General features: G+C 71.8%; 57 protein-coding genes (1 of these 57 running past the window's edge). 29 read left to right on the top strand and 28 right to left on the bottom strand.

What is annotated here, in order from left to right; genetic code table 11:
- Positions 1-277 precede the first annotated feature (277 nt).
- Both tuf and AB0G84_RS11460 read right to left on the bottom strand, forming a co-directional pair.
- Positions 278-1,450, bottom strand: a complete 1,173-nt coding sequence (gene tuf / locus AB0G84_RS11455) for an elongation factor Tu (RefSeq protein ID WP_361318604.1) — start codon at positions 1,448-1,450, stop codon at positions 278-280.
- Positions 1,451-1,559: 109 nt separating this feature from the next.
- Positions 1,560-1,697 (bottom strand): hypothetical protein, encoded by a 138-nt coding sequence (locus AB0G84_RS11460; protein WP_361318606.1) that lies wholly within the window; start codon positions 1,695-1,697, stop codon positions 1,560-1,562.
- A gap of 293 nt (positions 1,698-1,990) precedes the next feature.
- Between AB0G84_RS11460 and AB0G84_RS11465 the strand changes: the two genes are divergently transcribed.
- Positions 1,991-2,692, top strand: coding sequence for a VTT domain-containing protein (locus AB0G84_RS11465; RefSeq protein ID WP_361318608.1), 702 nt, complete (start codon positions 1,991-1,993; stop codon positions 2,690-2,692).
- A gap of 281 nt (positions 2,693-2,973) precedes the next feature.
- A complete protein-coding gene (locus AB0G84_RS11470; protein ID WP_361318610.1) occupies positions 2,974-3,846 on the top strand; it encodes an undecaprenyl-diphosphate phosphatase in 873 nt (290 codons plus the stop codon).
- Positions 3,847-3,957: 111 nt separating this feature from the next.
- Here the strand turns inward: AB0G84_RS11470 and AB0G84_RS11475 are convergent, their stop codons facing one another.
- From AB0G84_RS11475 to AB0G84_RS11500, 6 genes are all read right to left on the bottom strand, one after another.
- Positions 3,958-4,362: a hypothetical protein gene (locus AB0G84_RS11475; protein WP_361318612.1), complete on the bottom strand. Its 405-nt coding sequence runs from the start codon at positions 4,360-4,362 to the stop codon at positions 3,958-3,960.
- A 526-nt stretch (positions 4,363-4,888) separates the two neighbouring features.
- Positions 4,889-5,353, bottom strand: a complete 465-nt coding sequence (locus tag AB0G84_RS11480) for a GNAT family N-acetyltransferase (RefSeq protein WP_361318614.1) — start codon at positions 5,351-5,353, stop codon at positions 4,889-4,891.
- 176 nt (positions 5,354-5,529) lie between these two features.
- The gene (locus tag AB0G84_RS11485; protein WP_361318616.1) at positions 5,530-5,721 is read right to left on the bottom strand and encodes a hypothetical protein; all 192 of its coding nucleotides are present in this window, start codon (positions 5,719-5,721) and stop codon (positions 5,530-5,532) included.
- On the bottom strand, positions 5,721-6,011 hold the full coding sequence (locus tag AB0G84_RS11490; RefSeq protein WP_361318618.1) for a hypothetical protein: 291 nt from the start codon (positions 6,009-6,011) through the stop codon (positions 5,721-5,723). Before AB0G84_RS11490 ends, AB0G84_RS11485 begins: the two co-directional genes overlap by 1 nt.
- Positions 6,012-6,154: 143 nt before the next feature.
- Positions 6,155-6,598 carry a transposase family protein gene (locus AB0G84_RS11495; RefSeq protein ID WP_361318620.1) on the bottom strand — a complete coding sequence of 148 codons (444 nt, stop codon included), beginning with the start codon at positions 6,596-6,598 and terminating at the stop codon, positions 6,155-6,157.
- A gap of 174 nt (positions 6,599-6,772) precedes the next feature.
- Positions 6,773-7,372, bottom strand: a complete 600-nt coding sequence (locus AB0G84_RS11500) for a GNAT family N-acetyltransferase (RefSeq protein WP_361318622.1) — start codon at positions 7,370-7,372, stop codon at positions 6,773-6,775.
- Between the two features lie 425 nt (positions 7,373-7,797).
- Between AB0G84_RS11500 and AB0G84_RS11505 the strand changes: the two genes are divergently transcribed.
- Positions 7,798-8,715 carry a helix-turn-helix transcriptional regulator gene (locus tag AB0G84_RS11505; RefSeq protein ID WP_361318624.1) on the top strand — a complete coding sequence of 306 codons (918 nt, stop codon included), beginning with the start codon at positions 7,798-7,800 and terminating at the stop codon, positions 8,713-8,715.
- 468 nt (positions 8,716-9,183) lie between these two features.
- Here AB0G84_RS11505 and AB0G84_RS11510 read toward each other — a convergent pair whose 3' ends face one another.
- The 8 genes from AB0G84_RS11510 to AB0G84_RS11545 form a co-directional block, all read right to left on the bottom strand.
- Complete coding sequence (locus tag AB0G84_RS11510) at positions 9,184-10,173, bottom strand: hypothetical protein (RefSeq protein ID WP_361318626.1); 990 nt, start codon at positions 10,171-10,173, stop codon at positions 9,184-9,186.
- Positions 10,170-10,415, bottom strand: a complete 246-nt coding sequence (locus AB0G84_RS11515) for a hypothetical protein (RefSeq protein ID WP_361318628.1) — start codon at positions 10,413-10,415, stop codon at positions 10,170-10,172. Before AB0G84_RS11515 ends, AB0G84_RS11510 begins: the two co-directional genes overlap by 4 nt.
- Before the next feature lie 628 nt (positions 10,416-11,043).
- Positions 11,044-11,730 (bottom strand): hypothetical protein, encoded by a 687-nt coding sequence (locus AB0G84_RS11520; protein WP_361318630.1) that lies wholly within the window; start codon positions 11,728-11,730, stop codon positions 11,044-11,046.
- 691 nt (positions 11,731-12,421) lie between these two features.
- On the bottom strand, positions 12,422-13,318 hold the full coding sequence (locus tag AB0G84_RS11525; RefSeq protein ID WP_361318632.1) for a hypothetical protein: 897 nt from the start codon (positions 13,316-13,318) through the stop codon (positions 12,422-12,424).
- Between the two features lie 309 nt (positions 13,319-13,627).
- A complete protein-coding gene (locus tag AB0G84_RS11530) occupies positions 13,628-13,858 on the bottom strand; it encodes a hypothetical protein (protein ID WP_361319241.1) in 231 nt (76 codons plus the stop codon).
- Positions 13,859-13,860: 2 nt separating this feature from the next.
- Positions 13,861-14,097 carry a DUF6400 family protein gene (locus tag AB0G84_RS11535; RefSeq protein ID WP_361318634.1) on the bottom strand — a complete coding sequence of 79 codons (237 nt, stop codon included), beginning with the start codon at positions 14,095-14,097 and terminating at the stop codon, positions 13,861-13,863.
- A 231-nt stretch (positions 14,098-14,328) separates the two neighbouring features.
- Positions 14,329-15,726 carry a SpoIIE family protein phosphatase gene (locus AB0G84_RS11540; RefSeq protein ID WP_361318636.1) on the bottom strand — a complete coding sequence of 466 codons (1,398 nt, stop codon included), beginning with the start codon at positions 15,724-15,726 and terminating at the stop codon, positions 14,329-14,331.
- A gap of 382 nt (positions 15,727-16,108) precedes the next feature.
- Positions 16,109-16,816, bottom strand: coding sequence for a helix-turn-helix domain-containing protein (locus AB0G84_RS11545; RefSeq protein WP_361318638.1), 708 nt, complete (start codon positions 16,814-16,816; stop codon positions 16,109-16,111).
- A 390-nt stretch (positions 16,817-17,206) separates the two neighbouring features.
- Here AB0G84_RS11545 and AB0G84_RS11550 point away from each other — a divergent pair, with 390 nt between their 5' ends.
- The 4 genes from AB0G84_RS11550 (at position 17,207) to AB0G84_RS11565 (ending at position 21,764) form a co-directional block, all read left to right on the top strand.
- Entirely contained in the window at positions 17,207-18,739 is a 1,533-nt protein-coding gene (locus AB0G84_RS11550) for an APC family permease (RefSeq protein ID WP_361318640.1), read from the top strand.
- A gap of 155 nt (positions 18,740-18,894) precedes the next feature.
- The gene (locus tag AB0G84_RS11555) at positions 18,895-20,616 is read left to right on the top strand and encodes an amidohydrolase (protein ID WP_361318642.1); all 1,722 of its coding nucleotides are present in this window, start codon (positions 18,895-18,897) and stop codon (positions 20,614-20,616) included.
- Between the two features lie 153 nt (positions 20,617-20,769).
- A complete protein-coding gene (locus AB0G84_RS11560) occupies positions 20,770-21,546 on the top strand; it encodes a hypothetical protein (RefSeq protein ID WP_361318644.1) in 777 nt (258 codons plus the stop codon).
- Positions 21,547-21,548: 2 nt separating this feature from the next.
- Positions 21,549-21,764 (top strand): hypothetical protein, encoded by a 216-nt coding sequence (locus AB0G84_RS11565; RefSeq protein WP_361318646.1) that lies wholly within the window; start codon positions 21,549-21,551, stop codon positions 21,762-21,764.
- 128 nt (positions 21,765-21,892) lie between these two features.
- Here the strand turns inward: AB0G84_RS11565 and AB0G84_RS11570 are convergent, their stop codons facing one another.
- Positions 21,893-22,303: an organic hydroperoxide resistance protein gene (locus AB0G84_RS11570; protein ID WP_361318648.1), complete on the bottom strand. Its 411-nt coding sequence runs from the start codon at positions 22,301-22,303 to the stop codon at positions 21,893-21,895.
- A gap of 130 nt (positions 22,304-22,433) precedes the next feature.
- On the opposite strand from AB0G84_RS11570, the gene AB0G84_RS11575 reads away from it, so the two are divergent.
- The 7 genes from AB0G84_RS11575 (at position 22,434) to AB0G84_RS11605 (ending at position 28,161) form a co-directional block, all read left to right on the top strand.
- Entirely contained in the window at positions 22,434-22,895 is a 462-nt protein-coding gene (locus AB0G84_RS11575; RefSeq protein WP_361318650.1) for a MarR family transcriptional regulator, read from the top strand.
- Positions 22,896-23,189: 294 nt separating this feature from the next.
- Positions 23,190-23,423, top strand: a complete 234-nt coding sequence (locus AB0G84_RS11580) for an acyl carrier protein (RefSeq protein ID WP_361318652.1) — start codon at positions 23,190-23,192, stop codon at positions 23,421-23,423.
- Positions 23,420-24,655 carry a beta-ketoacyl-[acyl-carrier-protein] synthase family protein gene (locus AB0G84_RS11585; RefSeq protein WP_361318654.1) on the top strand — a complete coding sequence of 412 codons (1,236 nt, stop codon included), beginning with the start codon at positions 23,420-23,422 and terminating at the stop codon, positions 24,653-24,655. The genes AB0G84_RS11580 and AB0G84_RS11585 overlap by 4 nt, the downstream gene beginning before the upstream one ends.
- 54 nt (positions 24,656-24,709) lie before the next feature.
- Positions 24,710-25,651 (top strand): alpha/beta fold hydrolase, encoded by a 942-nt coding sequence (locus tag AB0G84_RS11590; protein ID WP_361318656.1) that lies wholly within the window; start codon positions 24,710-24,712, stop codon positions 25,649-25,651.
- A 95-nt stretch (positions 25,652-25,746) separates the two neighbouring features.
- A complete protein-coding gene (locus AB0G84_RS11595) occupies positions 25,747-26,079 on the top strand; it encodes a metalloregulator ArsR/SmtB family transcription factor (RefSeq protein WP_361318657.1) in 333 nt (110 codons plus the stop codon).
- A complete protein-coding gene (locus tag AB0G84_RS11600) occupies positions 26,079-26,933 on the top strand; it encodes an SRPBCC family protein (protein ID WP_361318659.1) in 855 nt (284 codons plus the stop codon). Before AB0G84_RS11595 ends, AB0G84_RS11600 begins: the two co-directional genes overlap by 1 nt.
- A 514-nt stretch (positions 26,934-27,447) precedes the next feature.
- Positions 27,448-28,161 carry a transglycosylase SLT domain-containing protein gene (locus tag AB0G84_RS11605; RefSeq protein ID WP_361318661.1) on the top strand — a complete coding sequence of 238 codons (714 nt, stop codon included), beginning with the start codon at positions 27,448-27,450 and terminating at the stop codon, positions 28,159-28,161.
- 136 nt (positions 28,162-28,297) lie between these two features.
- On the opposite strand, the gene AB0G84_RS11610 is transcribed toward AB0G84_RS11605, so the two are convergent.
- Complete coding sequence (locus tag AB0G84_RS11610; RefSeq protein WP_361318663.1) at positions 28,298-28,492, bottom strand: hypothetical protein; 195 nt, start codon at positions 28,490-28,492, stop codon at positions 28,298-28,300.
- A gap of 720 nt (positions 28,493-29,212) precedes the next feature.
- Between AB0G84_RS11610 and AB0G84_RS11615 the strand changes: the two genes are divergently transcribed.
- From AB0G84_RS11615 to AB0G84_RS11625, 3 genes are all read left to right on the top strand, one after another.
- On the top strand, positions 29,213-29,866 hold the full coding sequence (locus tag AB0G84_RS11615) for a transglycosylase SLT domain-containing protein (RefSeq protein WP_361318665.1): 654 nt from the start codon (positions 29,213-29,215) through the stop codon (positions 29,864-29,866).
- 387 nt (positions 29,867-30,253) lie between these two features.
- Positions 30,254-31,117, top strand: coding sequence for a lysozyme (locus AB0G84_RS11620; RefSeq protein WP_361318667.1), 864 nt, complete (start codon positions 30,254-30,256; stop codon positions 31,115-31,117).
- 275 nt (positions 31,118-31,392) lie between these two features.
- Positions 31,393-31,863: a spore-associated protein A gene (locus tag AB0G84_RS11625; protein WP_361318669.1), complete on the top strand. Its 471-nt coding sequence runs from the start codon at positions 31,393-31,395 to the stop codon at positions 31,861-31,863.
- Positions 31,864-31,981: 118 nt separating this feature from the next.
- Here AB0G84_RS11625 and AB0G84_RS11630 read toward each other — a convergent pair whose 3' ends face one another.
- A complete protein-coding gene (locus AB0G84_RS11630; protein ID WP_361318671.1) occupies positions 31,982-33,424 on the bottom strand; it encodes an NAD(P)/FAD-dependent oxidoreductase in 1,443 nt (480 codons plus the stop codon).
- Positions 33,425-33,576: 152 nt separating this feature from the next.
- Between AB0G84_RS11630 and AB0G84_RS11635 the strand changes: the two genes are divergently transcribed.
- On the top strand, positions 33,577-35,580 hold the full coding sequence (locus tag AB0G84_RS11635; protein WP_361318673.1) for a PE-PGRS family protein: 2,004 nt from the start codon (positions 33,577-33,579) through the stop codon (positions 35,578-35,580).
- A gap of 151 nt (positions 35,581-35,731) precedes the next feature.
- Complete coding sequence (locus tag AB0G84_RS11640; RefSeq protein WP_361318675.1) at positions 35,732-36,046, top strand: DUF1330 domain-containing protein; 315 nt, start codon at positions 35,732-35,734, stop codon at positions 36,044-36,046.
- Positions 36,047-36,138: 92 nt separating this feature from the next.
- Here AB0G84_RS11640 and AB0G84_RS11645 read toward each other — a convergent pair whose 3' ends face one another.
- Both AB0G84_RS11645 and AB0G84_RS11650 read right to left on the bottom strand, forming a co-directional pair.
- Positions 36,139-37,653 (bottom strand): SDR family oxidoreductase, encoded by a 1,515-nt coding sequence (locus AB0G84_RS11645; RefSeq protein WP_361318677.1) that lies wholly within the window; start codon positions 37,651-37,653, stop codon positions 36,139-36,141.
- Positions 37,654-37,982: 329 nt separating this feature from the next.
- Positions 37,983-38,300, bottom strand: a complete 318-nt coding sequence (locus tag AB0G84_RS11650; protein ID WP_361318679.1) for a hypothetical protein — start codon at positions 38,298-38,300, stop codon at positions 37,983-37,985.
- Positions 38,301-38,529: 229 nt separating this feature from the next.
- On the opposite strand from AB0G84_RS11650, the gene AB0G84_RS11655 reads away from it, so the two are divergent.
- Complete coding sequence (locus AB0G84_RS11655; protein ID WP_361318681.1) at positions 38,530-39,555, top strand: alpha/beta fold hydrolase; 1,026 nt, start codon at positions 38,530-38,532, stop codon at positions 39,553-39,555.
- A 113-nt stretch (positions 39,556-39,668) separates the two neighbouring features.
- Complete coding sequence (locus AB0G84_RS11660) at positions 39,669-39,863, top strand: antitoxin (protein ID WP_361318683.1); 195 nt, start codon at positions 39,669-39,671, stop codon at positions 39,861-39,863.
- Between the two features lie 384 nt (positions 39,864-40,247).
- Here the strand turns inward: AB0G84_RS11660 and AB0G84_RS11665 are convergent, their stop codons facing one another.
- The 3 genes from AB0G84_RS11665 to AB0G84_RS11675 form a co-directional block, all read right to left on the bottom strand.
- Positions 40,248-40,451, bottom strand: coding sequence for a cold-shock protein (locus AB0G84_RS11665; RefSeq protein WP_033269047.1), 204 nt, complete (start codon positions 40,449-40,451; stop codon positions 40,248-40,250).
- Between the two features lie 295 nt (positions 40,452-40,746).
- Positions 40,747-41,988, bottom strand: coding sequence for a D-alanyl-D-alanine carboxypeptidase (locus AB0G84_RS11670; protein ID WP_361318685.1), 1,242 nt, complete (start codon positions 41,986-41,988; stop codon positions 40,747-40,749).
- 102 nt (positions 41,989-42,090) lie between these two features.
- Positions 42,091-42,888 carry an endonuclease gene (locus AB0G84_RS11675; RefSeq protein WP_361319243.1) on the bottom strand — a complete coding sequence of 266 codons (798 nt, stop codon included), beginning with the start codon at positions 42,886-42,888 and terminating at the stop codon, positions 42,091-42,093.
- A gap of 466 nt (positions 42,889-43,354) precedes the next feature.
- Between AB0G84_RS11675 and AB0G84_RS11680 the strand changes: the two genes are divergently transcribed.
- Entirely contained in the window at positions 43,355-43,750 is a 396-nt protein-coding gene (locus AB0G84_RS11680) for a hypothetical protein (protein ID WP_361318687.1), read from the top strand.
- Positions 43,751-43,768: 18 nt separating this feature from the next.
- On the opposite strand, the gene murJ is transcribed toward AB0G84_RS11680, so the two are convergent.
- A complete protein-coding gene (murJ, locus tag AB0G84_RS11685; RefSeq protein ID WP_361318689.1) occupies positions 43,769-45,457 on the bottom strand; it encodes a murein biosynthesis integral membrane protein MurJ in 1,689 nt (562 codons plus the stop codon).
- Positions 45,458-45,467: 10 nt separating this feature from the next.
- Positions 45,468-46,361, bottom strand: a complete 894-nt coding sequence (gene ligD, locus AB0G84_RS11690; protein ID WP_361318691.1) for a non-homologous end-joining DNA ligase — start codon at positions 46,359-46,361, stop codon at positions 45,468-45,470.
- A 30-nt stretch (positions 46,362-46,391) separates the two neighbouring features.
- Between ligD and AB0G84_RS11695 the strand changes: the two genes are divergently transcribed.
- Complete coding sequence (locus AB0G84_RS11695; RefSeq protein WP_361318693.1) at positions 46,392-47,501, top strand: Ku protein; 1,110 nt, start codon at positions 46,392-46,394, stop codon at positions 47,499-47,501.
- Positions 47,502-47,613: 112 nt separating this feature from the next.
- Entirely contained in the window at positions 47,614-47,988 is a 375-nt protein-coding gene (locus AB0G84_RS11700; RefSeq protein ID WP_361318695.1) for an RNA-binding S4 domain-containing protein, read from the top strand.
- Between the two features lie 90 nt (positions 47,989-48,078).
- On the opposite strand, the gene AB0G84_RS11705 is transcribed toward AB0G84_RS11700, so the two are convergent.
- Positions 48,079-48,507 (bottom strand): YchJ family metal-binding protein, encoded by a 429-nt coding sequence (locus AB0G84_RS11705; protein WP_361319245.1) that lies wholly within the window; start codon positions 48,505-48,507, stop codon positions 48,079-48,081.
- Between the two features lie 219 nt (positions 48,508-48,726).
- On the opposite strand from AB0G84_RS11705, the gene AB0G84_RS11710 reads away from it, so the two are divergent.
- Together AB0G84_RS11710 and AB0G84_RS11715 are read left to right on the top strand one after the other, a co-directional pair.
- The gene (locus AB0G84_RS11710; RefSeq protein ID WP_033269053.1) at positions 48,727-48,921 is read left to right on the top strand and encodes a hypothetical protein; all 195 of its coding nucleotides are present in this window, start codon (positions 48,727-48,729) and stop codon (positions 48,919-48,921) included.
- Between the two features lie 216 nt (positions 48,922-49,137).
- Positions 49,138-50,874, top strand: coding sequence for a hypothetical protein (locus AB0G84_RS11715; RefSeq protein WP_361319247.1), 1,737 nt, complete (start codon positions 49,138-49,140; stop codon positions 50,872-50,874).
- Between the two features lie 29 nt (positions 50,875-50,903).
- Here the strand turns inward: AB0G84_RS11715 and AB0G84_RS11720 are convergent, their stop codons facing one another.
- Positions 50,904-52,409 carry a PLP-dependent aminotransferase family protein gene (locus AB0G84_RS11720; protein ID WP_361318697.1) on the bottom strand — a complete coding sequence of 502 codons (1,506 nt, stop codon included), beginning with the start codon at positions 52,407-52,409 and terminating at the stop codon, positions 50,904-50,906.
- Positions 52,410-52,510: 101 nt separating this feature from the next.
- Here AB0G84_RS11720 and AB0G84_RS11725 point away from each other — a divergent pair, with 101 nt between their 5' ends.
- The 3 genes from AB0G84_RS11725 to AB0G84_RS11735 form a co-directional block, all read left to right on the top strand.
- Positions 52,511-53,194, top strand: coding sequence for a hypothetical protein (locus AB0G84_RS11725; protein ID WP_361318699.1), 684 nt, complete (start codon positions 52,511-52,513; stop codon positions 53,192-53,194).
- The gene (locus AB0G84_RS11730) at positions 53,191-53,997 is read left to right on the top strand and encodes a glycerophosphodiester phosphodiesterase (RefSeq protein ID WP_361318701.1); all 807 of its coding nucleotides are present in this window, start codon (positions 53,191-53,193) and stop codon (positions 53,995-53,997) included. The genes AB0G84_RS11725 and AB0G84_RS11730 overlap by 4 nt, the downstream gene beginning before the upstream one ends.
- A 61-nt stretch (positions 53,998-54,058) precedes the next feature.
- On the top strand, positions 54,059-54,590 hold the 5' portion of the coding sequence (locus AB0G84_RS11735) for an MFS transporter (protein WP_361318703.1). It continues 839 nt past the right edge of the window; 532 of the gene's 1,371 nt are visible here — the first part of the coding sequence; its start codon is at positions 54,059-54,061; the stop codon falls past the right edge of the window.

Genomic DNA, 54,590 nt, shown 5'->3' on the forward strand with positions numbered 1-54,590 from the left:
GCTCTCCCGCGCGGGGGGGGGGCGTGGGGGGGCCCCCCCGGGCCCCCGGGGGGCCCCACCCCCCCCGGCCCGCCCCCCGCCCGGGCACGCCCCCCCCCACGGCCGGGGGTCATGCGCCGATCACTGTGGACGGCTCACCGATCCGGCGCTCACCGATCCGGCGCCCAGCAGTCCGCCGCCCACCCATGCGGGCTCACCAACGTGGGCCCGCTCTCGCCGGCCCGCCCTTGTGGGCCCGCCGTTCCGGCGCTGCCCCGTGGGTGCCCATCGCCCCCACTCAGTCCTCGACGGTGCGTACCGTGCCGGCTCCGATGGTGCGGCCGCCTTCGCGGATCGCGAAGCCGAGGCCCGGCTCCAGCGGGACGTCGCGGCCGAGCGCAACGGTCGCCGTCACGGTCTCACCGGGGCGGGCGACGCCTCGGTCACCGAGGTCGAGGTCGCCGACCACGTCCGCGGTGCGGAGGTAGAACTGCGGACGGTAGCCGGTGGAGACCGGCGTGCGGCGACCGCCCTCCTCGGTGGACAGTACGTACACCTCGGCGGTGAAGCGGCGCCGTGGGGTGACGCTGCCCGGTGCGGCGACGACATGCCCGCGGCGTACCTGGTCGCGGTGGAGGCCGCGGAGCAGCAGCGCGACGTTGTCGCCGGCCTCGGCGGAGTCCATGGGCTTGCCGAAGGTCTCCAGGCCGGTGACCGTCGTCTCCGCCTCGGCACCGAGCACCGCGACGCGGTCACCGACGCGCACGGTGCCGCGCTCAACGGCTCCGGTGACGACCGTGCCGCGTCCGGTGATGGTGAGGACGTTCTCCACCGGGAGCAGGAACGGTGCGTCCACGTAGCGCTCGGGCATGGGCACATAAGTGTCCACGGCGTCGAGGAGAGCGTCGATGGCCTCGGTCCAGCGTGGGTCGCCCTCCAAGGCGCGCAGCCCCGAGACCCGTATGACGGGTAGGTGTTCCCCGTCGTAGCCGTGGACGGTCAGCAGCTCGCGTGCCTCCAGTTCCACCAGGTCGGTGAGCTCGGGGTCGCCGGCGTCGGCCTTGTTGAGGGCGACGACGATGTGCTGTACGCCGACCTGCTTGGCCAGCAGCACATGCTCCGCGGTCTGAGGCATGATCCCGTCGAGTGCGGAGACGACGAGGATCGCGCCGTCGAGCTGGGCCGCACCGGTGACCATGTTCTTCACGAAGTCGGCGTGGCCGGGCATGTCGACGTGGGCGTAGTGGCGGGTGCCGGTCTCGTACTCGACGTGCGAGATGTTGATGGTGATGCCGCGGGCGGCTTCCTCCGGGGCCCGGTCGATGCGGTCGAACGGCACGAAGGTGCCGCTTCCGCGGTCGCTGAGGACCTTGGTGATCGCGGCGGTGAGGGTGGTCTTGCCGTGGTCGACATGGCCCATGGTGCCGATGTTCAGGTGCGGCTTGGTGCGCACGTATGCCGTCTTGGGCATGGTGTTCGTCCTCGCAACGATGCGGTGAGAACGGCGACTTGGCGCCGTGGGGACCCCTGGGCCCAGCCGACCCTCCCCCTGCGGGGTCCGCCGGACGATCCGGAGAGGGTCAGCTTCGTGCGCCGTCGGTGGCTGCGGCGAGGGCCGCGAGGAAGTCGGCGGCAGCCTTCGGGCCGTCCGCAGCTGCGGCAGCCTTCAGCGCGTCCGCGGCTGCGGACGGGAGCGCGAGGAAGGCCTGCCGGATCATGCGGCTTATGGTGCCGGGTGGTGGGCGCGGCGTCGAACGATTTATTCGGTGGTGCGCTCGGGCGGCTTCTCCGGGCCGTACCCCCTCGGGCCATCGGCCGTCTCTCCCCCCGCGCCATCGGCCGTCTCGTCCTCGCGCCATCGGACATCTCGACTTCGACCGCAGCAGCTGGACGGGACAGGAGCTCCTGCGGGCCAAGAGCGAAGGTCTCCCGGGAGGGCCGGTGGCGTCCCCTTTCCCGGTTTCCCGGCCGGATGCCGTGTCCTGGGCAGGAGGTCGGTTACGCTCCCGGGATGCTCGACCCCGCCGCCGTGTCCGACGGTTTCGCCGTGCGCTGCCTGCGTGTGCTGTTCTCGCCGTGGGCCCGGCTGGGCCTGTTGCTGTCCCTGCTGGTGCTGGCGGGGGTAGCGGTGCTGTTGTGGCATCCGCAGCGCCTGTTGGCGGGCGGCTGGCTGGCAGGGTTGTCGGGGCCGGTGGCGCTGGTCGTGTTTGCGCTGGTGTACGGGGTGTGCGCCACGGCGTTCGTTCCGCGTCCGGTGCTCAATCTCGGTGCGGGGGCGCTCTTCGGGAGCGTGGCGGGGCTGGGCGTAGCGCTGGCGGGGACGGTGTTGGGCGCCGCGTTTGCGTTCGGCCTGGGTCGGCTGCTGGGGCAGGAGGCGTTGCGGCCTTACGTGCGGGCACGTTGGCTGGTGGCTGCCGATCGGCAGTTGAGCGAGCACGGGTTCCGTTCGATGCTGGCGCTCCGGCTGTTTCCGGGGTTGCCGTTCTGGGCGACGAATTACTGCGCCGCGGTGTCCCGTATGACCTGGCGCTCTTTCGTCGTGGCGACGGCGCTGGGGAGCATTCCGAACACGGCGGCGTATGCCGTGGCGGGTGCCCGGGCGTCTGCGCCGGATTCACCGGCGTTCGTAGTGGCGATGGCGTTCATCGCGCTGAGCGGGCTGGGGGCGCTGATCGTGGTGTGGCGTAAGCGCAGGGCGCTGCGCGGGAGCTGACCGCTCAATCCCCCTCGGCCACGAGCGATGCCCGACCTCACCCACACCTCAGCGTTCCCGCGAGCGAACGCAGGGGGCGGGTGACGCCCCGTGGCGCGGGTGCAGTGGCGCGGCCTCGGTCATGGAGTGGGGAACGGTTGAGGATCGGGCCCCCTTGATCGGCCGGTCATCTTGGGAGGTTACGCTGCCCCCGTCGGCTGTGACCCGATCCGCCGCCGACTTCCGTTTTCTCCCCCACTCGCGCGGCTCAGCGTTTGATGACCCTTGGATTTGTGCCTTCCATGACGTGGTTTGAATCTTTCATCCTGGGACTCGTCCAGGGATTGACCGAGTTTCTTCCCATCTCGTCCAGTGCGCATCTGCGCCTGACGGCGGCGTTCGCCGGCTGGCAGGACCCCGGGGCGGCGTTCACCGCCATCACACAGATCGGCACGGAAGCGGCCGTCATCATCTACTTCCGCAAGGACATCGGGCGGATCGTGAGTACCTGGGCGCGCTCACTGTTTGACCGGGAGTTGCGGCACGATCATGATGCCCAGATGGGCTGGTTGGTGATCGTGGGCTCGATTCCCATCGGTGTGCTGGGCCTGACACTGAAGGACGCCATCGAAGGGCCGTTCCGCGATCTACGCTTGACGGCGACCACGCTGATCGTGATGGGTCTGGTGCTGGGTTTCGCGGACCGGCTGGCGGCGCGCCACGAGTCCGGTGGGCGGCACCGTGCCGCCAGGCCGCGCAAGACGCTCAACGACCTGAGCGTCAAGGACGGTTTGGTGTACGGCATATGCCAGGCGATGGCACTGGTGCCGGGTGTCTCGCGGTCCGGTGCCACGATCAGCGGCGGTCTCCTGATGGGCTACACCCGTGAGTCGGCGGCCCGTTACTCTTTCCTCCTCGCGATTCCGGCCGTGTTGGCCTCCGGTGCCTTCGAGCTCAAGGATGCGGGTGAGGGGCATGTGGCGTGGGGGCCCACGCTGTTCGCGACGGTGATCGCATTCGTCGTGGGCTACGCGGTGATCGCGTGGTTCATGAAGTTCATCTCCCACCGGTCGTTCATGCCGTTCGTGATCTACCGCATTCTGTTGGGCATCGTGCTCTTCGCGTTGGTCGCGGCGGGCGTGCTGACACCGCATGCGGGCGAGGCCGCGGGCTGAGAGGCACGAAATGCGCTTCGAGGCAGGCGCATTCCAGGCGCCGTCCTGGCGGTCACTAGCGGCTCAAGACATCTCCTAAGTGGTTGGCTCCGGAAGTCCTTCGGGGGTTGTTCACGCTGCCGGTGCGACAGAGGATGCTTCGTGGTGATCGGCGGTGTGCCGGTCGAGCCCGGCCAGCAGATCGTCCAGGTCAGAGGTGGTGAACCTCCACTGGAACGGCTGTGCCGTGGCGTTGTAGCGGTCTTCGAAGGCTCGGAGCCGATCCCTGACCTTGGTGAGGTCGGTGAAGTCGTTGGGCGAGAGGGCCTTGTGCTGCACGACGGAGAAGTAGATCTCCGCCTGGTTCAGCCAGTAGGCGTGCACGGGGGTGTGCACCAGCAGCGCGTTCGGATGGGCGGTGGTCAGCCGGTCGGCGGCTTTCTGGCCGCGGTGGGAGGAGCCGTTGTCGACGACCCAGAACACGCGCTTGGCGCTGGCGTACGGCTCCCGCCTCATGACCTGGGCAACCAGGTTCATGAACGGGTCGATGCCGTGCGCGGTTCGGTGCGACCGAGCACCTTGGCGTGGTGGACGTCGTAGGCGGCCAGGTAGGCCAGCGCACCACCGCGGCCGTAGGTGTGGTTCACCCGCATGGCCCGGGCCTGTCCTGGGGCCAGGGAGGAGTGGCAGCGGCAGCGGGCCTGGACGGAGGTCTTCTCGTCGGCGCTGATGACGTACTCGTCCGCACTGAGGGGCTGGCCCTGCCAGGTGCGGGCGTACGATGTGCAGTCCCGTCTCCCGGGCGATGCGCGCGTTGGAGCGTCTGCGCGCCGCGTGCAGCACTACCTGCGCGCGCATCCGCAGCCGGTACTCGGTCTTGTGGCCGTAGGCCATCTTCTTCAAGCGTTCGCGCTCGGCGGCGGTCGGGGCTATCGGGCGGGCAGCGGCAACGGGCAAGGCAGGAAGACCGATCGGGAGAAGTGGATCAAGGCTGGTCGTAGCCTGCCGTGTCGGCTCCTGGCCCCTCGTCACTAACAGTCCAGGGCGTCGGTCACGCCTCAGTTCATCGGGCTTCCAGCAGCTCAGCCGACGACTCAAACCCGGCCCGTCGGTAGAGGGGGACGCTGCGGTCGGACGGCCAGACGATGAGAACGTCCATGCCGGTGTTCTGAGCGCGCACCTTCAGCTCCGCGAGCAGGGCACCACCGAACCCACGATTGCGGTACTCAGGAACCACGTAGAAGTTCGTCACATACCCGACGGGAGTGGCGTCCTCGTAGGGCTCCGGCACCCTTTCCACGAGGTGGAGGAAGACGTGACCGCAGATCTCTTCCCCGTTCTCAACCACCCAGGCCAACCAGCGTCCGCTGTCGAGCCGCTCCCGGATCCACTGCTCGGCCTGTTTCACGGACCGGACCGGAGTGGAGAGATCTCCTTCGTGGTCCTCTTGCTTGAATGCCCAGCGCAATCGGGCCAGAACGGGAGCATCAGCGGCGCAGGCTTGGCGCACCTGGAAGTCTGTGGTCATCCGGAGAGTCTCCCGCATCCCGATTCCGTTTCGCTTCCCTTTTCCCGGGGTCTGGCGTCACGCCAGCAGGCGAGTTGGCGCCCGCACCAGACACCTGATACGACGCCACGCACGAGACCAGCTCCCGAGTCAACCCCCGAAGGACTTCCGGAGCCAACCACTAAGTGCGCACACCTCTAGGCATCGGTCGACGGCGCGGGTTCCCGACGGTGCTCCAGCCAGGTGCGACTTAGGTCATCCCAAATCGTCTGATACCGGCCGAAGATCTCGCCAAGCTGATCGAATGTGAGCTCGTCGGCGGCCGTCGACGCCATGAGGTATTCGAGGTCATCGGCAAGCCGCTGGAACCGATACTGCGCTTCCTCCATCAGAACCCACCGGGAGCGCCAATCGAAGAACGGTCGACGGCTCCGAGTAACGTCACCAGCGCCACACACGCCAAGGCCAGTCCAGCCCACGCGTTGAGATTCTGCAGGCCCAGGATGACGGTGGACGCAGCCGACAGTGCGAGCATCGTCACCTTGGTGACGGCGGCACTTCGACCGAACCGCTTTTTCTTGCCGCGGGCGTAGCCGCTGCCCTGACGAATCTTGTCCAGGAGGAAGGCGGCTGCCTCCCTCGGGCTGGGACCGACACCTGGTCCACCGTCCGGCTGCACTCCGCCCCCAAAGTTCTGTCGCCACCTTGCAGCTCGCTCCCCGGCAGACGCTGCCCTGGCATCACCCGGTTCCCAAGCGTCGCCACGATAGCTGCCTGCCACAGAAGCTGATCAAGGCGGTCACGTTGTGCCTGGATGCTGTCTTACAGTCTCGGGGGAATTTGAGGTTCGGGCGTGTTGGCCTGACGGCTCGACTGCTCGGTGATCAGCAGGCGGTGTCGCGGACGAGGACGAGTTCGGTGCTCATCCGGTGGCGGGTGGCCCGCTGCGCGGATCGGTCGGCCTGCGGGCGGCGGACCTGGGTCTCGGCCGCCGTCGAGCCGCAACTCAACGCCCTCCGCCTCGGCATGGGCGAAGACGTCCTCCAGCGTCTTCAACCGCAGGCTGGGCCGGTCAGGCACGGCGAAACCACGGGCCGCCAGCAGCGGGCGGACCTGGCGGATGGCCGCGGAGACAGTGGAGCGATCCACCTCGAAGAGCTCGGCGAGCACCACGTGCGGCAACTGAGGGCGCAGATGGACCAGGGTGACCAGCAGCCGATCGAGGAAGACCAGCTTGGGCTTTCGGCCGGTACCCTCCGCCCGCACACGCTCCCCGCCCCGGGCCTCGCGGAGCGCGGACTGCCGCGGCCTCCCACGCACTGGCGAGCTCGGCGAACAACTCACCAAAATGTGCGCCTGAGACACCGGACAGGGCAGGACGGGAACAGGCCGTACGGGCCCAGGTCAGCTTCACAACTCACCCAACCCGCACGGCCCTTCTCATGTCACGGCCCGACCGGGACGATCACCATGTCCGCCGAGGCCGTAAAGCTGCTCGGCTTGAATCGCTTCTACCGGGACCTCGAATACGATCTCGAGCCCGTCGCGCTCGTCCCACTGCTCGCCGACGCGCGTGAAACCGAAGCCCGCAATGGTGGCCAGGGAGGCGTTGTTGCCGGGACTGATAGTGGCCCGCACGGTCGTGACACCGGGATCGGCGACGGCCCTGACGAGCAGCGCCGTCAGCATGGCGCGGGCATAGCCCTGGCGGCGGTACCCGGGCACGACGGTGTAGCCGACCTCGACCATGCCGGCCTCGTCCGGCGGTCCGTGGAACCCGGCGTAGCCGACGACAGCTTCGTCCGGCTCGGACACCGCGATCCGGGTGATCCAGGACGCGGCGGACGGGTCCTCGGCGAGCTGGTCAGCGCGATAGCCGAAGACCCAGCGAGCCCGGTCGCAGACGAAGTATTCGTCAAGGGCGATCTCGGCCTCGGCGCTGCCGCCGGCGAGGTCACCGCCGGCAAGCGCCCGAAGCGCCTTTGCGCTGAGCTCGACGAAGCGGACGCGCTTGGGGATGGGGAGAGGTTCGTTATCCATCGCGGAGATGCTCGCCCAGCGCCGGAGGGCTGTCCACCGTATTACGGTCTCGGCGGACATGGTGACCGTCCCGGTCGGGCCATGGCATGAGAGGGGTCGCACGGGCGCTGCGATACCTACACCGAGACCCATCTCGCGATCGCCTCACTCGTCTCCGACCGATCCGCGCAGCGGGCCACCCGCCACCGGATGAGCACCGAACTCGTCCTCGTCCGCGACACCGCCTGCTGATCACCCAGCAGTCGAGCCGCCAGGCCAACATGCCCGAACCTCAATTTCCCCCGAGACCGTTAGCGAGCGTGGTGGCCGTTGTGGGCACGCCGGGAGTTCCGGAGGAGCCTGGAATTCCGGAGGGACGATGGTAGGAGTTCCACGGCCACCTTCCGGGGGCCCGCGATCGGCTTGGCCGTGTCAGGGTTGCGGGCATGGACAGCGCGAATCCGCTCGGGGAGTACCTGCGTGCCCGTCGTGCCCTGCTCAGGCCCGAGGAGGCAGGGCTGCCGGCCGTCGGCCGGCGCCGGGTTCCGGGACTGCGCCGGGAGGAGGTCGCGCTCCTGGCCGGAGTCAGTACGGACTACTACATACGGCTGGAACAGGGCCGTGAGCGGCACCCTTCCGTCCAGGTGGTCGAGGCCCTGGCCCGCGCCCTGGACCTCGATGGGGACGCGGCGGAACATCTGCACCGGTTGGTACGGCCGGTGCCGGCCCGGCACCGGGCGCACACACGGCCGGAGCGGGTCGGTCCGGCGCTGCTGCGGATGATGGAGAGCTGGCATCGTACGCCGGCCGTGGTGTTGGGGCGCCGTCTGACGGTACTGGCTCACAATTCCCTTGGCCGGGCCCTGTTCGCCGGGCACACCTACAGCGGTGATCTGATGCGGCTGGTGTTCCTCGATCCGGACGCCAGGGCGTTCTATCCGGACTGGGAGCGGGTGGCGGTCGCTGCCGTGGCGGGGCTGCGCGCGGCGACGGGAGCCGACCACGAGGACCCTGAGCTCGTCCGGACCGTCGGTGAACTGTCGCTGAAGAGCCAGGAGTTCCGCCGGTTGTGGGCGCGCCACGACATCCGCAGCAAGACCCACGAGACCAAGCGCTTCCAGCACCCCCTGGTGGGTGAGCTGACGCTGGACTACGAGTCGCTGACCGTCAACAGCGCCCCCGGCCAGCAGTTGGTCGTCTACCAGGCCGCCCCCGGCAGCCCCTCGGAGCAGGCCCTCGCCCTGTTGGGGAGCCTGGCCGCGGACGAGCCGGCCCAGATTCCCGCGCCGTCCGAGACGGCCTCCCCGGCCGGCGCTCATCGTGACCGGCGCGCACCAGGTTCGGAAGGCGGAACGGTGGGCTGACGGCAGGCTGGCGGCCTTCGGAGGTTTCGAGCCCAGGGCGACCGTGCCGGGTCGCGGACGTCTCGCCGCCGCGTACGCGCTGCCGAAGACGCGCCTCCGGGCGTCATGGTCACGCTCGTCGAGTCCGGGCTCGCTTCCCTCGATTCCCCCTGGCCACCCTCGTTGCCGGGTGCGACATCACTCTCCGTGCCGCCCCTTCGAAGGGTCTGGCCCACGCCCGGCACGGAGCGGGCACACTCCCACTGACCATCCGTGATCCTCAACGGCCGCCCCTCACCAGACGGCTCTCACCAGACGGCTCTCACCAGCCAGCCCCCGCCGTTCGGCTCTCCAGCCGGCCCTCACCAGCCGGTGCTCACGATCCGGCCCTCACCAGTCGGGGCTTACGATCCAGCCCTCATCAACCGGTGCTCAGGTTCGCCCTCTCCACCCGCCCCTCTCCACCCGGCCCTCCCCGCCAGCGGCCGATCACCCGCTCATCTGTGGGCCGGCCCGGTCTCGCGAGAGCTGCCGGGCGGAGGTGGCGGAGTGGGCCGAGGAGATCAGGAAGTCCAGGAAGTGCGCGGCCAGCGGGATGCCCAACAGGGGCTCCAAGAAGAGGAACTGCCCCTGCGGATTCACTTCGAGCCATACGGGCTCCCCGCTCGGGGTGAGTTTGAGGTCGATGGCTCCCATGCGCAGCCCGAGCCGGCGCTGGACCTCAGTCACCAGGTGTGCGGTGTCGTCGGGGACATTCCAGGGGGATATCGGGATGGTGAGGTCCGCGCGCCAGTCGAGCGCACTGGTGGTGAGGCGGGCCGCGTACATGCGGTCACCGAAGCAGTTGAGTCTGATGTGGTCGGTGCCCTCGATGTACTCCTGGTAGATCGCGGGGCAGGCCGCGAAGGACTCCTCCGGAATGGCATAGGGGTCGTCGATGCGCTGGGTGAACATCAGGGGCCCGGTGGCGCCGACTACGGGTTTGACGATAATCCGGCCGACGCGTTGCAGGAAGGCGGCCACTTCGTCGCGTGACTGGGTGACCAGGGTTCTCGGGACGCGGAATCCGGCTTGCTGTGCCACGGCCAGTTGGTAGAGCTTGTCCGCGGCGCGGTCAGTGGCGTCGGGGTGGGAGATCCACCGGCCGTGGAATGCCGCGGAGAGCACTCCGGCGAGCGCTCCCCGGCAGTCGTTGTTGATGAGGTTGCGCTCGGATTCGCTACTACGGTGTTCCGCCGCCTGCTGGGCCGCCCTGACGCGCCGCCACCAGATGACGGAGGTGTCGTCGAGGGTGACGTCGGTGCCGTCGGAGGTACGCAGGGTGGCGGGGAATTCCCCGTGCGCGTGCCACGAGAGGCTGTGGCTCCCGCTGAGTTGGTCGCATGCGACGATGCGGAAGTCCCGGTAGCCGCGCCTGCGTGCCTCGTTCTGGACGGCGAGCGCGTGCAGGTCGTCCTTCAGCGAAATGGCGAGTATCACTGCTGGCAGACGTCGCACTTGTCGGAGCAGCCGCACGAGCATCCTTCAGTGGCGACGGCCCTCAGGTTGCTGCCGGACATTTCGAGGCCGGTGGTCTGCCGCACGGCCTTCTCCCATTGCTGCAGTTCTTCCGGCGTTTCCAGTCGGATGAACGAGTCAGGCTGGGCCGCTATGACGACCGGCGGCGGCACTTTCTCCAACCTGGAATCTTCGACGGGCTCACCCAGAGTAAATGTTGTCATCGTTCTCGCTCCCGGGAGGCGAATTTCTTCACGCTAAGTATTCCGTAACGGATTGTCACCCTTTCGAGCATCGCTATTGTTACGGGATTTCTCCCTGATTTCAGTCTAGAGCGGGAGACGGACTGCGCAACCCTTGCCCGGCAGGGAACACAACCCCGTGAGCAGCAACTCGTCGATCAGGAACGGGCTGCTCCTGCGGGAGGTTGAAAAACTCGGACGGCTCGTTTGGCCTATGCCAGAGGCATGCACACATAACGCGGCGAAAGTACGGAACAGTTTCATCGGTGCCCCCTTTCCGTGGCAATCAATACGACCTGTCCACATCGCTGGAGAAACCGGCACGACGGTCTCCGGGCGGCGCACGAAAGGGGTTACTGACGCTGCGTACGAACGTGCCGGAACGTGTGGCCTGTGGGGCCGGAGTACGGGCGCGGTGACCCGCAGGGCCGAAGGCGCGGCCATGGGTACGGAATCTCCGCCGGTGCGAGCGGGTTCCGCCGCGAAGGCACGGGCCGGGCGCCCGCGCGGGCGCCGGCGACCGGGCATCCCACGACCGGCGACCGGGCGTCCCACGACCGGCGTCACTGCGGGGCCGGCGCGGCCATCCGCGCTCCATCGTCCGTCAGCGTCAGGAGCTGAGGTGGTATTGGGTCCAGGGCTGGTGGGAGGGCGCGACGTCCTCGTGCGAGGCGGCGAGCGAGCCCCAGGGGGCGAGGGCGTTGTCCCATTCGGAAGTCAACGCGGTCATGTCGGGGACGGACTCCGCCGGCGGCATGGCGCCGGTGTGCCAGGCGGTCGCCATGTGGTGCGCCGAGGATGCGGCGTTCCAGGCGGTGGCCGTCTGCTGGGCGGGGATGGTGTATTCGGTGTCGTGGAGATCATTGGGCCCGCGCCGGTGGCGGCCGGCATGGGTTTCCGCCGGGCCCGGATAGAACCGCCCCTGGGCGGAGAGCTGTTGGGCACGGGTAACGAGGCGGGTGAGGTCGAGCCCGAATTCGGAGGCGAGCTCCCGAAGGTCCACGCCGGTCTGCCAGCTGCCGATGAGGACCGCGTCCATGGCGGGCGACCAGTTCTGGTCGGTCGCACCCGTTGCGGCGGTCGCGCCCTCACGGGCGGCGCCGGCGGGGCGGGGCTGAGCAGTGGGGTTCTGGTGGGGGTATTCGGCCGTGGGGTCGGGGGCCGGTGCCGGTGCCGCCTCCTCGGGCTCCCGGGGCGGTGCCACGGACGCCGCGGCGGCCAGCAGCTCCTCGGCGACGGCCCGGGCGTCCTCCTTGCCCACCGTGCGCCGGGCGATGCGTACTTCACGCTCGTTCAATCCGAACAGTCCGGCCACTGCACCGGTACTGCCCACCGTCACCGCGAATGCCGCCAAGACCCGTGAGCGGTCGGCCTGCGCCTCGTCAAGCCTTGCCTGCGCTTCCCGGACACGCTCGTCACCCAAACAAAACGCTTCCGCCAGAACGGCGTTGCGGTCCCACAGCTCTCTAGGATCCATACCCACTCAACGGCCCTTGAGCGCCAGTGTCCCGACCCGGCCTGGTAAAGCACTCCAAAGCACCCATCGAACCACCAGATGAAAATCACCCCGCAGACCTCACCGATGATCGCTCCGGTGGACGTTTCCGCGGCATATGCGCTGGCCAGTGGGGTGATGCGCTTTTCGGGCGGGGATTGTCAGTGGCGTGAGCTACCGTCTGGATCAGTCGGTCAGTCACATCGTCACAGTTCCGTACGGTTCGGGGGAGGCCATGGTTCGTCGCTCAGGTGTCGCCGTCTCCCGTATCCCCGGTTCCCGTAAATCCGTTGCCCGTAAATCGACGGCGGGTGTGGACGCTTTCGGTACGAGGTGCCGGGCGGTGGGGGCGGTACGCCGCGTTGTGGTGGGCCCGGCCGGGCGGCGGGGTGCGGCCGTACGATTCTCCGGCTTCACCGGCGGGGGATGCGGTCCGGGCGTCGCCTGCCGCCGACTCGGAGCGGCGGCGGACGGGCTTGTGGGCCTCGCGGGATCAGGGGGTGGGCTCGGAGGCGGTGCGCCCATCGTGGGCGAGGGGCTCGTCGAGGTGCGGCAGGCCGATCGGGTTGGGGAAGGGGAGCACGTCGGTGGCCAGGAGACGCCGGACGAGGGGCTCCAGTCCGTGCAGCAGCGCCTCGGTCTCCTGCTCGGGCAGGGCGTGCAGCATCCGCGCGGCCAGCCGGTCGGTGGCCTGCTCGATGCGTTCACGTTCCCGCAGGCCGTGGTCGGTCGCCTCGCCCCGCGCGGCGACCAGGCCGCGGGTGCACAGCCGGTCGGTCGCGGCCGCCCACTCCTCCTCGCTCCAGCCGCGGTCCTGGCGGATGGTGTCCTTGGGGACGCGGCCGGAAGCGGCGGCGAGGACAAGGGCCTCGCAGCCGTCGAGGCCTTCGTCGGCGAGCACGGCGAGGTGCGCGTCCCCCCTGAACTCGCGGATGGTGGTGACCAGTTGCCACAGCCGCTCTACCGGGTCGGCATGGTCGCACAGGGCGCGGTTGGCGGCGAAGAGGGGCCGGGCGGTGGGCGGCGCGGCGTCGACGACGGTCTGCAGCGCGGGCAGCAGCGCGGTGACGGTGCGGTCCAGATCGGGGTCGGTCCTGCGCAGGGCGCGGGCGGCGCGGCTGCCGCGCTCGTCGAGGAGGTGCTGCGGGCCGGCGATGCTCCAGGCGGCGGGCAGCGCCCGGGCCACCATGGCCGGGGCGAAGACCCCGAGTACGGCGGTGGCCGCGGCGGGCTCGACGGCTCCCAACGGAGCGGTACGGGAGGCGAAGTAGCCCATCCAGAAGCCCTTGAGCCCGAGGTCCTTGCCCAGGCTTCGGCACTCCTCATCGAAGTAGCAGACCGCGTGCAGCGGTTCGGCCAACATCCACAGCGCTCGCGCAGGCAGCTCCATGCACCGCACGCTACCGCCGGTACGGGAGCGCCGCACCGCATAAGGGTGCGGTGGGCGGGTGGCAGCCGGCCCCGGGGCGCTGAGCCAGGCTCTCGTCCTGAGCCTGTGGGCGTGCCGGGGCTACTCGCCCCCGGGTGCCGCGATAAGGCGCAGCTAGGGCGCTTCCTTTGGATCTTCGTGGATCAGGGAGCGGGGTCCGGTGCGTGCAGTTGCAAGGCGGAGGAGGAGAGCACAGCGGAGCCCCCTGCAGTGCCAGCGGGACGGCAGGGAAGCCCTCAGCGGTGTCTGCGGGCGGCCGTTGCGGCGTGGTCAGTCGACGGTGCGGCCGCCCGCGCCGAAGCCGGACTGCCAGGCCCAGACGTGGGTGCAGTTGGGGCACTGCAGGTGCAGGACGCTGCCCTTGTTCGACAGCAGGTAGCGCCAGTGGTCGTGGCAGGTGCGGCCGTCGAGGCAGGCTCCGCAGTCCTGGTGGTCCTGGCAGCTGGGGCACGGGACCCAGGCGCGGCGACCGATGTCGGCGGTGGGGTCGAGCGGCAGCATGCTCACGCCTGCCCGGTCGGCGGCAGCACCCCGGCGGCGACCAGCTGGTCGTAGGTGGCCTGCTGTTCCGCGTCCAGGCCGGAGTAGAGCAGCCGGTTCGCCTCGGTCTCGCTCTCCATCACGGCGAGGGGGTCCCAGGTGTCGCCGAGGGCCGCGAGGACTTCGGTCCGCCGCCGGGCTTCGTGCTCGGTGAGGTCGAACGCGAATATGTGGTGGTCCGAGGTGTTGCGGTCGGTCATGGTGCGCGTCCCCTACCACGTGCGGATGATTCGGACGTGTCTATCAAGTGGGGCGGCGCTGAGGAAGCGTCAGGCAGGGAGCCTTACGAGCGACCGGCGGGCTTCGGTACGGGGTGCCGGCGGGCCGTGCGACGGCCAAGGCGGCGGGAACGGCAGCGGGGTGGCACGGCGTCGGGGCGGCGTTGTGGGGGATGTGGCGGGTGCTTCACCGAGGGAGTGGTGTGACGCAAGTCATCCGCTGGTCTCGTGGAGTGGCGTGTTCGGCAGGCGCCGCACGGCCACCGCGGCCGCGTCGTCGCCCAGCCGGCCGCGGGCGTGTGCCAGCAGGTCCGCGCGCAGCTGCCGCAGCAGTTGTTCCGGGCTGCATCCGCTCCAGGCGCCGGCGCGCTCGGCGAGGGGGTAGAAGGCGCCCTGGTCGTCACGGGCCTCTGTGACACCGTCGGTGTAGAGAAGCAGCAGGTCACCGGGCTCGAAGACGAAGGTCTCGACCTCGTAGGGAGGCGCTCCGGGCAGGCCGCCCAGTCCGATGGGGAGCGCCGTCCGGCGGGGGTGGAGGACGGTGGCGCGGCCTTCGCGGAGCAGCAGGGCGGGCGGGTGGCCACAGGTGATGCTGCGGAGCACCGGCCAGTGGTCGGGGATGTCCAGGAGGGAGACGGTCGCGAAGGTCTCGTCGGGCTCGTTGGCGGGGTCCGGGTCGCGGTCGGCGGTGCCCGGGGCCTGGTCACGGTCGGCGGTGCTGGAGGCCGGGGCGCGGTCGGCAGTGGCGGAGTCCGGGGCGCCGTCGGTGGTGCCGGAGGCGGGCACTGCGGCGGGGACGGGGCCGACGGGGTGGTGCGGGCGGGGGCGTCGGTGGGCCCGGGATTCGGTGGCTTCGACCGGGTAGCCCATGGCGGCGGTCTGCGACCCGCTGGGCGGCGGGCCGGTCTCGGCCCCGTCGGCCGCTGCCTGCCCGGTACACCACTGGCTGCTGTCCCAGCGGACGGCGCCGTCGAGGTGGCGGGCGAGGTTAGGCAGGGTGGCCTGGCGGTGGGCGGCGGCGCGGAAGGCGCCGAGGAGGAGGGCGGCGTGTGAGTAGGCGGGGAGTCCCTTGCCGCGGACATCGCCGATGATCAGGCGGGTGCTGGTCATGGTGCGTGCGGCGGCGAAGAGGTCACCGCCCATACCCGCCTCTTCCTCGGCGGCGAGGTAGAGGGAGGCGATCTCCAGCGGGCCGCTGTGGGCGGGCAGGGGGCGGAGCAGGACCTGCTGGGCGACGGCGGCCACCGAGCGGCTCTGGGTGAGCCGGCGCTCATTGCGGTCCCGGACGACGGTGAACAGCACCACCAGCGCGGAGACCACGATCAGTGCGGCGATCTGCGCTTCCAGGTTCTGGGTGAACAGGGCGCCGCGGGCGATGCCGATGTACACCTGGGCGGCCACCGCGAGCGCGCCGATCGCGGCGGTCAGCCGGGGGCCGGAGAAGGCCGCGGTGATGGTGGGGGCGGCAACGAGCAGGGGCCCCAGGTGGATGTCGGACGGCGCGAGGATGTCGATCACGCAGACCGTCACGATCAGCCCGATCGGGATCAGCACCAAGGCGTGGCCCAGCTCCCGCCGGCCCGGGGGACGCATGAACCGCTGAAGGGGCATGTTTTATGGTCGCACCCCGGTGGGGCACCCGCCCGGGTCATCGGGCCCTTGCGGCCCCTTGCACCCCTCGCTGCCGGTCTCCCTGCTCGCCGGCGTGTCTCACGTCCTACGTCTTAGGTCCCTGACTGGCTCTGCGGCTCCCCCTGGCTCGCCCTATGCCACCGGCTCTCCCCCGGCTCGCCCGCACCCTGGGCTCTCTCAGTTCGCCCGCGCCCCGGGCTCTCCCCCAGCTCGCCCGCGCCCTCGCACGCCTGAACCCCGCGACTCCCCGACCCGCCCAGCGCCTGACTCCCGCACTCCCGCGCCCTTCCGTCCGTCGCTCCCCGTCGCCACCTCGGCCGCTCCCCCGCCATCCGGAGCCGACCGCCACCCACCGTTCGACTCAGCCGCCCGCCTGCGCCGCCGCCTCGGCCCGCAGTGCGGTGATCAGCAGGTCCAGCGCAGGCTCCACGGCCGACCCCGCCATCAGCGGCAGGTGTTCCCGTACGCGGTGCAGGACGGGGTACTCCTCGGCGGGCAGGGTGCCGTACCGGGCCTGCCAGGCGTGCTCGTCGGCCGCGCGCTGGGCGGGGGCGAGCCGGAGGACGCCGGCGTCCAGGGCGGCATGGCCGAGGGCGGTGTCCACCAGGCTGTGGTAGTGCCGGACCGCGGTGGGCTCGTCGAAGCCGGCTTGGAGGAGCAGGCCGATGCCGGTGTCGACGGCGTGCTGCTCGTGCGGCAGGCCGGTGACGCGGAGGGTGCTGAACGCCGCGATCTGCGGGTGGCGCAGTGCGGAGCGGTAGGCGCGCAGTCCGAGGTCGCGCAGGTCGGCGGCCCAGTCCCCGCTCGGCGCGAAGCCGGTCATGGATTCGCCGATCAGCCGGTCGGCGAGCGCGAGCAGGAGTTCCTCGGTGTTGCGGAAGTAGCGGTAGACCGCGGAGGGATCGGCGCCCAGGGCGGCGCCCAGCTTCCGTACGGTGAAGGCCTGGGTGCCGTGGGCGTCGATCAGGGTGCGGGCGGTGTCGACGATGAGGTCGGCCGACAGGACCACGCCTGAACTGGTCCGCCGGCGTCGCTTCCGCTCGACCGGGATGCGCTCGCTCTCCGCCACACCGAACCCCTCCGTCGTGTTCCGTCCCGGCCCTGCACCGGGACCGTGCTGCGGGGGCGCTGCGCGGCGCGGCAGTGCACCCCGACGGGCCCGTCCCACGGTCCGTCCCGCAGTCCCTCCCACGGTCCGTCCCGCGTCCGCCCCCGCTGTCCGTCCTTACCCCGCTGTCCGTCCCCGCCCCGCCGTCCGGCCCGGGTGCCCGGCCCGTCCGTCCTTGCCCGGTCCGTGCCGAAGTCGCCCTGCCGGCCGCCCGAAAGCCTCCGGGCCAGTTAATCACCAAGTTACGTCAACACCGTTGACACAAGTTCTGGGCGGACTGTTTTATCGGCGGTCACACGGCCCGCCGCGTCCGGCCCGGCCCGTCCCCGCCCCGTCGAAGGAGTCAGTGCCATGCCCTCCGCCGTGCAGCAGGACCCCAGTCCGACGAGAATGCGCCGCTCCCTGGGGGTGAAGGACGGGGTGGCGATCGCCGCGTCCAGCACCGCGGCGACCACCAGCATCGGCATCGGCATGGGCAGCCTGGCCGCGTATGCCGGCCGGCAGACCCCGGCGCTGCTGTTGCTGTCCTTCCTGCCGATCCTCGGCATCGCACTGTCGTACGCCCGCCTCAACCGCACCGAGCCCAACTGCGGGAGCGGCTACACCTGGGTGGGGCGGTCCATCGGCCCCTGGTCCGGCTTTCTGACCGGGTGGGTGGTGCTGATCGGCAATGTCATCTTCATGGCGTACACGGGCGCGGTCACCGGATCGGTGGTGCTGCAGTTCCTCAACAAGCTGGGTCTGTACCGCGTGTGGGGGCTCCGCCTGGACCCGGCCTCGACCGGCATCAGCACCGCCGTCGGCCTGGTCGCGCTGGTCGCCGTCACGGTCACCGCGATCACCGGCGTGCGGGCCGCGACCCGGCTCCAGTGGTGGCTGCTGGTCTTCGAGTACACGGTGCTGCTGGCCTTCTGCGGCTACGCCCTGTTCGTCGGCGACCAGCCGTTCTCGCTGTCCTGGTTCAACCCCTTCGACCTCGCCTCTCCGCAGGCGGTGGCCCAGGGCATGGTGATAGCGGTCTTCTTCTACTGGGGCTGGGACGCCGCGTTCAGCGTGAACGAGGAGACCCGCAACGCCTCCGACGCGGCCCGCGGCGGACTGATCGCGCTGGTGGCGATGCTCGGCCTGTTCCTGGTCGGCGGGGTCGCCCTGCAGCGGGCGATGAGCACCGGCGAACTCGTCCACAACGGCCCGCAGGCGCTGACGTTCCTGGGCAGCCGGCTGGCTCCGGAGCCCTGGGCCTCGCTGCCGCTCGCCGCGCTGATGTGTTCCGCCTTCGCCTCGCTCCAGTCGAGCGTCATCCCCACCGCCCGCGGGGCCCTGGCGATGGCGCGGGACCGTACGCTCGGCCCGGTGTGGCAGCGGGTGCATCCGCGCTACGGCTCCCCCGCCGTCGGCACCCTCGTGATCATGGCCATCGCCGCCCTGCTCGCCGTGCTCGCGGTGGGCATCCCCAAGCTCAACGAGATGATCCTCACCGCGGTCAACTCCATCGGCCTGACCGTTGCCCTCTACTACGGGCTGACCGCGCTGGCCTGCGCGGTGCGCTTCCGCAGCAGCCTGCGCCAGGGCCCGGTCCGCGCACTGCGGGACGTGGTCGTCCCCGCGGTGAGCGCGCTGACGCTGTTCGGGCTCGGCATCTACCTGGTGTGGTACTACGCCACGCTGAGCGACCACTTCGAGGCGAGCCCGGACAACGGCTGGTTCATGCTGCTGCTCCCGGCGCTCTTCATCCTCCTGGGGGTGGCGACCGCTGCCTGGGCCAAGTGGGTCCGCCGCTCCCCCTACTTCACGACCGGCCGCGGCACGGACGGCGACACGATCGCCCTGCCGATGGACGGCGGTGCCGGCCCGACGCCGGTCCCGAGCCCCTCGGAGGGCTGACACCACAGCAGCCCGGCCCGGCAGTACACCGTTCGTCGCAGGGCCGACCGAAACCGGCCCGGCGCCGGACAGCACACCGCAGCACGGACCGGCCCCGGCGCCATCGGGGCCCGGCCCGCCGCACCACACCCCACAACAACTGGAGCAACCACCAGATGGACCTCAGCAACACCCCCGTGTCCACCGAGAACGCACCCGTCGCCGGCACCTCTCCGGCCTCCCGCGGCGGCGGCCCCGCCGACCTCGTCTTCCGCTCCGGCCCCGTGCACACCGTCGATCCGGCGCGGAGCCGGGCGAGTGCGGTGGCGGTGCGCGGGGACCGGATCATCGCCGTCGGACCCGACGCGGAGGACCCCGACCTGATCGGGCCGGCCACCGAGGTGGTCGATCTGCGGGGCAAGCTGCTGATCCCCGGATTCCAGGACGCCCATGTGCACCCGGTCGGCGGCGGGCTGGAGCTGGCCCAGTGCGATCTGAGCGCGGCGGACACCGCGGACGCCTACCGCGAGCTGATCGGCGCGTATGCGGCCGCGCATCCGGACGCACCGTGGATCACCGGCGGTGGCTGGTCCCTGGAGGCGTTCCCCGGCGGGATGCCGACCCGTGAGTTCCTGGACGCCCTGGTGCCCGACCGTCCGGTGTATCTGGTCAACCGCGACCACCACGGCGGCTGGGCCAACTCCCGCGCGCTGGAACGGGCCGGACTCACCGCCGCCACGCCCGACCCCGCCGACGGGCGGATCGAGCGGGACGCCGACGGGCGGCCCTCCGGAATGCTCCAGGAGGGGGCCATGCGGCTGGTCGCCGACCTGGTGCCGGAGCCGAGCGTGGCGGAGCGGACCGCCGGACTGCTGCGGGCGCAGCGGCTGCTGCACTCGTACGGGGTGACCGCCTGGCAAGACGCGATGCTGGGCCGCGGTCCGGGGGTGGCGGACGCCGCGCCGGCGTACGAGGCGGCGCGCGAGGCGGGGACGCTGACCGCGCGGGTGCGGGGGGCGCTGTGGTGGGACCGCGCCCGCGGTACCGAGCAGATTCCCGAACTGGTAGCCCGGCGGGCCGAGTTGACCGGCGGTCTGCTGCAGGCGACCAGCATCAAGATCATGCAGGACGGGATCGCGGAGAACCACACCGCGGCGATGCTCAGCCCGTACCTCACGGCCTGTGGCTGCGCGTCGGACAACAGCGGCATCTCCTTCATCGACCCCGAGGAGCTGCGGACGTTTGTGACGCTGCTGGACGCGGAGGGCTTCCAGGTGCACTTCCACGCCCTGGGCGACCGGGCAGTGCGCGAGGCGCTGGACGCGGTCGAGGCGGCCCGGCGGGTCAACGGGCACCGGGATACGCGACCCCACCTGGCACACCTCCAGGTCGTCCACCCCGAGGACATCGCGCGGTTCCGCCGGCTGGGGGCGACCGCGAACATCCAGGCGCTGTGGGCCGCGCACGAGCCGCAGATGGACGAACTGACCATCCCGTTCCTGGGTGCGCAACGGGCCTCCTGGCAGTACCCGTTCGGTGATCTGCTGCGCTCGGGCGCCACGATGGCGGCGGGCAGCGACTGGCCGGTCAGCTCGCCCGACCCGCTGGCCGCGCTGCATGTGGCGGTCAACCGCCGCGTCCCGGAGGACCCGCCCTCCGCGCCGGCGTTCCTGCCCGAGCAGCGGATCGACCTGGGCGCGGCACTCGCCGCGTACACGGCCGGCAGCGCGTACGTCAATCACCTCGATGAGACCGGGACGATCCAGCCGGGGAAGCTGGCCGACCTGGTGGTCCTGGACCGCGATCCGTTCGACGGGCCGACCGACGCGATCGCCACCACCCGCGTGCTGCAGACCTTCGTCGGGGGGCGTCGGGTGCATGCGGCGGACGACGCCTGACGGCGGCGTCCGGGCGGGCCGCGGCCTTTGGGTGTTCCTCCACACGCCTCCGGCGCGCCGCGGCGCGGTTTCGGAGGACGTGTGGATGGCCCGGTGCGCGGGGGCGGGGTTGTACTGGTCGGACTCTTTCGACCTGGGGGTCCGGTGGCCGCGTTGACGGGTTTTCGTTCGGTGTTCTCCCTCGCCGGACCCGGGCTGCCGGTGATCTCGTTCCTGGCGAGGCTGCCGGCGGCGCTGTGTCCGATCGGGACGCTGCTGATGCTGACGGAGCTCGACGGTATCGGCCGGGCCGGGGTGGTCGCGGGGATGCTGTGGCTGGGGCAGGCGGTGGGCGGGGCGCCGATCGGCCGGCTGGCGGACCGCCGGGGGCACCGGCCGGTGATCGTGGTGGCTTCGGTGGCGAATACGGCGGCGGTCCTGGCGCTGGTGGGGGCGGCGCTCGGGGGGCTTCCCGCGGGTGCGCAGGCGCTGGCGGCGGGGCTGGCCGGGGTGACGATGCCTCAGGTGGGGCCGTTGTCGCGGACGCGGTGGAGCGTGCTGGCCGCGTCCCGTCCGGAGGGCGCGGAGCTGACCGGACGGGCGCTGTCGCTGGACACCACGATCGACGAGATCAGCTTCATGGCGGGGCCGGCGCTGGCGGCGGCGGTCGTGGTCGCCTTCCACCCGTCGGCGGGGCTGCTGCTCGCGGCGGCGCTGAGCGCCGTGTTCGGTGTGCTGTTCGCGCTGCACCCGACGGCGCCGGGGCCGGTGGCCACGGACCCGGCGGCGCGCACCGGGGTACGGCTGGCGTCGCCGGCGCTGGGCGTGCTGTGCGGGATGGCGGTGGCACAGGGGGTCATCCTGGGTGCCGCCAACGCCGGGGTCAGTGCGCTGGCCGGGCAGCTGGGCGAGACCGGGGTGGCCGGGTTCCCCTGCTGGGGTCGGGGCTGATCGTGGGCCAGTGCGTGGCGGCGGTGGTGGCCGGTCCGCTGGCGCAGGCGTACGGGTTCCGTGCGGCGTTCGCGGTGAGCTGCGGGGCGGGCCTGGCGGCGTGTGCGGTGGCACTGCCGCTGGTGCGCGGGCGGCGGTTCGCCGCGGCGTCCGCCGTGCGGGTCCTGCCGGGGGCGTCCGCCGCCCCTGCGCCGGCGGTACCGGCGCCACCGGCCTGACGGCGGCGCGGGCTGGGGCCACCGGTGGGGGGTGGCCCCGGCCCGTGCCGCCGGCCCGGCGGGGCGTCCCGCCGAGTGACCGGTGTGCGCGCCGACCACGTCAGGGGCGTCGCGCCCGGCCGCGCGGTTCACTCGACGACGAGCTCGACCTCGATGTTGCCGCGGGTGGCCTTGGAGTAGGGGCAGAACTCGTGGGTGGCCTCGACCAGTCGGCGGCCGGGCTCGCCCGCGAGGGACTCGGGCAGCTCCACCCGCATGACGACGCCGAGGCCGAAGCCGGTGTCGTCCTTGCCGATGGAGACCTCTGCGGTGATCGAGACGTCCTTGGTGTCGAGCTTCATCTGTCGGGCGACGTTGCTCATCGCGCTGGCGAAGCAGGCCGCGTAGCCGGCGGCGAAGAGCTGCTCCGGGTTGGTGCCGGCGCCGTTGCCGCCGAGCTCGGGCGGCATGGCCAGTGCGAGGTCCAGCGTGCCGTCGGAGCTGACGGCCCGGCCTTCGCGGCCGTTGGCGGTGGCGACAGCGGTGTACAGCGCGTCCATCACATTCCCCTTGGTCCTGGTGCGGCGGCCGCTTCCCGGCCGCCCGGCGGGGACAACCCTCACACATATTTAAGTTGTGCGCAACTAGATTGCGCACAACTTAATTGACCGGGGCGCTAACCTGGATCCCATGACCTCGCCGACCAGCCCTCCGGTGCCCGACGCCGACCTGCTCCGCCTGGATCACCAGGTCTGCTTCTCCCTGCACGCCGCCTCGCGTGCGTTCGGCGGCGTGTACCGGGACGCCCTGAAGGGCCTGGGCCTGACCTACCCGCAGTACCTGGTCATGCTGGTGCTCTGGGAGCACGGCGCCCAGCCGGTCAAGGCCATCGGCGAACAGCTCCGACTGGACTCCGGCACCCTCTCCCCACTGCTCAAGCGCCTGGAGACGGCCGGCCTGGTCCGCCGGGAACGCAGCGCCGAGGACGAGCGATCGGTCACCGTCCACCTCACCCCCGAGGGCGATGACCTGCGAGAACAGGCTCTTCCGGTCCCCCGCAGGATGCTCGCCGCCACCGGCCTGACGCTGACGGAACTCCGTACGCTGCGGAGCCTGTTGGCGCGGGTGACCAGCGCGCTCGACGAGGCCTGACCCCGCAGTCGGCCGCCACCACCGAGGGGGCCGCCGGGACGCGCTTTTCCCGCACCGTGCCGTACCTCCCGCCGGTGCGCGGCGTTAGGAACGTAGGCGCCTTCCGCGGCATCCGCAACGCGGGCTGCGGCCCTCTGCTTCACCCCGGTGCACCCATCACCCCATTGAGCTACCAGGGTTGGGGAGTTATCGGGACGAAGGCGTATAAAGGGTGGCCAAACCAGCCGGACCGCCGGCGAAGCATCCGCCCAGGACGCGGTTGGCAGCACGCCTACAACATGCGAGGAGCGCCACGTGAATGCGGCAGAAGTTGTCAACGCCTTGCTGGTCCAACGCTTCGGGGTCGCCGCGGGTGACGTCACCGACGAAACCCCGCTGCGCAATCTGCGCATCGACTCGCTGGCCCTGGAAGAACTCCGTGTCCTGATCGAGGAGCAGCTGGACATCGACCTGGAGGACGTGCCGCTGACCTCACGGGACACCGTGGGCCGGCTGGTGGCGGCCGTCGACGGCACGGTCCCGGCGTGACGGCCGGCCGTCAGCCGTTCGAGGCGGCCGTCACCGGACTGGGCATGGTGACCTCGGCCGGCGTCGGGACGAAGGCGACCTGGCACGCGGTCACCCACGACACCGAGCCCAGTGGGGTACGGCAGCACGAAGAACTCGCCGATCTGCCCTGCGATTTCCTCTACACCGCCGACCTGGACACCACCGAGCTGCTCGGCGTGGCCACCCAGCGGCTGATGGACCGCTTCTCCCAGCTCGCCGTGATCGCCGCCCGAGAGGCGGTCGCCGATGCCGGGCTGGACACCGACAGCTGGGACGCCGGCCGGGTCGCGGTGGTCATCGGCTCCGCGCACGGCGGCCTGCCCTTCTACGACCAGCAGCACGTCGCGATGACCGCACGCGGTGCTCGGCGGGTCTCCCCCAAGCTCGCCCCGCTGACCGTCGTCAACGGCGCCGCCAGCAGCGTCTGCATGGACCTGGGCGCACAGGGCCCCAGCCTGGGCGTGGCGACCGCCTGCTCCTCCGGGACCGTCGCCGTGGGCACCGCGCACCAGCTGCTGCGCGCCGGTGTCTGCGACATCGCCATCGCCGGCGGGGCCGAGTCCCCCATCTCCCGGCTGCTGATCGCCAGCGCCTGCCGGATGAAGGCGGTCTCCACCCGCCGGGAGGACCCGACGACGGCCTGCCGCCCGTTCGACATCGATCGGGACGGCTTCGTGGTGGGCGAGGGCGCCGGGCTCCTCGTACTGGAGCGGCCCGAGCACGCCGCGGCCCGTCACGCCCCGGTCCGTGCACACATCCGCGGCTACGGCGCCTCCAGCGACGCCTACGCGGCGGTGGCCCCGGCTCCCGACGGGAACGGCATCGAACGCGCGCTGCGCAGCGCCCTTGCGGACGCCGGGGTGCGGCCCGGGGACGTCGGCCATGTGAACGCCCACGGCACCTCGACGGTGCTCAACGACCTGATCGAGGCCTCCGTGCTGGAGCGGGTCATCGGCACCCACCCGCTGGTCACCTCCACCAAAGCGATGACCGGGCACACCCTGGGCGCCGCCGGCGGCATCGAGACCGCGCTCACCGTGCTGGCCCTGGAGGAGCAGTTGGTGCCGCCGACCGCGAACCTCCGCGTCCCCGATCCCCAACTGCCCATCGAGATCGTGCGGCAGGAGGCCCGGCAGGCGGCCTTCGACTGCGCGGTGAAGACCTCGCTCGGCTTCGGCGGCCACAACGCCGCGCTCGTACTGACCCGCTAGACCGGCAGCCGCCGGCCCTGCCGTACCTTCCGGTCCCCCGCAAAGGAAGCAGAGATGTACGAGGAAACGATCCGGTCCTTGTCGGTGGACGGGGTGACCTTCGCCTACCGGCGGCTGCGGCAGCCGGAGCGGATCACCGAGCCCGTGATGGTGCTCGGTGGTGCGCTGCAGGGCATGTTCGGCTGGCCGCAGATGGAGGACCACGTGGGGCCGGTGGCCGATGTGGTGACCGCCGACCTGCCCGGTATGGGCAACGCCGACCCGCTGCCGCCGGGCCCGAGCACCGCCCTGATGCGCGCGGCGATCGAGCGGATCATCGACGACCTGGACGTCCCACAGATCAACCTCTTCGGCTTCTCCTACGGCGCGGGCCTGGCCTACGCCTGTGCCCGGCACCTGCCGGGCCGGATCGCACGGCTCGCCCTGGGAGGTGTGCCGGCGCACATCACCGCCGCACAGCTTCAGCTGTGGCGGCGGGCCGCCGACCAGCTCGCCCTCGGCGACACCGAGAGCTTCGCCACCCTGGTCACCGAAGGGCTGATGTGTCTCGATGAGCGCCGGCACGTCACCGGCCGGCGGCTGGCGTACCGGTACGTCCGGCGCGCGATGATCCAGGCCGCCCGGCACTCGCCGCACGCCGTGGAATCGCTGAACCGGGCGCTGTCGGACCGCCCGGACTTCTCCGGCGAGCTGCGCGACGTACCCACCCTGGTCTTCAGCGGCGAGCACGACACGGTCACCTCGGCGGCCCGGCAGCGGGACTTCGCCGCCACCATCCCCGGCAGCCGCTTCCTGGCCATCCCGGACGCCGACCACTGGGTGGTGCTGGAGCGCGCCCAGGAGGTGGCGGACCTGGCGGTCCGCTTCTTCACCGACGGGCCGCTCAGCTCGGCGCCCGCACTGGCGCCGGCGGCCCGCGAGCAGCGGCCGGTGGACGGCTCCCCGCAACGCACGGCCCGGACGCCGGCGGGCAGGGCGGCGGACGCGTTCGCCTGAGGGCGAAGCTGCCGGGCGGACAGCGAGAGCACCGCCCGGCGCCCTTCCCCCCTCATACCCTTGCAGTTATATAACCGTAGAGGCATGCTGTCCTCATGCCCCTACCGTTCGACGTACTCGCCGAGCCGAGCCGGCGCAAGATCCTCGATCTTCTGCTGGAACGCCCGCGGCCGGTCGGTGAGCTCACCGAGCAGCTCGGACTGAGCCAGCCGGGCACCAGCAAGCACCTGCGGGTGCTGCGCGAGGCCGGGCTGGTCCGGGTCCGACAGGACGCCCAGCGCCGCTGGTACGAGCTGCGGCCCGAACCGCTCGCCGAGCTGGACGCCTGGCTCGCCCACTACCGCCACCTGTGGTCCGGGAGCCTCGATGCCCTGGAGCGGCACCTCGACGCCATGGACGCACCGGACACCACGAAGGACACCCCCTGATGCATCCGCACTCCGACACCCTCACCACGTCCGACGGCCGCACGGCGCTGCGGATGGAACGCCGGCTCGCCCACCCGCCCGAGAAGGTCTGGTCGGCGCTCACCGACCCGGCGCAGCTCGGCCGCTGGTTCCCCTCCGCCGTCACGGTGGAACTCCGGCCCGGTGGCGCGATGACGTTCACCATGCCCGGCGTGCCGGGCGCCGAGGGCGTCATGACCGGCACGGTCACCGACGCCGACGAACCCCGGCTGTTCGCCTTCACCTGGGGCGAGGACCATCTGCGGTGGGAGATCACCCCGGACGGCGAGGGCTCGCTGTTGATCTTGACCCACACCTTCGGCGACCGGTTCGGCGGCGCCAGCTTCGCCTCGGGCTGGCACGTGTGCCTCACGACGCTCTCCGGTCTGCTCGACGGCGAGCCGACCGCCATGGACCGCGACATGGGTGAGCTGCACGAGGCGTACGTGGAGCAGTTCGACCTGGGGCGCGGGGTGACCGAGGAGACGCCGGGCGGCCCCGGGGTGCGCTTCGAGCGGCAGCTGATCCGGCCCGCGGAGGCCGTCTGGGCGGAGCTCACCGCGGGCGAGACGCCCCCGGTGGGCGCACCGGCGCCGGAAGGGTTCACCGCGCCGGAGGTGCCCGGCGGCCCGGTCACCGAGGTACGGGCCCCTGAGGTGCTGGCCTACCGCTGGCACCCGGAAGGCATCGTCCGCTGGGAGCTGCGCCGGGGCACCGGTCATGGCGCCCGGCTCGTCCTGACGCAGACCGGCCCCGCGGGCTTCGACACCGACCGCGCACTGACCCTCTGGCACGACCGCATCGAGCGGCTGGCCGCGCGGCTGCCGGCGGACTGATATTCCGCGCGCACGCACTGCCGACTTTTCGGTGAAAACGGCGCCCCTGCACACGGTGCGGGCGCCGTTTTCGCTCCCGCCGCCCCACTTCGCCGGGATCGGACGCCACGGCGGGCGCTCAGTGCCGAACGGACCGTCGGCGCCGCGCCACACCTCTCCACCGCTGTGAGCCAGGCAACTCCAAAGGGCCGCGGAGAGGGCTTCGGCGGGGCCGCCGCGTGATGCCGGGCACGCGACGTACGTCACGTACGAACAGGACTAGTCGCGCCAATTCCAGGCGTATACCGCCCACCGCGGCATTTATATAGGACATCTCGCCCCAACTCACGAAGATAGGTAGTACACGGCATCTTTGCCGTCATCCAGGGCGCTCGCTAAACATGTTCCGGGTAGCACCGAGAACGAGTCTGCGACTTCAGCCAGAGCGGCGAACGCGGCAATGACCCTCGGTCCTCACGCGCCAACCGAAGGCCGTCTCCCCCCGCCACCAAGCCCTGGAAGAGGTCACCCCCGCATGCCCGGTTTCACCCTGCCCCACGCTGTTCGCAACACCCGCATCACCCGCACCCAGAAGGTCTCCGCGGCGCTGGTGGCCACCGCGAGCTGCGCCGCCGCCCTGGCGTTCACCGCGGCACCGAGCGATGCCGCGGCCCCGGCCGCCCATGCGTCTGCCGTGGTCAAGCCGGTGAGTGCCAACGGCCTGCCGCTGACCGCGAAGGACCGGGCCGACGACGGTACGAAGGAGCGGGCGATAGCCTCGTCCGTGGCCGACGGCCTCAAGGTCACCACCGTCGCGAAGCAGGGCCACACCGACAAGCCGGCCGCCAACCGGTCCGTGGAGCGCAAGGCGCTGGCATCGCCGAAGAAGGCGGCTCCCAAGGCCCACAAGGCCGCACCGAAGCGCTATGCGAACAACCTCGACGGCTGGATCCGTGAGTCGCTCGACATCATGAAGGCCAAGCGCATCCCGGGCTCCTACGAGGGCCTCCACCGCAACATCATGCGGGAGTCCAGCGGCAACCCCAACGCCGTCAACGACTGGGACATCAACGCCATCAACGGCATCCCCTCCAAGGGCCTGCTCCAGGTGATCCAGCCCACCTTCGACCGCTACCACGTCGCCGGCACCGCCAACAAGCTCACCGACCCGGTCGCCAACATCACCGCGGCCGCCAACTACGCGGCCGACCGCTACGGCTCCATCGACAACGTCAACTCCGCCTACTGAGGCGGGGAACAGCCCTCAGCAGCGGTCCGGCCGGACCGCATCGGGTGCCGCGGCACGGCCCCCGGACACGGCAACGGCAGTGGCCCTGCCCGCATCTCGCGGGCGGGGCCACTGCCGTTTTCCCGTAGCGCCGGCGTCAGTAGCGGTAGCCGCGCGCCGGGCCACCGCCTCCGAAGAGCACGTCGAGCACCTCGCCGGCGACGTGAAGTCCCGCCCGCTCCCTGGAAGTGAGGTGGTGGTGGTCGTCGACGGGAACCGCGGCAGCGGGGCCCGCCGCGAGGAAGCCGGTGACGAGAACACCACTGAGCACAACGGCGATGCGTCGGAACATAAGCTCTTCCCTACGGTGAGTACGGTGCGTGGACAGCTGTATGCGCTGACACTGTCCGGGAACGGCGGGCCGGTCGTCGTGCGACAGCCCGGGCGCTGCTGCGAACGGCCCAGCGGCACCGCCGTATCGCCGTACCGGGCGGCTCCCCAACGGCCCAGCCGGCTCCCGGCCGCACGCCTCGCGGTGCACCGGCCCGCCCGCTCCGCACACGTGAATTGACGCACAATTGCCGCTCGTTTGGCCTCAGCGGCAGTGCCTCTCACCACATAGGGCGAGCGTCCCGGTGCGGTTCTGGACAGCCGGCTGGATGAATCCCCTTCCGGCCGTGCATGAAAGGGTGCCGGTGAGCGGTAATTCCGGTGTGAGCCAGGCAACTTACCGACCTCTCCAAAGCTGCCTTTCCGGCCGCTTTCAGGTGACTCATGGCACGCGATGTATGTCACTTACGACCGCGCCTAGTCGAATTCCCGGCCGGTCATTCCAGGCCAACGCAGTGCGGAACCCCTATTACTTCCAGGATGCGGGTTCATCTCACGAAGACGGGTAGTACAGAGCACCATTGCCTCAATTCCGGACCGTCGCTAAACATGGATTCCGACGCACCGAGAGCGAGCTTGCGACCTACGCCCCGAAGGCGAGCGCAGCAAAGACCTCCGGTTCGTAACGCGCCGCCGAAGAAGGCCGCCTCCCCGTACCCGTACCTGGAAGAGGTCATCCTGCATGCCCAGCTTCACCCTGCCCCGCGCTGTCCGGAACACCCGCATCACCCGCGCCCACAAGGTCGCCGTGGCCGTCCTGGCCGCCGCGGGTGCCACTTCGGGTCTGGCCCTCACCTCGGCCCCGGGCACCGCACAGGCTGCGTCTGAGCACGCCCCGGCCGCGGTCAAGGCCGTCGACGCGAAGGGTCAGCCCGCGAAGGGCGCCGACGCCAAGACCGGCCGCCCGGTGACCGCCTCGGTCGCCGACCACGTCAAGGTCACCGCTGTCGCCAAGCAGCACAGCGCCCAGCAGGCCGCCAGCCGCTCCGCCGAGCGCCCGGCCGTCAAGAACTACCCGAACAACCTCGACGGCTGGATCCGTGAGTCGCTCGACATCATGAAGGCCAAGGGCATCCCGGGCTCCTACGAGGGCCTCCACCGCAACATCATGCGGGAGTCCAGCGGCAACCCCAACGCCGTCAACGACTGGGACATCAACGCCATCAACGGCATCCCCTCCAAGGGCCTGCTCCAGGTGATCCAGCCCACCTTCGACCGCTACCACGTCGCCGGCACCGCCAACAAGCTCACCGACCCGGTCGCCAACATCACCGCGGCCGCCAACTACGCGGCCGACCGCTACGGCTCCATCGACAACGTCAACTCCGCCTACTGAGCGGACGCGGACCACGAGCCGTCGCCGGCCGAACCGGCCGGACCGCCCTGACGGGTAGGGGGACGACGGATCCCTACCGGTGCCGGCCGACCGGCTCGGCACCGAGCAGCTTGCGAAGCGGCGGAATGGCGCGTTCGCCGCTGCGCAGCACAGCGGGCCCCGGCAGTCGCCGGGGCCCGCTGTGGTTCCTCCGGGGCCCTGTCCGACACGGGCAGGGCCCCGGGTGACTCGTTTCTGCCCGCCAGACGGGTGAGATGGGGGGCCGGTCGACGGACTGACGGCCTGTTGGGTCATAGAGTCAGGCAGTTCTGCGTATAAGTCTCTTATCGGCAGAATTCTGCTCAAAAGCTGCTGAACCGACTCAACCGAAGGCCTCGGAGGCATGCGATGCCCTTGCGCAGATCCGGTCCGGCCCGCCGTACTGTCCCCATTGCGGCCGGAACGCTCGTTTCCTTTCTTTCCGTGCTCGCTCTGCCCCTCGCGCTGCCAGGCTTGGCCACGGCGTCGGAAACCAGCAAGAGACCCGCCCACCCCGAGGCGGACTGGATGGGGTCCACGATCGTCGCCCACGAGGGCGGCGCACCGGCCGGCGGGCCCGAGCCGCGGGCCGGGCACCGCCGGGCCGTGGCCGGCGTGGATGTCTCCAGCCACAACAAGAAGGTGGGCTGGTCGGCGCTGCGCAGGTCAGGGGTGCGGTTCGCGTACGTCAAGGCCACCGAGGGGAACAACTACACCAACCCCTACTTCGCGCAGCAGTACCGGGGCTCGTACAGCTCGGGCATGATCCACGGCGCGTACCACTTCGCGCTGCCCGACAACTCCAGTGGCAGCACCCAGGCCCGCTACTTCGCCGACCACGGCGGCGACTGGTCCAGGGACGGCCGGACGCTGCCGGGGGCCCTCGACATGGAGTACAACCCCTACGGCGCGACCTGCTACGGCAAGAGCGCCAAGGGCATGGTCAACTGGATCGAGGACTTCGTCGAGACCTACCGCGAGGAGACCGGCCGGGACGCGGTCATCTACACCTCCACCAACTGGTGGAAGCGGTGCACCGGCAACTCCGGCAGGTTCGGCCGGACGAATCCGCTGTGGATCCCGCGCTACGGCTCCTCCGTCGGCGCGCTCCCGGCCGGCTGGCGGTTTCACAGCATCTGGCAGCACACCTCCTCCGGCCACCCGGTCGGCGACCGCAACCGCTTCAACGGCAGCTTCTCCCGGCTGAAGGTCCTCGCGAACGGCGACGACTGATCCGCCCCGCCGCCCGCCCCGGCCTCCCCCTGGCCGCCCCGACCTTTCTGGACCCGTCCACTTCCGCCCGTGGGCGACGGCCGGTTCCCGGTGACCGTTCCTGGCGCCGGGGGCCGGCCGGAGCCGTGTGGGGCCCGGCGCCTTCGGCAACTGCGTTCGCGGACACCTCAGTTCGATAAAAGGGAATTCCCTCGCGGTACAACCATCCGCGGCCTGCCGTCGTCCAACACTGCGAAATGACCGCACGACGCACAGCACCCTACGGGGGGATTCTCATGAAGCGTTCACGTGCCATCGCAGGAACCGCCGCACTCGCCGTGGCGAGCCTCGCCACAATGGCGACGGCCACCACCGCTTCCGCCGCTCCGGCCGCCGCCGCGTACAACGGGGCCTGCGGCAGCGGCTACCAGGTGGTGAATTCCGTACCGGTCACCGGAAAGGGGACCGTGTACCTGACGTACAGCGCCAAGACCGGCAAGAACTGTGTGGTGACGATCCGGAACAGCCCGGGTGCGCCGGTGTACATGTACACCTATCTCACGGCCACCAACGGAAGTTCCGACTACGTTTACGACAGCGGCCAGTACCGCTCCTACGCCGGTCCGATCTACCTGGCCGCCAAGCGCCTCTGCGTGGACTGGGGCGGCACGATCGGATCGGTCAGCGTCAACGTCTCCGGCTCCAACTGCGGCCGGATGGCGGCCGGCGTCGTGACGCACCACAGGCCTGCGAAGGCCCGTCGGTGACGCTCCACCGACGCACCACGAGCGCCCCCTGACGCCCGGCCGGGTGTCCTGAGGGTGTCGTACGGCGGTCGGCTTCCCGGGCAAAGCGCCCGCCCGGGAGCCCGGCCGCCGTTCCGCGTCACTGCCGGCCCAGGGCGCGCAGCGCGGAGCGCGCCGCGTTGTGACCGCTCATGCCGTGCGCACCGGCGCCGGGCGGGGTGGCGGCCGAGCAGAGGAAGACACCGGGGATGCCGGTGCGGTACGGGTCGAGGGCGATGCGGGGGCGCATCGTCAGCCGCAGCGGGGTGTTGGCGCCGCCGATGATGTCGCCGCCGATGAAATTGGCGTTGTCACGTTCCAGGGCGGCCGTCGAGGTGGCGGTGGCGGCGACGATGCGCTCGCGCGTCCCCGGTGCGAACCGCTGGAACTGCGCCAGCATCGCGGCGGTGGCATCGCCGCGGTAGCCGTGCGGCACATGTGCGTAGGCGGAGACCGGGTGGATGTCACCCGCGGAGCGGCCGGGGTCGGCGAGGTGCTGCTGGGAGACCAGCAGGAACGGCCGGTCCGGCATCCGCCCGTGCCAGACCTCGCGCTCGGCGTGGGCGATCTGCTCGAAGCTGCCGCCCAGATGGACCGTACCGGCTCGCCGGCAGGCCTCGGCGCGCCAGGGCACCCCGCCCTCGACCGCCAGATCGAGCTTGAAGGCGCCTGGGCCGTGCCGGTAGCGGGTGTAGGCGCGGCGGATCCGGGGCGGCAGCCGGTCGCCGAGCACGGCCGCGGCGCCGGCCGGTGCGAGGTCGAGCAACACCGTTCCTGCGGGCGGGAGTTGGTCGAGGGAGCGGATCTTCGTTCCGGTCTCGATCCGGCCGCCCTCCGCCCGGAGCAGGGCGGCCAGTGCCCGGGCGATCGCGGCGGAGCCGCCTTTGGCCACGGGCCAGCCGAAGCGGTGACCGGCGGCGATGATCATCAATGCGATGGCCGCGCCGAACGGCTGGGTGAGCGGCCCGAAGAGGTGGGCGGCCACCCCGCCGAAGAGGCCGCGCCCCTCCTCCGTACGGAAGCGGCGGGCGACGAGGGTGGCGGGCTGGACGGCGTGCAGCCCGAAGCGGGCGAGCCGCAGCGGATGCCGGGGCACCCTGAGGAGCGGGCGCATCACCGCCTCGGTGAGCACCTCCGCATCAGCCGCCAGCGGCCCGAACAGCCGCTGCCAGGCCGGCCCGTCGGGGCCGAGTCCGTCGGCAGTGCGGGCCACCGACCGGTACAGCGCCCCGGCACCGCCGGAGTCCACCGGGTGGGCCAGGTCGATCTCGGCGCGGCACCACTGAAGTCCGTACGCCGCGAGGTCCAGGGTCCGCAGGTAGGGCGAACCGGCGCCCATCACATGGGTCGAGGAGCAGTGGTCGAACAGCACGCCGGGCACCGAGAGCTCACCGCTGCGCACCCCGCCGCCGATCTCGTCGGCCGCCTCGAACACCGTCACCCGCAGGCCGCTGCGGGCCAGGGTGACCGCCGCGGCCAGCCCGTTCGGCCCGGCGCCGACCACCACTGCGCTGTCGCGCTCCTGCCGCGTTCGATGCGTCATGCTCCCAGCTTGCCAAGGAACGCGGGGATCCGGTGGCTGGAGGGGTGTGACGCCCTGTGCTGGGGGTCGTTCCCGTCTGTTGCGCACCACCAGCCGCGTTCCGTACGGCACACCGACCTGGGCAGACCACCGGCTCGGGCAGGATGGTTCCCATGACGGGTGGGAGAGACGAGCTCATAGAGCTGCTGCAGCGTGCCGGGCTGGAGGTCGTGGAGGACCAGCGGATCGAGGACGTACTACCGCCGCGGGCCGCGTGGCGTCCGGTCATCGCGCACGGCGCCGCGCCGACCGTGGCGGTACGACGCGACCTGCCCGGCCCAGTCGCCGAACTGAACGCGCAGTGGCACCGGCTCGCGCTGGGCAGCGGAGTCATCGACGCGGACGGCGTGTTCCTCATCGATGTGGCTGGCAACTGGACGTGCTGCGGGCCCCGGCGCTGGACACGGGTGCGGCTCACCGACTGGTGGGACCTGGCCGGAGTCCTCGGGGAGCGGCCCGGGCAGCCGGAGTTCGTCACGGTCTCGACGGACGGGACCACCCTGATCGGGGCGACCACGGAGGAGTACGAGGTCTGGCTCATCGCCCTGGACCGCCTCCCGGAGCGGCAGGAGGCGGCCGCCCGGGCAGCCGCCCAGGAGACTCCGGAAGAACGGGCGGCTGCCTGGACGACGCTGTGTCACGGGCTGCGGCCGTCAGCGAGGGTGCGCGACTTGTGGGCCCACGGGCTGGCGCGCAACCCCGCCGTCCCCGATGACCTTCGCGCCGGCCTCCTGGGCCGGTCGCACTTCCTGCTGTGGCGCCCGCTGCCCACAGCGGTCGTCGAGGCGGCCATGGTCCACCCGGACTGGAAGGTGCGGCAGTTGCTGGCCGAGGCCCAGCCGAACCTCACGCCCGAGCAGCGGGCCCGCCTGATCCTTGGTGAGCAGGACGCCGGACGCCGATGGGCCCTCACCCTGATCGCGGCGGACCGGCGCGACGAGCTCACCGAAGCCGCGCACAGGCGGCTCGCCGCGGACCCGTCCGCCCTGGTGCGCGAGGAAGCTACCCGCCTTCCCGGACTGCCCGTGGACGTCCTCGCCGCTCTCGCTGCCGACGATGCCCCGTCCGTACGCGCCTCGGTCTGCCGAATGGCCTGGCCTCTGCTCGGGGATCCGGCCCGGACCGCGCTGCTCGACGACCCCGACGGCAGGGTCCGCGCCGAGGCCTTGCTCCAGCACCACGAAGATCATCCGATGCCGCGCTCGGTCTGCGACTCCGAGCAGCTCGGACACCGGGCGGCCACGTCCTGCCGCCTGGAGCGCGGACTCGCCGAACACCTGGCGCAGTCCGGCGATCCCGCCCTACGGCACGCCCTCGCGGGCAACCCTCATCTGGACCCGGACCTGGTCGCCCTGCTCGCCCAGGACCCCGACGCGTCCGTCCGCTTCGAGGTCTCCACGCGCCCCGACCTCACCGAGGAACAACGGGCAGGCATCGCCATCGACTTCGACCCGCGCACGCGCTGCCACCCGCTCGACTGGGTCGTGGCCCGGCACGAAGACCCTGACGCCATGCGCCGCCTGGCCGCCTCCTCCCACCCCCTCGTGCGCAGGAGCGTCGCCCGGGCCAGGCACCTCCCCGCGGACGTCGTGGACCGCCTGGCCCACGACGACGACCGCGTCGTACCGCTCTTCCTCGCCGAATCCTGCGACGACGCACCCGCCGACATGCTGCTTCGGGTCCGGCAGTGGTGGACCGGCAGCCTCAGCGTCCCCGACCGGCCCCTCGGCCACCCCAACTTCCCCCGCCGCGGCCTGCTCCGTTACGCGGACGACCCAAACCCCCGGATGCGCCAACTGGCTTTGGAAGACCCGCAATCGACGGCCGAACTCGTCGAGCGATTCAGCCGGGACGGCGACGCGGACGTACGGCGCCGGGCCGCGAACGACCCGCGGTTGACGCCCGCGTCGGCCGTGCGCCTGCTCGACGACCCGCACGAGCCCGTACGCCATGCAGCGGCCAGGCACCCCGGGCTGCCCGCGCGGGTGGTGGTCCGCCTGTTGAGGGACCCCGACACCGCGGAGACCGCGGCCCTGCACGCGTCGCTCCCCGTCGCGGTCATGGCGCAGATGCTCCAGTGGATCCAGCATCCCGCGGGCACCACCTCGGGAGCGTGAGCCCTTTGCGTTGACGGCCCTTGAGCCGCTGGCGCCCTCAGCCGATGGCGCCCTCGACCACTGCCCCTTCAGCCAATGCCCCTCCACCAGCGGGGCACCGAACGCCACCCTGACATCAGTACGCGCCATGTCCAACGGAACGGGGAATCCCATGCCCGCTTACGTCATCGTCAACGTCGATGTGCTCGACGAGGAGGCCGGCCTGGCCTACGCATCCGTGGCCCAGAAGTCCATCCTCAGCTACGGCGGCCGCTACTTGGTCGCGGGCTCCACGCCCAAGCCCGTCGAAGGCACCTGGGACTCCTCCCGGTTCATGGTCATCGAGTTTCCCGACATGGACCGGATTCGGGAGTGGTACGACTCCCCGGAGTATCGGCGGGCTCGGGAGATACGAGAGGGCAAGGCTCGGGTGGGGATGCTGTTCGTGGAGGGCACGCCGCCCGAGGGCTTCGCCCTCCCCGCCTAGCCGTGCTGTCGGTGCGGTGAACCGAGAGGATTGCGGAAAGGCATACGGCGTCCGACACGGCACCTCAGACGCCCAGGGCTGGTTCGCCAAGGTCAACAGGCCAGCCCTTGGGCCCCGGAATGCTCGGCGGCCGCCGCGATGTTGCGGGCCATCCCGCCGAAGACCACGGCGTGGAAGGGGGAGATCGACCACCAGTACGCGTGGCCGGTCAGGCCGTGCGGGTGGAACAGGGCGCGCTGGCCGTAGAGCGTGCGGCCCTGGGCGTCGCGGCCGACCGTCATCTCCAGCCAGGCCAGGCCGGGCAGTCGCATCTCGGCGCGCAGCCGTAGCAGGCGGCCCGGGTCGACCTCCTCGACGCGCCAGAAGTCGAGCGAGTCGCCGACCCGCAGTCGGCGGGCGTCCCGTCGTCCACGGCGCAACCCGACCCCGCCGACCAGCCGGTCCAGCCAGCCGCGGACCGCCCAGGCGAGCGGGAGGGAGTACCAGCCGTTCTCCCCGCCGATGCCCTCCACCACCCGCCACAGTGCCTCGGGCGGCGCGTCGACGGCCTGTTCCCGGCAGTCGCTGTACAGGCTGCCGCCGGCCCAGGCGGGGTCGGTGGGCAGCGGGTCGCTGGGGGCGCCGGGCACCGCGGCGTTGGACCAGCGGGTGGTGACCTCGGCGTCCCGAACCCGGCGCAGGGCGAGGGCCAGTGCGTCGTCGAAGGCGATCGGGCGGCCGTCGGGGTCGGGGACGTAGCGGGCGATGTCGTGCTCGTGGCAGACGACTTCGTAGCGCAGGGATTCGGCGAGCGGTCGGGCGATGCCCGGCGGTACCGGCGTGACCAGGCCGATCCAGAGACTGGACAGCCGGGGCGTGAGCATCGGCACGGGGAGGATCAGCCGCTCGGGCAGTGCGGCGACCCGCGCGTAGCGCTGCATCATGTCGCGGTAGGTGAGGATGTCGGGCCCACCGATGTCGAAGGTCCGGCTGATGTCGTCGGGGAGACGGGCGCAACCGACGAGATAGCGGAGCACATCGCGTACCGCGACCGGCTGGATGCGGGTGCGCACCCAGCTGGGGGTGACCATCACCGGCAGCCGTTCGGTGAGGTAGCGCAGCATCTCGAAGGAGGCCGAGCCGGAGCCGATGATGACGGCGGCGCGCAGGGCGGCGGTGGGCACGCCGGAGTCCAGCAGGATCCGGGCGACCTCGGCGCGGGAGCGCAGGTGGGGTGAGAGGTCGCGTTCGGGGACGCCGCGTGGGGTCAGTCCGCCCAGGTAGACGATCCGGCGGACGCCGGCGGCGCGGGCCTGGTGGGCGAAGATCTGCGCGGCCCGGCGGTCGGTCTCCTCGAACCGGCGGCCGGTGCCCAGCGCGTGCACCAGGTAGTACGCAACGTCCACGCCGGCCATGGCGGTTCGGACCGCGCCGGCGTCGGTGATGTCGCCGCGCAGTACCTCGGTCCGGGCCGCCCAGGGGTGGTCGCGCAGCTTCTCCGGAGTCCTGGCCAGCGCCCGTACCGCATATCCGGCCGCGAGCAGTTCGGGGACCAGGCGGCCTCCGATGTAGCCGGTGGCGCCGGTGACCAGGGCCCTGGGGAGGGTCGAGGCGGCGTGGTCGGCCATGGACACGGCCTCCTCCGGGCGGTGACGGCACGAGCGACCTGCCCGCCAAGTCTGTCACCGCTTCCCGGCCGGGGCATCACGGACCGGACCGCCGGTCGGGAGGGCGGGGCCGGCGGGGGACGGCGGATCACGCGCGATGCAGGTGCAGGGGTAAGTGCAGGCACAGGTGCAGGCATAAGTGATAAGTGCAGGCGCCAGGCACGCGCGCGGGTCAGGGACGGGGTGCCGCCCCGGTGTCTCGCGGGTCTCCAGGTACGGCGGTTCGCCTCCAGGGTGCACCGTGCGCAGCGGCCCACCGCCGGGGACGGCGAGCGCTTGCGGGGCGGCCCTCAGGGTCCGGTGCCGCCCGACCGGGAGCGGGCGTCGCGGCAGGTGTCGCGGCGCAGCTCGTGCCGCCGTTCGCGCCCGCCGGCGCGCCCGGACCGCGGGCCGCGGCCGGTCTGGGGGGCGCGGCCCGGCTCGGGGGCGCATGTCGCCTCCTGGCCCGGATCGCGGCTCGGATCCAGTCCGAGCATGTCCATCAGCAACGTCAGATCGCGCGCGTCCCGCGCACGGCCGGCCAGCGCCTTCCTGGCGAGCCGTCGTTCCTCGTCACATGGCACGGCGCGGGGCGCGGTGGCGTCGTCACTGCGGTGTTCATCGCTCACCGCTGCATTCTCGGCCGGGCCGCGGTGCGCTGCCCGTCGAGCGGGCCATTGGGCGCGGCCGGGCGCTCCTCGGGGTGCGGTGCGCCGTACGGGTGAGCGACGGCCGCCGGTTCCGGTTCCTCCGCCGGGCTCATGGGCGTACCAGGCGGGCGGTCCGGGGAACCTCCGCGGCGCGTTTTCCCTCCTTATGGGCACTTGTACATGATCACCCCACTGCGGAGACACCGTTTTGAGACACCCCTACGCCGTCGCGCTGGCGACCGCGCTCGCCGCCTGCTGTGCCCTGCTCACCGGCTGCTCGGAGACCGGAGAGCCGGTGGACTTCAACGCCGGCGCCCGCCACGACGGTGCTGCGCAGGCCAGGCCGGCGGACCGGGACACCCTGATGCCGACCGGCCCGAAGAACGACTTCCGGATCACCCGAACCCTGGACGACGGCACCCATATAGCGCGGACGACGCTGAAGGGCGTGCGCTCCGGTGTCACCGGCAGTGTGTGGGTCTGGGCTCCGAAGGAGTATCAGGAGGCGAAGTACGCCCGGAGCGGCTTCCCGGTGCTGATAGCGCTGCCGGGCGGTCTGGGCAGCCCCAAGGAGCCGGGCGGGGTCACCAATTACTGGGTCGGCGGCGACATCGAGCTGCAGGAGAACATCACCCAGTGGACCGCGGAGGGCAAGAGCCTGCCGTTCATCGTGGTGATGCCGATGCTCAACCCGGACACCCGCTATCACGACGGCAGTGACATCCCCGGACAGCAGAAGATGGGGACCTGGCTGACCGAGGACGTGGTGAACCTCGTGAAGGCCAACTTCCGCACGTTCTCCTCGCGGGACGGCTGGGCCTTCATGGGCTCGTCCTCGGGCGGCTTCGCCGGGCTGAAGGCCGTACTGAAGCACCCGGACAGGTTCAAGGCGGCGATAGCCAGCGGCCCGGACCTCGTGCCGGACTCCCCGCTGTGGGCGGGGCACCCGGCGGAGAAGGCCGCCAACGACCCGGCGAAGCTCGCCGGGCGGCTGCTGCAGAAGGGCGGCCCGGACGTCTACCTCGCCTTCCAGGCCGGCACCAGGGAGTCCCCCTCCGTCACCGCCGCGATACGGAAGTTCCGCACCTCCTACGGCAAGGGCCCGATCCATACGTCCCTGCAGCTCATCCCCGGAGGCCGGCACAACGCCTGGGACTACCAGAAGGGCATGGCCACCAGCTCGATGAAGTTCATCAGCGACCAGCTGAAGGCGCCGGTCGCCGGCGGTTCCTGAGCCTGTTCCCCCGGTGCGCCGGGCCCGGCGGCGGTGCCCCGGCGCGCGGATGCAGATCGCCTGGTGGGGGGCGATGCTGGAAGGGAGGGGGACCGTGGTGAGGAGGACCACTCATGTCCATGATGGACAAGATCAAGAGCATGCTGAAGGGTCACGAATCCCAGGCCGACCAGGGCATCGAAAAGGCCGGCGACCGGGTCGACGAGAAGACCCAGGGCGCGCAGAAGGGCCAGGTCGACACCGCCCAGGACAAGCTCAGGGAGCAGTTCGGCAGCGGGCAGGACAAGGACCAGCCGCCGCAGACCTGAGCCGCGGCGCTCCCCGGCGCCCCGCCGGGCGGCGCCCGCCGCGCGGATGACCTTTGCTTCGTCCGCCCGGCTCACCCCGACGTCCCCGTGCGCTCCTGGGCGCCGGCGGACGCCGTCGGCCCCGCCCCGGCCCACCTGCGCAGCCGTGAGCACCTCCGGCGCCGGGGGTGGTCGTACCGCGACGAGGCCTTCTGCACGCCCTACGAACGGTGCCCGGCGGCTACGGGCACCGTTCGTTCACGGAGCGCGCCACCGGACCGCCGCAGGCCCCGTCCCGTCGTCTGGATGGTCACGGGACCCGTCCGTTGCACGTTCGGCTCGGACGCGGCCGCATACGACGGCGCCCGCCCCGGAACGGGACGGGCGCCGCAGCACGTGGGGTGCCTAGGCCGGCCGGATCTTCTCCGCCTGGGGGCCCTTGTGGCCCTGGGTGACCTCGAAGGTCACCTTCTGGCCCTCCTGCAGCTCGCGGAAGCCGGTGGCGTCGATGTTGGAGTAGTGGGCGAAGACGTCGGCACCGCCGCCGTCCTGGGCGATGAACCCGAAGCCCTTCTCCGAGTTGAACCACTTGACCGTACCGGACGCCATCTTGCGTCTCCTTCGTTCAATGGGCTGGGATCGGCTTCCGCACGCTGCGGAACCCGGAGGTGATCGCCCTGGTCCGGACACGCACCGCACAGCAAGAACGCCCGTGAATGCGACACGGGCGCCCGGTACTTCGGAACCACGACAGCTGACCAGGACGCTACACCGGACAGCGCCCGCCGGGCCGCACCACCGTGGCGGACGCGTCGCCCTTCACCGGGCGAGGCCATCCGACGTCCTCCGTATCCCCGACCGATCGCACGGGCGTGCGAGCACCAGTGGTACGGCCCGGGCGACCTCACTCCGGCTTCTCGGCGCCGGTATCGCGGGGCCTGCGGCGGCGCCACCACAGTCCGGTGCCGAGACCGGCCACGGCGACCACGCCGACGGCGCCGGCCGACAGCAGCCACCGGCGCGTCCCGGCGTCGGCGTCCGCGTTCGCGGCGACCGGCCCCCGGTGCAGGTCCGTGCTCCCGGCCGGCCGGTGGGCGACGTGCTCCGGGTCGCCCTCGCGGCCGCCGGGCGCCGGGGCGGGCAGCACGGCGACGGCCGCGGCCCGGGGCGCGGCCGCGAACCCCCAGTCCAGCAGGGTGCGGGTCTCCTCGTAGACCGCGTTCCGGCCGCCGGACTGGGGGTTCATCATGGTGACGAGCAGGGTGCGGCCGTTGCGCCGGGCGGCGGCGATCAGGGTGTTGCCGGCGTGCGTCGTGTAGCCGTTCTTCACCCCGATCATTCCGTCGTAGGGGCGGACGCCGTGCGAGCCGACCAGCAGCCGGTTGGTGTTCTGGATACCGAAGGCGTCCGGACCGCCCTCCTCCGGCAGCTGCGCCCGCTTCGTCGCGGCGAACCGGGCGAAGTCGGGGTTGGTCAGCCCGGCCTGCCCGAAGAGCGCCAGGTCGTAGGCGGAGGAGAACTGGCCCGGCGTGTCGAAGCCGTCGGCCGACTCGACCCTGGTGTCGCGCGCCCCGAGCCGCCGTGCGGTCTCCTGCATGTCGTCGATGGTCTTGTTCCAGCCGCCGTTCATGCTGGCCAGCGTGTGCACGGCGTCGCTGCCCGAGCTCAGGAAGACGCCGTGCCAGAGGTCGGCGACGTGGTACGGCACCTCCTCCTTGAGGCCGGCCATCGAACTGCCCGCCTCGATGCCGGCCAGGTCCTCGAGGGAGACCGTGTGCACCGTCTGCTGGGAGAACTTCGGCAGCACGGTCACCGCGAAGAGCGTCTTGAGCGTGCTGGCGGGCGGCAGCGGGCGGTGGACGTCCCTGGCCGCGAGGATCTTGCCGCTGGACAGGTCCGTCACCATCCACGACAGCGCGGAGATCTCCGGTGGCTCGGGGACGCCCGGCCGGGGCACGAACTGCACCCCGCGCCGGTCCAGCCGGCTCCCGGCGTCCCCCGGACCGGCCGGGCGCGCGCCGGACCGTGGATCGTCGGCGCCGTGCGGGCCGTCGGCGAGCGCCGGTCCGGGGACGGCCCACAGGCTCGCGGCGCAAACGGCGGCCGTGGCAACGGCCCTGACGGGGACCCATCTCACGCTGGACATGAGGCCACGCTAAGAACGCCCCCGGCCGCGCGCCGGTTGGCGTACTCCATCCGATGCCCGGCCACCCCGGCGGGCGATCGTGCCGGGGCGGCCGGAGCTCCGCTACCAGATCTGGTCGACCCACTCGGGGTGGTCGATGAACGGGTTCCGGTTGTGCTGGTACTTGTCGAAGATCACCTGGTTGCGGTGCTGCTCCACTGCGGAGGGCGGGTCCTGCCGGTTCCACTCCTTGAGCACGGAGAGCCGGCCGATGGCGGGCTTGCTGCCGTTGTCGACGGCGTCGTCGGGCTCCAAGTCGGGGAAGCCGTCGTCGCCGTCGTAGCGCACCGCCATGTAGAGGACCATCCGGGCGACATCGCCCTTGTCCGCGTCACGCGGCTCGAAGGAGTCGTCGTCGGTGCGGTTGCCGGGCGCCTCTTCGACCTCCGTACCGCCGTTGTCGAAGTCCTTGTTGCCCCGGGTGCTGTTGACCGAGACGTCCGCAGGGCGGAGGTGGTGCAGGTCGGTGCCGGGGCCGGTGGCGGTACCGAAGTCGCCGTGGGACTTGGCCCAGACGTGTTCGCGGTTCCAATCGTCCGGGCTGTCGCCCGCGGCGTTCTTGCTCCGGGAGGTGCCGGAGTACAGCAGCAGGACGTTGGCGCTGTTGGCCGGGTCCTCGTCGGTGTTCTTGAGGGCGTCCCAGACCTCGGAGTAGGTCAGCTTTCCGGTCTGGGTGCTGCTGATGATCCGGTGCAGCGCACCCTTGAGCTCCTGGCCGGTCTTGCCGACGGCGTCCTTGTAGTACGTGTCGTCGTACGAGCCTGCGGCGGGCCCGGATATCCGCGGGGACGCGGATATCGGTTGCGCTGCCGGGTGTGCGGCCACACCGGGCGCCGCACCGGCCGGAATCTGGGTGGCCATCGCCACCAGGACCGTTCCGGCGGCGATGGCCAGCGCGCGGCCACGGCGGATTCTGCGGATGGTGTCCACGAAGGGTGTCCTCTCCCCGAATTGTGGCGCCGGGCGTGAAAGATGTGGGGCACGGACCGGCACCGGCCGTCGGTGATACGGCCATCGGCAGCATTTCAGCGCCTTCATCACCACGGTGTGAACGACGAGGGGGAGTTGTGTGTCCGGCTCGTGCCACTCACGCATTCCCCGGAAATACGGCACTCGGGTGTCAATGGACCGTCAGGGACGGTTCGGACAGCGTGCTCCGATCGGATGAACCCGGTGCTCTTTCGGAACCGCGAAGGCCCGGCGCGGCTTCCGTAGAGCTGACACTCGCTTCGCCGGACGCCCCGTGCCCTTCGGCCCGTCGCCCCCGCGTCGTCCCGCCCCGGATCCGGTGAACTCCGCCCCTTCGGACCGCACTCTGGAGGCCCCGATGCCGTCGTACCGCCCCACTCCCCCGCCCTACGGCACGACCCCGGACTATGTCCTCGCCCCGCCGCGCGCCGAGGACCGGTTGAACACCCTGGCCTTCCCGCCGGGGTCCCTGCTCCCGCCGCCCCGCCCGGAGGACCGGCTGCCGTTCGTGACGCCCACCTGCGCTCCGCCGCTCCCGTGCCCCGCGGTCCGGCAGCAGGAGCCGGTGTCGCTGCCCGACCGGCGGCGACTGGAGATCCAGGCCGCACTCACCGCGGCCGGGGTCGCACCGGCGGACGGGGACCCGGCCGCGATGGCGGAGCTCGCCGGCCTCAGCGAGGCCACGGTCCGGGCCGTCCTCGGCTGGATCGGGGCCGCCGCCCGCGCCTCCCGGCCCCGGCCGCACGCCGTATGACCGCGCCCGCCGCCGCGCTCAGCGCAGACCGGGCAGGCTGCGCAGCTCGCCGATCCGCAGGACGCGGGCCAGCCCCAGGAAGAGCAGCACCATGGTGAGGCCGCCGGCGGCCAGCGTCAGCACCGGGGTCCAGTCCGCCGGGACGGCCACGCCGGAGCAGGCCCGGGCCGCGAACCGGCCGGCCGCGGCGGCCAGCGCGGCCGCCACGGCGAGCTTGCCGTAACTGCGGCACAGCCGCCGGCCGTCCAGCCTCCCGGAGAGCCGTCGGCGCAGCCGCAGCGCGGTGAGAAGCAGTCCGACGCCGTACGCGGCTGCGTAGGCGGCGGCCATGCCGGTGACGGCCCAGCGGACGGGCAGCAGCAGATGGCAGGCGGTGGCCAGGGCGATGTTGACGGCGCTGGTCCAGAAGGCCATCCAGAACGGCGTCCGGGTGTCCTCGAAGGCGTAGAAGCCGCGCAGCAGCAGGTACTGCGCGGAGTACGGGACCAGGCCGAGGCCGAAGGCCTGCAGCATGTGCCCGGCGGGCACGGCCGAGGCGGCGTCCACGGTGCCGTGCGCGAAGAGCAGTTGGGCGATCTGCGGGCCGAAGGCGAGGAAGAAGAAGGCGGCCGGGACGATCAGGGCGCCGGTGACGCGCAGCGCACGGGAGAGGTCGCCGCGCAGGTCGTCCAGCCGGCCCTCGGCGACCGCGCGGCTCATCCGCGGCAGCAGCGCCGTCACCACCGACACGGTGACGACCGACTGGGGCAGCATCCAGATGGACTGGGTGTAGTTGTAGACGGTGTACCCCACGCCCGCGGTGGGCAGCTGCCGGTCGGCGGCGCCGGCGTAGCGGGTGACGACGGTCATCGCGGCGAGGTTGGCGAGCACGAACAGCAGGGTCCAGCGGGCGGCCGCGATGCTCTTGCGCAGCCCGCTGCCGCGCCAGTCGAAGCGGGGACGGAAGCGGAACCCGGCGGCCCGTACGAACGGGATGAGGGCCAGGCCCTGGAGCGCGATGCCGCCGGTGGTGACGAGCCCCAGCAGGTTGACCTGGCCGGGGGTGATGTCCTCGATGCGGTCGGGGCCTGCCAGCAGGCCGAGGTAGACCCCGAACATGGTGATCAGCACGACGTTGTTGAGCACCGGCGTCCACATCATGGCACCGAACTTGTTCCGGGCGTTGAGGACTTGACCGAGGATGAAGTAGAGCCCGTAGAAGAAGATCTGCGGGAGCAGGAACCGCGCGAAGACCACGGTGAGTTCGAAGGCGGCGTGCGTCTTGGGGGTGTCGGAGGCGTAGACGGAGATGATCTGCGGCGCGGCCCAGACCGAGAGCGCGGTGCCGACCGCCAGGACGCTCAGGACGAGGGTGACCAGCCGCTGCTCGTAGGCGCGCCCGCCGTCGGCGTGCTCGACCCTGGCGCGGACCAGCTGCGGGACCAGCACCGAGTTCAACGCGCCGCCGATCAGCAGGGTGTAGATGCTCATCGGGACGACATTGGCGGTGTTGTAGGTGGTGGCGAGCAGGCCGGTGCCCAGGGCGGCCGCCTGCAGCACGGTCCGGATCAGCCCGGTGGCTCGGGAGACCACGGTCCCCACGGCCATCAGGAGCGAGGAGCGGGCGAGGCCGCCCCCACCGCCCTGGCCGTCCGCTCCCCCGTTTCCGGTCGACTGCCCCTCCGCAGCGCGTAGTTGCAGTGTGGCGTCCGACATTCCCTCGTTCATGAGGGTCAATCTACGGCAGCTGCGGCAGCGGTCGGGCCCGGTCGGGGTCGAGCAGCGGGGCGTGCAGATCGCCGAGCCGGGCGCAGCGGTCGGCCACCTCACCGAAGAGGAAGTCCAGTTGCTCCGGTTCGGTGCAGTCGGCGATCTCGTCCCAGGTGACGGGGGTGGAGACGGTCGGGGTAGCGCGGGCGCGCAGGGTGTAGGCGACGGCGGTGGTCTTGGCGGCGGCGTTCTGGGAGAAGTCGATGAAGACCTTGCCGGGGCGCAGCGCCTTGGTCATTTTGTGCACGACGAGGTCCGGCAGCGCCCGGGCCGCCTCGACGGCGAGGGTCCTGGCGTAGGCAGTGGCCCGCTCGGACGAGGTGGGCTCGAGGGGCGAGAGCAGATGCAGGCCCTTGGAACCGCTGGTCTTGGCATGGACCTCCAGGCCGTCGGCCGCCAGCCGGTCGTGCAGCCAGCGGGCCGCGGTGCAGCACTCCACGATGGTGGCGGGCGGGCCGGGGTCCAGGTCGAGGACGAGGCGGTCGGCGAGGCCCGGCTCCTGGTGGCGCCATTGCGGGGTGTGCAGCTCGACGACCAGGTTCGCGGCCCAGACCAGCGAGGGCAGGTCCTGGAGCAGGACCTGTCGGGTGGGCCCGGACGTCGAATGGGGGACCTCGCAGGTCTTCACCCAGGAGGGGGTGCCGGGCGGCACGTTCTTGGTGAAGAAGCACTGGCCGTCCGGGCCGTCGGGGTAGCGCAGGAAGGACAGCGGCCGGTCGTGGAGGTGCGCCAGCAGCGGTGCTGCGGTGGTGGTGCAGTAGTGCAGCACCTCACCCTTGGTGGTGCCGGTCTCCGGATAGAGGACCTTATCCAGGTTGGACAGCGAGAGGCGCCGCCCCTCCACGATAGTGATCGGCGACATACGATGAGAATCCCACACAAGGGATGAAATATGCGTTCTATATGGAATGGGTCGATCTCCTTCGGCCTGGTCACCATCCCCGTGAAGACCTACAGCGCCACCGACCGGACCTCGTCGGTCTCCTTCGTACGGATTCACGAGAAGGACGGTGCGCCGATCCAGTACCGCAAGATCTGCGAGCTGGACGGCGAGGAGGTCCCGAACGAGGAGGTCGGCAAGGGCTATCAGACGCCGGGGGACGACGCCGTCGTGCCGATCACCGACGACGATCTGTCCCGGTTGCCGATGCCGACCGCCAAGACGCTGACCATCCTGTCCTTCGTCGACCCCTCGGAGATCGACCCGCTCCAGCTGGACAAGTCGTATTACCTGGGGCCCAACGGAGCGGCCGCCGCCAAGCCGTACACCCTGCTGCGGGAGGCGCTGGAGCACCACCGCAAGGTCGCGATCGGCAAGGTGGCGATGCGTGGCCGGGAGTCGCTGGCGATGCTGCGGGCGCACGAGGGGGCGATCGTGATGCACCAGTTGCTGTGGCCCGATCAGATCCGGCCGGTCACCGGTACCGTGCCCGACGACGTCGAGGTCCGCGAGAAGGAGCTGACGCTGGCCGAGACCCTGATGGACTCCCTGGGGGACCTGGACCCGGACGAGCTCCACGACGACTACCGGGAGGCGGTCGAGGAACTGGTGGCCGCCAAGCTGGAGGGCGCGGAGCCGTCCGCCACCACCGGGCCGGGCCCGTCGGGCGCCCAGGTCATCGATCTGACCGCGGCGCTGGAGAAGAGCGTGCGGGCGGCGCGGTCGGGCCGCGAGGAGGGCACCAAGGCCTCCGTGACGCCGATCCGGGGGCGGTCGGGCACCAAGGGATCCGCCACGAGCGACTCCGCGAAGGAGACCGCGGCACAGCAGCCCCGGAAGGCCGCGACCGGAAAGCGCACGGCGCCGAAGAGCACCGCGGCGAAGAGCGCGGGCGGCACCGGGGCCAAGAAGTCCACGGCGAAGAGCACCGCGGAGAGGACCACCGGGCGGACCGCGGCGAAGACCGCGGCGAAGAAGTCCACCGCCAGGAAGACCGCGGCGGGGAAATCCGCGGCCGGAAAGTCCGCGGCGGGGAAGTCCACCACCAAGAAGTCCGGCTGACGCTCCGCCGTCCCGCCGTACCCGCGCGCCGTGCCAGGCCCGGTCGGCACGCTCCCGTGCCTGCCGTGCGGACGGACGACGGGACTTCGGCGACAGGGCCTAGAGTCGGGGTATGGCATCGGACGAGGGGACCATCCGCATCGACAGCTGGATCTGGTCCGTACGGCTCACCAAGACCCGTTCGCTGGCCGCGGCCGCCTGCCGCGCCGGGCACGTACGGGTCAACGGCGAGCGGGCGAAGCCGGCCCAGGCCGTGCGCACCGGCGACGAGGTGCGGCTGCGGTACGCGGGGCGGGAGCGGATCGTGGTGGTCTCGCGGCTGGTGCGCAAGCGGGTGGGCGCGCCCGTCGCGGCGGAGTGCTACGTCGACCGGACGCCGCCGGCCCCGCCGCGTGAGGAGGCGCCGCTGACCGGGCTCCGCGACCGCGGGACCGGGCGCCCCACCAAGCGCGACCGCCGCGAGATCGACCAGTTGCGGGGGCGCTGAGCCGGACGGTCCGCGCGGAGGGCACCACCGGTCGGGCCGCGGAGGGCGCCGTGGGCCAGGCCGCGGAGGCGCGTTCCGGAAGGGCGCGCCTCAGATCGAGGGCAGCGCGTCCAGGTAGACCCAGGCGCCGTCCTCGCGGACGAAGCGGCTGTGCTCGTACTGGCTGTCGGCGACCCCGTGCAGGCTGAAGTGGGCGCGGAACTCCACGGTGCCTTCGGTGTGGAAGGCGGTGCCGCCGGCCGTGCCGAGGATCTCCAGACCGGTCCACCGCTGCGCCGGTTCGAGGTCCAGCGCGGCGGGCCGGGTCGTCGGGTGCCAGGTGCGCAGCAGATAGCCGGTGTCACTGACGACGAAGGCGCTGTAGCGCGAGCGCATCAGCCGCTCCGCGGTCGGGGCGGCGGCGCGCCCCTGGTGGAAGGCGGCGCAGCAGTCGCCGTAGGACGCGGGACGCCCACAGGGGCAGGGGGTGGCGGGGGTGACCGCGGCCGGGCCGCGGGCCGCGCCGGAGGACCTGGTCAGCGGCTTCTTCTTGGACTTCGACACCCGTCGATTGTGCCGGTCGGCGGGGGCGGAATGCGACACGCCGGCGACACGCCGGGGCGACACACCGCAAAGCTGCGCCCATATAGGGAATTTCAACGATAAGTCACCCATTTGCTGCTTTTTATGGCTTGATGCGCCCGGTGAGGCTGGAAGAACTCATGGTGACCGTCCCCACCACCCAGGAGAGAACCCCCCATGATTCTGTCCATTTCCGGCGTCGTCCTGCTCGGTGTCATCGTCTTCCTCTTCTTCCGCAAAGACGGCCTCAAGTTGTCCCACGCGCTGATCTCCGCGCTCTTCGGGTTCTATCTGGCCAGCTCCGCCATCGCACCGAGCATCAAGGCCGGCGGGGCGAGCCTGGCCAGCCTCCTCGGAGGGATCAAGCTCTAGGGGTGTCTCCTCCAGGGCCCTCGATGTCCCCTCCGGCGCCCCCACGGCTCCCGCCCGTACGGGCCGCAGCAGCTCCCGTCCGGGCGGCTCCGTGTGACGCCCTCCCCGGCTCCCCCACCGCACCCAGCCGTCCCGCCCCCCGCACGAGCAACAGGAGAAGATGTGGTCCGGCGCCCTCTGCCCCGCATCCTGACCGACAGCGCACCCTTCGCCCGGATGGCCAACTTCACGTCCCTGGCCCGCCATCGGGACCTCGTGCGCACCGCCACCGACAGCGCCTCCGACGTGTTCCACCCGTTGGTCACCATCGGCCGGGGGCTGCGCCGGCTGGCGACGGCCGCCCGGGGACGGTGGGCGGAGATCCCCAAGGAGAGCCGCGGGCCGGTGCTGTTCTTCATCGGCGCCTGTGTGCTGGTGGTCGCGCTGATCCCGTACGGGCCGCTGCTCGGCTTGATCGTGGCGATGGCGGCGGGCGCCTGGGCGGGGCGGGAACGCACCCCGGAGGTGGCCGGCCCCAGCGAGGCGGAGACCGAGCGCCTGCGGGCCCTGTACGAGGCGCTGGTGCCCTACCTCTCCGCCGAGGGCGACCCCAGCCCGCTCTATGCGCACGGCGGCGGCTGGGAGCGGGCCTTCTGCGACCACGCCTTCGACGAGGGCGGGCGGCTGGAGCGGCTGCAGCTGAGGTACCCGGCGTACTTCACCGACGGTGAGGACCGGTCCCGCACCCGTATCGAGCAGGTGCTGTACGCCAAGGCCGGCCGCGGCCGGGAGTACCACTTCGCCTGGGACGAACTGGCCAACCAGCTGACCGTCACCGCCCTGGCCCCGCTGCCCACCGACATCGCCGCTCAGCGCTTCGTCACCGCGCCGGGAGAGACGGTGCTCGGCTTCACCGACCCGGACTCCGTCCAACGGACGCTGCCGGTCACCGGCGGGACGGAGCCACGGGACGCGCCGCCGGTGGTCTGGCGCACCGGGCCGCGCTCCACCGAGCCGCATCTGCTCGCCCTGGGGCAGGCGGGGGCCGGCACCACGACACTGCTGCGCTCGATCGCACTGCAGGCGCTGGAGCACGGCGAGGTGCTGATCGTCGACGGCGCAGGTACCGGCGAGTTCGGGTGCCTGACCGGGAGGCGGGGCGTACGGGCGGTGGAGAGCGGGCTGGCGGGGGCGCTGGCGGCGCTGGAGTGGGCGTCGCAGGAGACCGAGCGGCGGCTGGTCGCGGCGAACCGCGCGCGGCAGTCCGGCCACCCCGCGCCGGACGACACCCGCCAGCCACTGTGGATCCTCGCGGACCGCCCCACGGCGCTGGCCCATGTCGCGGCGGCCGAGGGCCGGGACGATCCGCAGCGGTGGCTGCAGGTGCCGCTGCGGCACGGCCGGGCGGCGCAGGTGACGGTGGTGGTGGCCGACCAGTTCGACAGCGCGGACCTGCTGAGCGATCCGGTGCGGGCGCACACCAAGGCGCGGGTGGTGCTCGGACCCGCCACCGCGGAGGAGGTACGGGCGGTGCTCGGGGCACCGCCGCACACCACGCCGACCGCGGCCGTCCCCCCGGGGCGCGGCTATGCGCGGCTGGGCAGCGCACCGGTGCTGCGGCTCCAGGTGCCGGCCACCCCCGACCCGTTCGAGGACTGCGCGAGCGAGGCGCACCAGGAGGCGGTGCTGGCGCTGCTGCCGGAGCGGACCGTCCCGGCCGGCACCGGGTTGCCGGCGACGGCGGACGGCGCCCCCGCCCGGGCCGGTGCGGACGGTGCCGACGGGGCGGGCAGGACGGACGGCGCGACGGATCCGGAGACGACTGAGGCGGCTGGGGCGGACGAGGTGACGGGGACGGACGGGTCGGTCGCCGAGCCGGTGGGGGCGGCCACGACCCGGGTGTCCATCGTCAAGGGCGGCGAGTCCCGTACGACCAAGGACGGCTCGGCGCCGGCCCTGCGCGCGGAGGGGTGAGGCGGCTCCGCACCCCTCCTGACGCAGCGTCAGGCGACGAAGGCGTGCCGCGCCTCGCTCTCCACCGGCGCCCCCGTCTCCACCAGCCGGGCGGCACCCGCCAGCCGGACCGCGGCCTCGTCGGCCACCGCCCCGTTGACCGTGAACGGCAGCCGTACGAACCCCTCGAAGGCGCCGTCCACGCCGAACCGGGGGCCGGACGGCACCCGCACCCCGAGCCGCTCCCCCGCCTCGGCGATCCGGGAGCCGGAGAGCCCACCGGTCCGCACCCACAGGGTGAGACCGCCGCGCGGGACACTGAACTCCCAGTCGGGCAGGTGCCGTCCGAGGGCCTCGACGATCGCCGCGCGGTTCTCGCGGGCCTGCTCTCGGCGGATGTCGACGGCCTGCTCCCAGCCGCCGCTCGCCAGCAGTGAGGCGATGGCGAGTTGCTCCAGGACCGGTGAGCCCAGGTCGGAGTAGGCGCGGGCGGCGACCAGGCTGCGGATGATGTCGGGCGCGGCGCGCACCCAGCCGATCCGCATCCCGGCCCAGAAGGCCTTGCTGGCCGAGCCGACCGTGATCACCGCGCTGCCGGCCGGGTCGAAGGCGCAGACCGGGCGGGGTGGTTCGGAGTCCTCGTCCAACTGGAGCTCGGTCATGGTCTCGTCGACGACCAGCAGGGTGCCGGCCGAGCGGGCGGCGTCGACCATCCGGCGGCGCTGGTCCTCGGTGGCGAGGGTGCCGGTGGGGTTGTGGAAGTCGGCGACGACATACGCCATCCGGGGCGCGGCGTCGCGCATCACCTGGCGCCAGGCCGGGATGTCCCAGCCGGCCAGCCGCTCCCCCAGGGCGACCGGGACCAGCCGGGCACCGGCGTCCCGCATCAGCTGGAGGATGTTGGCGTACGAGGGGGAGTCGACCGCGACCCGCTCTCCGGGGGCGGTGCACAGCCGGCAGATCGCGGCGACCGCACCCATCGCGCCCGTGGTCACCATGATCTGTTCGGGCATGGTCGGTATGCCGCGGGCGGTGTAGCGGTCGGCGAGGGCCTGGCGGAGCACGGGCAGGCCGGCCGGGTAGTCGCCGTGGGTGTGGGCGTAGAGCGGGAGGTCGGCCATGGCGCCCTGGACGGCGCGGGTGAGCCAGGGTTCGGGTGCCGGGAGGGCCGCGCAGCCGAGGTCGATCATGGAGCCGGCGGCCTCCGGGGGCAGCGGTTCCAGGCCGCGGGTGGGCAGCGGGTTGCCGGCCGGGACGGCGGTCCAACTCCCCGACCCGCGCCGCGACTCCAGGAATCCCTCGGCGCGCAGCGCTTCGTAGGCGGCGGCGACGGTGGTGCGGCTGACGCTCAGGGCCGCGGCCAGCTCACGCTCGGCGGGCAGCCGGGCGGCGACCGGCACCCGACCCTCCAGCACGAGGAGGCGCACACCATCGGCGAGGCTGCGGTAGGCGGGCAACCGGCGTCCACCGACCGCGAGTTGGGCATCGCGCGGGTCCTGCGACCGGAGCAGGCGGGCGAGTTGGGGCGCTCCCACCGCTGAAGTCCACTGAGCCATGAAGATCAGTCCACCTTCCCGGAATTGGCTCTACTTTCCGAGCCCCGACACGCCACATGGTGTCATGCATCGGTCCAATCCTGCCAGGAGGGGGAATTTTCATGTCCATGTCGAGCGAGGGTGGCCCACGCAGGGGCTTGCTGGCGCGCCGGCTGGTCCAGCTCTACACCGGACTGACGCTGTACGGCGTGAGCATGGGCCTGATGGTCCGCGCCGATCTGGGCCTGGAGCCGTGGAGCGTGCTCAACCAGGGCATCTCCCGGCACACCGGACTGTCGATCGGCACCGTGACCATCGTGTCCGGCGCGCTGATCCTGCTGCTGTGGATTCCGCTCCGCCAGCGCCCCGGCCTGGGGACGATCTCCAACGTGGTGATCCTCGGGCTGGTGATGGACGCCACCATGGCCTGGGTCCCGGCACCCTCCTCGCTCGGCACCCGGATCCCGCTGCTGGCGTTCGCCGTACTCCTCAACGGCACCGCGACCGGCCTGTACATCTCCGCCCGCTTCGGCGCGGGGCCGCGCGACGGGCTGATGACCGGCCTGCACCAGCGCACCGGCCGCCCGGTCCGGCTGGTGCGCACCTGCATCGAGGTGACGGTGCTCGTGGCCGGCTTCCTGCTCGGCGGCTCCATCGGGGCCGGCACGGTGCTCTACGCCGTGGCCATTGGGCCGCTGGCGCAGCATTTCCTCCGGCTGTTCGCGATCAAGGGACTGCCCGAGCAGCCGTCGCGGGTGGTGGCCCGTGCCAGCGCGTCACCCGAGCGCGCCATACTGCCGGAGTGACCCCCGCGATACGCCTCCGCCACCCCTACCTCGACCACCCGGCACCGTTGCCCTTCGCCCACCGGGGCGGGGACGCGGACGGCCTGGAGAACACCGCCACCGCCTTCCGCCGTGCGATCGGCCTCGGCTACCGCTACCTGGAGACCGATGTGCACGCCACCTCGGACGGGCGGCTGGTCGCCTTCCACGACCCGACGCTGGACCGAGTCACCGACAGCCGCGGCACCATCGGCCGGCTCCCCTGGCGGGCCGTGCGCCGGGCCCGGGTCGGCGGCCGGGAGCCGCTGCCGCTCTTCGAGGACCTCCTGGAGGAGTTCCCCGGGGCGCGCTGGAACGTCGACCTGAAGGCGGAGGCGGCGCTGGAGCCGCTGCTCGGCCTGCTGCGCCGCTCAGACGCCTGGGACCGGGTGTGCGTCGGCTCGTTCTCCGAGGCGCGGGTGGCCCGGGCACAGCGGCTGGCCGGCGGCCGGATGGCCAGCTCGCTCGGCACCCGCGGCGTGGCCGGGCTGCGGCTGCGCTCCTACGGGCGGGGCGCGCTGCCGCTGGACCGGCTGCTGGGCGCCGCGGTGCGGCGCAGCGCGGTGTGCGTCCAGGTGCCCGAGCGGCAGTACGGCATCCCGGTCGTCGATCCGCTCTTCCTGCGCGCCGCGCACGCCCTGGGTATGCAGGTGCACGTCTGGACGGTGAACGAAGCGGACCGGATGGAAGCCCTGTTGGACCTGGGCGTGGATGGCATCATGACCGACCACATAGACACGCTGCGGGCGGTGCTGACCGAGCGGGGAAGCTGGGTCACCCCCTAGCCCCGGCCTTCCGGCCTCCCGGTCGTGCGCGGTGGACGGGGACGGGAAGGCGGGGGCGGACGTGCAGGACTCACAGGCCGTGGCCGGGGTCGAGGACGAGGTGGCGGCCCGGCGCCGCGAGCAGCGCGGCTGGTACTGGTACGACTGGGCGAACAGCGTCTACTCGACGAGCGTCCTGACGGTGTTCCTCGGGCCGTACCTGACGTCGGTGGCCCGGCGCGCGGCGGATGCGCACGGCTATGTCCACCCGCTGGGCATACCGGTGCGGGCCGGCTCCTTCTACGCCTACACGGTGTCGACGTCGCTGCTGCTGTCCGTAGTGGCGATGCCGCTCGCCGGGGCGCTGGTCGACCGGACCGGCCGCAAGAAGCCGCTGATGGGCACCTGTGCGTACCTCGGGGCGGCGGCGACGACCGGGATGTTCTTCCTGGACGGGCAGCGCTATCTGCTGGGCGGCGGCCTGCTGATCGTCGCGAATGTGTCGTTCGTGCTGTCGGCGATGCTCTACAACTCCTTCCTCCCGCAGATCGCCGGGCCCGACGAGCGGGACGCGGTCTCGTCCCGGGGCTGGGCCTTCGGCTACGCGGCCGGGG

The sequence above is a fragment of the Streptomyces sp. NPDC020742 genome (assembly GCF_040641675.1).
GTDB lineage: Bacteria > Actinomycetota > Actinomycetes > Streptomycetales > Streptomycetaceae > Streptomyces.

Coding starts and splice junctions, on each gene's coding strand:
- AB0G84_RS11535 (WP_361318634.1), bottom strand. CDS start 14,097: ATGACCGACCGCAACACCTCGGACCACCACATATTCGCGTTCGACCTC.
- AB0G84_RS11600 (WP_361318659.1), top strand. CDS start 26,079: ATGCATCCGCACTCCGACACCCTCACCACGTCCGACGGCCGCACGGCG.
- AB0G84_RS11665 (WP_033269047.1), bottom strand. CDS start 40,451: ATGGCGTCCGGTACGGTCAAGTGGTTCAACTCGGAGAAGGGCTTCGGG.
- AB0G84_RS11485 (WP_361318616.1), bottom strand. CDS start 5,721: ATGGAGGAAGCGCAGTATCGGTTCCAGCGGCTTGCCGATGACCTCGAA.
- AB0G84_RS11515 (WP_361318628.1), bottom strand. CDS start 10,415: ATGACAACATTTACTCTGGGTGAGCCCGTCGAAGATTCCAGGTTGGAG.
- AB0G84_RS11475 (WP_361318612.1), bottom strand. CDS start 4,362: ATGAACCTGGTTGCCCAGGTCATGAGGCGGGAGCCGTACGCCAGCGCC.
- AB0G84_RS11725 (WP_361318699.1), top strand. CDS start 52,511: ATGTCCATGTCGAGCGAGGGTGGCCCACGCAGGGGCTTGCTGGCGCGC.
- ligD (WP_361318691.1), bottom strand. CDS start 46,361: ATGTCGCCGATCACTATCGTGGAGGGGCGGCGCCTCTCGCTGTCCAAC.
- AB0G84_RS11675 (WP_361319243.1), bottom strand. CDS start 42,888: ATGGCCACCCAGATTCCGGCCGGTGCGGCGCCCGGTGTGGCCGCACAC.
- AB0G84_RS11710 (WP_033269053.1), top strand. CDS start 48,727: ATGATTCTGTCCATTTCCGGCGTCGTCCTGCTCGGTGTCATCGTCTTC.
- AB0G84_RS11605 (WP_361318661.1), top strand. CDS start 27,448: ATGCCCGGTTTCACCCTGCCCCACGCTGTTCGCAACACCCGCATCACC.
- AB0G84_RS11555 (WP_361318642.1), top strand. CDS start 18,895: ATGGACCTCAGCAACACCCCCGTGTCCACCGAGAACGCACCCGTCGCC.
- AB0G84_RS11700 (WP_361318695.1), top strand. CDS start 47,614: ATGGCATCGGACGAGGGGACCATCCGCATCGACAGCTGGATCTGGTCC.
- murJ (WP_361318689.1), bottom strand. CDS start 45,457: ATGAACGAGGGAATGTCGGACGCCACACTGCAACTACGCGCTGCGGAG.
- AB0G84_RS11680 (WP_361318687.1), top strand. CDS start 43,355: ATGCCGTCGTACCGCCCCACTCCCCCGCCCTACGGCACGACCCCGGAC.
- AB0G84_RS11550 (WP_361318640.1), top strand. CDS start 17,207: ATGCCCTCCGCCGTGCAGCAGGACCCCAGTCCGACGAGAATGCGCCGC.
- AB0G84_RS11595 (WP_361318657.1), top strand. CDS start 25,747: ATGCCCCTACCGTTCGACGTACTCGCCGAGCCGAGCCGGCGCAAGATC.
- AB0G84_RS11615 (WP_361318665.1), top strand. CDS start 29,213: ATGCCCAGCTTCACCCTGCCCCGCGCTGTCCGGAACACCCGCATCACC.
- AB0G84_RS11540 (WP_361318636.1), bottom strand. CDS start 15,726: ATGCCCCTTCAGCGGTTCATGCGTCCCCCGGGCCGGCGGGAGCTGGGC.
- AB0G84_RS11635 (WP_361318673.1), top strand. CDS start 33,577: ATGACGGGTGGGAGAGACGAGCTCATAGAGCTGCTGCAGCGTGCCGGG.
- AB0G84_RS11500 (WP_361318622.1), bottom strand. CDS start 7,372: ATGGATAACGAACCTCTCCCCATCCCCAAGCGCGTCCGCTTCGTCGAG.
- AB0G84_RS11570 (WP_361318648.1), bottom strand. CDS start 22,303: ATGGACGCGCTGTACACCGCTGTCGCCACCGCCAACGGCCGCGAAGGC.
- AB0G84_RS11525 (WP_361318632.1), bottom strand. CDS start 13,318: ATGGAGCTGCCTGCGCGAGCGCTGTGGATGTTGGCCGAACCGCTGCAC.
- AB0G84_RS11670 (WP_361318685.1), bottom strand. CDS start 41,988: ATGTCCAGCGTGAGATGGGTCCCCGTCAGGGCCGTTGCCACGGCCGCC.
- tuf (WP_361318604.1), bottom strand. CDS start 1,450: ATGCCCAAGACGGCATACGTGCGCACCAAGCCGCACCTGAACATCGGC.
- AB0G84_RS11645 (WP_361318677.1), bottom strand. CDS start 37,653: ATGGCCGACCACGCCGCCTCGACCCTCCCCAGGGCCCTGGTCACCGGC.
- AB0G84_RS11530 (WP_361319241.1), bottom strand. CDS start 13,858: ATGCTGCCGCTCGACCCCACCGCCGACATCGGTCGCCGCGCCTGGGTC.
- AB0G84_RS11505 (WP_361318624.1), top strand. CDS start 7,798: ATGGACAGCGCGAATCCGCTCGGGGAGTACCTGCGTGCCCGTCGTGCC.
- AB0G84_RS11630 (WP_361318671.1), bottom strand. CDS start 33,424: ATGACGCATCGAACGCGGCAGGAGCGCGACAGCGCAGTGGTGGTCGGC.
- AB0G84_RS11625 (WP_361318669.1), top strand. CDS start 31,393: ATGAAGCGTTCACGTGCCATCGCAGGAACCGCCGCACTCGCCGTGGCG.
- AB0G84_RS11480 (WP_361318614.1), bottom strand. CDS start 5,353: ATGACCACAGACTTCCAGGTGCGCCAAGCCTGCGCCGCTGATGCTCCC.
- AB0G84_RS11640 (WP_361318675.1), top strand. CDS start 35,732: ATGCCCGCTTACGTCATCGTCAACGTCGATGTGCTCGACGAGGAGGCC.
- AB0G84_RS11575 (WP_361318650.1), top strand. CDS start 22,434: ATGACCTCGCCGACCAGCCCTCCGGTGCCCGACGCCGACCTGCTCCGC.
- AB0G84_RS11590 (WP_361318656.1), top strand. CDS start 24,710: ATGTACGAGGAAACGATCCGGTCCTTGTCGGTGGACGGGGTGACCTTC.
- AB0G84_RS11720 (WP_361318697.1), bottom strand. CDS start 52,409: ATGGCTCAGTGGACTTCAGCGGTGGGAGCGCCCCAACTCGCCCGCCTG.
- AB0G84_RS11465 (WP_361318608.1), top strand. CDS start 1,991: ATGCTCGACCCCGCCGCCGTGTCCGACGGTTTCGCCGTGCGCTGCCTG.
- AB0G84_RS11660 (WP_361318683.1), top strand. CDS start 39,669: ATGTCCATGATGGACAAGATCAAGAGCATGCTGAAGGGTCACGAATCC.
- AB0G84_RS11470 (WP_361318610.1), top strand. CDS start 2,974: ATGACGTGGTTTGAATCTTTCATCCTGGGACTCGTCCAGGGATTGACC.
- AB0G84_RS11610 (WP_361318663.1), bottom strand. CDS start 28,492: ATGTTCCGACGCATCGCCGTTGTGCTCAGTGGTGTTCTCGTCACCGGC.
- AB0G84_RS11695 (WP_361318693.1), top strand. CDS start 46,392: ATGCGTTCTATATGGAATGGGTCGATCTCCTTCGGCCTGGTCACCATC.
- AB0G84_RS11715 (WP_361319247.1), top strand. CDS start 49,138: ATGGCCAACTTCACGTCCCTGGCCCGCCATCGGGACCTCGTGCGCACC.
- AB0G84_RS11620 (WP_361318667.1), top strand. CDS start 30,254: ATGCCCTTGCGCAGATCCGGTCCGGCCCGCCGTACTGTCCCCATTGCG.
- AB0G84_RS11460 (WP_361318606.1), bottom strand. CDS start 1,697: ATGATCCGGCAGGCCTTCCTCGCGCTCCCGTCCGCAGCCGCGGACGCG.